Here is a 54,449-nt window from a genome sequence, read left to right as displayed (position 1 = left end):
GTCCCGGGCGTAACGGTTGATCAGACCCGTCAGCGCCGCGCGGAAGCCCTCCTCGTGCGTACCGCCCTCATGCGTGTGGATCGTGTTGGCGAAGGAGTAAACCCCCTCGCTGAACTGGCTGTTCCACTGCATCGCCACCTCGGCGGACAGCATCTGCGCACTGTCCTCGGCCTGGATGGAGATGATCGAGGGATGGACGGGCTCGCTCTTGCGGGCGTTGAGGTGGCGGACGTAGTCGACGATGCCGCCCTGGTAGCAGTACGTCACCGAGCGGGCCTGCCCGGTGTCCGCCGCGCCCGCGGTGTCCTGGTCGGCGCCGGCCACCGCCCGCGCGGACGCACGCTCGTCGGTCAGCGTCAGGGTCAGTCCCGCGTTGAGGAAGGCCATCTCCTGGAAGCGGCGGGCGAGGGTTTCGAAGGAGTACTCAGTGGTCTCGAAGATGCCGCCGTCGGCCCAGAACGTCAGTGAGGTACCGGTGCCGGTGACGGCTTCGTGGCGGGCCAGCGGCGCGACGGGCACGCCGCTCTTGTACTCCTGGCTCCAGCGGTGGCCGTCGGTCCGTATCTCCACCGACAGGCGGGTGGACAGGGCGTTGACGACGGACAGGCCCACGCCGTGCAGGCCACCGGAGACCGCGTAACCGCCGCCGCCGAACTTGCCGCCCGCGTGCAGCACCGTCAGCACGACCTCCACGGCCGGCTTCTGCTGTACGGGGTGGAGGCCCACCGGGATGCCGCGGCCGTTGTCGGTGACGCGCACGCCGCCGTCCGCGAGGATCGTCACGTCGATCCGGTCCGCGACCCCGGCCAGCGCCTCGTCCACGGAGTTGTCGACGATCTCCTGCACGAGGTGGTGCAGGCCGCGCTCGCCGGTCGAGCCGATGTACATGCCCGGCCGCTTGCGGACCGCGTCCAGGCCCTCAAGGACGGTGATCGCACTGGCGTCGTAGGCGGCTGCCGCGCCGTCGGCACCGTTGCCCGAAAGGGCAGCATCCGGCGGCGGTGCCGCCAGGCCGTCGGTGCCGGCCGACGGGGCCGGGGAGCCGGTCGACGTGGTGGGGGAGGAGATGCCGGAATCGGTCACAGAGCGCTCTTTTCTGGCACGACAAGCCGCGCTCCCGCCGGGAGCGGGAGCGGACTGTCATCGGATGGCTGCCGGCCGTGGGCAGGCCGACAAAGGCCCGCAAAACGGGCCGTCGTCTCAAGGTTCACTATAGAGCCGAGAACGTCGTCCAGGTTACCTGGTGTCGGATCGGAACGCAGCGATACAGGCCGCGCAATGGCCCCTGGGGGGCCACGCGAGGCCTTCAGTCGATCCCCCCTGCGCCGGGGAGCTCACAAGCTCTCAGAACGGCGTATGCGGCTTCGCATCCGGCGGCGGTGGAATTCCTGGAAAAAGACTCCTCGGCGCGGCCCGCAGTGGCCCTCTGGTGACCTTCGGCGGGGCCGGGAAGCGGTGAACGCCCGTTCCCGGTATCGACGGGCAGGTCTGGCCGTTTCAGGCCGTCCAGTGCCCGGGCAGCGCCTTCCGGGCTCCTCGGTATACGCCCTGACCTGCACGGAGAGCGCTACGCTTCGGCGGGGCGCGAGCCTGCCCGGTGGCGGGGAAGCGAGCGGGCTGGGCGGATGTGCCGAGGGCGAGGGGCGCCGGTGATCTGCGATACGGGGCGCGGCTGTGATGGACGGCGCGTCGATTCAAAGGATCGCGCGGCCGAAAGGCCGCGCGATCGACTGCACGTTCTGGGCTGTCAGCTTCCCGGCAGCAGGGTCCCGTGGGCCCTGCGCTCCGTCACTTCCCGTCTCCCGACGTCGACGGTGCCGGATGTACGGGGCACTTCGGCTCCTCGACCGGCGTCCGCCGCTTCAGCGGCTGTTCGCGGGCCACCGCGACGGCGTGCTTGCCGGGGACGAGAGTGGCGTGCCACATGCGCTGGGCCTCCGGCGCGGGGTCGGCGGGGCTCAGCCGTACGTGCCGGAGCACCTCGCGGGTGATGATCTTCATCTCCATCGTGGCGAGCTGCGCGCCGACGCAGTAACGGCGGCCGCCGCCGAACGGCAGGAACGACTTCTGCGCCGGTTTGGCGTCGTCGCCGAGGAAGCGTTCCGGCCGGAACTCCCCGGCGTCCGGGTACACCGCACGGTCCTGGAGGATCAGCGAGAACATCGGGATGGCCACCCAGCCGGCCGGAACCCCGTACTCGCCGAGCCGCAGCGGCTTGTCCAGCAGACGCCCCATGCCGAAGATCACCGGACGGGACCGCAGCGCCTCCTTGACGACCGCGTCGAGGTAGGTGTCGTCCTCGTCCCGCTCCACCTCCTCCTGGAGGCGCGCCAGTACCTCCGGGGTGCGCATCAGCCGCTCGAAGGTCCACGACAGACCGGTCGCCGTGGTCTCCAGGCCGGCCTCCAGGAGAGTGAGCAGTTCGTCGCGGATCTCCTGGTCGCCGAGCGGACGGCCCTGGTCGTCCCGGGCGCGCAGCAACCGCCCCAGGACGTCGTCGGCGTCCTCGTTCTCCTCGGCCCTGCGCCGGGCGATCTCCGCGAACAGGATGCGGTCCACCGTCTTGACGGCCTGCGCGGCGCGGGTCGTCGGCAGGAACGGCAGGCGCATCGCCAGCGGAGACTCCTGTGCCCAGGCGCGCAGGCGGGCGGGCGTCAGGAACAGGGCCGCGGAGCCGGTGGCCTTGGACAGCTCGATGAGGCCGGCCCGTAACCGGGCTCCCTGTTCGGCGTCCCGGACCCCGAAGACCAGTCGCAGGATGACCTCCAGCGTGATGGTCTGCATGTGCTCGCGCAGTGCGAACGGCCTGCCGAGCGGCCACGTCCTGATGTCCCGTGCGGCGATCTCGGCGATCAGCTCGGGATAGCCCGCGATGGACCGGCCGTGCAGGGTGGGGCTGAGCAGCTTGCGGTGGCGCCACCATTCCTCGCCGTCGTTGGTGAGCAGCGAGTGCCGGCCGACCCACGGCACGTACCCCGCGCGCAGCGCTCCGGCGCGGTTGCCGTCGCCGTCGGTGCGGTAGATCTCGGCGGCCAGCTCCGCGGTCGCGACCACGACCTGCGGCGGAAAGCCGAGCAGTTTCATGCGGAACACCGGACCGTACCGCCGGCGCAGGGTCTCGAAGTAGCGGACCGGATCGCGCATGTGGAGGGTCTGCAGGAAGGCAGGCTGTCGCGATCCGGGAGGAAGGGGAAGCATCTTTTTCTCCATTCTCCAGCGTCTGTCGAGTTTTGGACCTGTGGTGGGAGTCCTGCGGGGCGGTTCTCCGGGGATTTGCCGGCGGTCGGGGAGGACAATGGGCCGGAAGCGGGAGGGGTGGAGGCTGGCAGGGATACTAGATGTGGACCGGCCGGCTGCCGTCGCGCGGTTTACCGGTCGTTAGGGAAATCCTTAGTTGCGCAGGGAGCCCGGCGGAGACCGTCAGGGAGCGCTGCTACGCTCTGCGGAATTCACCGAATTGCCGCCAGAGGTTGCATGCCCGCTCGGGCGAGCGGCACTTTCACGCCACACGGACCGTGTTTCAGGCCATAGCGTCCCGGAGAGCTTGGGGTTTCATGCGAGCCATCATCGCCGAAAGTCCGCCGGATGAGGTCGCGCGCACAGCGGGCGGTAAAGGGAAGAATCTATTTGCCCTTTCGGGCAAGGGCATCGATGTACCGCGATGGGCGGTGGTGGGTCTCGATGTGTTCCAGGAGTTCATCGCCGCGCTCGATGAGCCGGGGCGGATGGAGGCGCTGCTCGGCGAGGTCACCCCGGATTCCGTGGGACGCGTTTCCGGGCAGCTGGCCGGCCTCATCGAGTCGGCGGAGCTGCCCGAAAGGGCAACGTCGGTCATCGAGGACGCCTACACCCGGGTGGGGGGCGGCCGGGTCGCGGTCCGCTCCTCCGGCGCCGAGGAGGACGGCGCCCGGCTGTCCTTCGCCGGGCAGTTCGCCACCTCCCTGAACGTCACCGGGCTCGACGAGGTCAAGGCACACGTCAAGAAGTGCTGGGCGTCGGCCTTCTCCGAGCGGTCGCTCGTCTACCGGCTGCGCCACGGGCTGCCGTTGCGCGGCGCGGGCCTCGCCGTCGTCGTACAGGAAATGGTGGCTGCCGAGCGCAGCGGCGTGCTGTTCACCGCCGACCCGGTTGCCGGCGACCGGAGCCGGTACGTGGTCAGTTCGGTCTACGGGCTGGGCGAGGGCCTGGTCTCGGGGGCCGTCGACGCCGACACCGTGACGCTCGACGCCGCCACGGGCGCGGTGGCCGAAACCGTGCTGGGCGACAAGCGGGAGCGCTACCACGCGGCCGAGGCGGGGTCCGGGTGCCGGATCAGCGAAGTGCCGCGGGCCGAGCGGGAGAAGTTGTCGCTGACCCCGAAGGAACTGGCGCAGCTGCACGAAGCCGGGATGCGCATCCACGCGCTCTTCGGTACCCCGCAGGACATCGAGTGGGCGTTCGCGGACGATGTCCTGTGGATTCTCCAGGCCCGTCCCATCACCGCGTTACCCGACCACACCGTACCGCTGGACGGTACCCGGGAGCCCGGCGAGGGCGAACTCCGGATCTGGGACAACGCCAACATCGTGGAAAGCTTCTCCGGCATCGTCTCGCCGTTGACCTTCAGTTTCGCGGCCCATGTGTACGGCAAGGTCTACGAGAACTATGCTCGGGCCCTTCGCGTCCCCCGGGCCGGACTGCGCGAGGTCGAGGAGTGGGCCCCGCAGATGCTCGGCTATTTCCACGGCCGGGTGTACTACAACTTGCTCAACTGGTACCGGATGGTGCGCATCGCGCCGCTGTACAAACTCAACAGGAAAGTCCTGGAAATCGCCATCGGCGTCGAGGAGGCACTCGACGACGAAACGGCGGAGATGATCTATCCGTACACTTTCCCGCCGTCTCTGCGGGGCCGGTCGGCCCGGGCCGGAACGACCGCGGCGTTCGTCCACCGGTTCCTCACCATGAACCGCTCGGTCGAGCGTTTCATGGCGTACTTCTACGCGGCGTACCGGGAATTCGACAACGTCGACTACGACGCGATGGACGGTCAGGACGTCTACCGGCGTTTCCGTGTTCTGGAGAAGGACCTGCTGGAGAAGTGGGGTCCGATGCAGACCCTGGACGCGGCGATCCTGTGGTCCATCGGCGGGCTCGCCCTGCTGAACCGGCGCTGGCTGCCCGACGCCCCCGAGTGGCTCACCTGGAGCGCCGCCAGCCCGGGCCCGCGCGTGGAGTCCATCGAACCCGCCCGCGCGCTGGCGCGCCTCGCGGCCACCGTCCGTGCGGACCCCGGGCTGGACCGCCTCATCCGGGAGACCCCGGCCGAGGACGCCTACGAGGCACTGCGCGCGAACGGCCACACCGGGTTCCTCGCGGCGGTGGACGAGTACGTCGCCGCGTACGGCTACCGCAGCCTCGACGAACTCAAGCTCGAAGTCCCCGACCTGCGGGAAGACCCCTCGACGTTGTTCGCCCTGGTACGCACCGCACTGTCCGAGGTCGACACCGATCCCGCCCGGAAAGCCGACGCCTATCTCGACGCCCACCTGCGCGGGCCGCGTCGGCTGGTGTACGACGTCGTCCGCCGCAAGGCACAGAGCTCCCTGTACAACCGGGAGCGGTTGCGGTTCTGCCGTACCCGCGCGTTCGGTTCGGCGAAACGGATGCTGCGGGCCATGGGCCGCGACCTCGCCCGGTCGCGGGCGATCGAGCACTGGAACGACGTCTTCTTCCTGCGCCTCGAAGAGCTGCGCGGCGTCTACGAGGGCACGACCGGGACCACCGGCCTGCGCAGCCTCGTCGAGCTGCGCAAGCGGCAGCAGGCCGAGGACAGGCAACTGTCCGCGCCGTCCCGCTTCGTCACGCGCGGGGCGCCCTACCGGCAGGACAACCTGGATCAGGCCGGCTTCACGACGGGCCCGGCAGCACGTACGGGCGTCCAGGAGCTGCGCGGGACACCCTGCTGCCCCGGCGTGGTGGAGGCCCCCGCCGTGGTCACGGACACGCCCGTGGACGTGAACGGCGGTGTGCTGGTGACCTACCGCACCGATCCGGGCTGGGTTGCCGCACTGCCGTCCGCCTCGGCCCTCGTCATCGAGCGCGGCAGCCCGCTGACGCATGTGGCGATCGTCGCCCGCGAACTCGGCATCCCGACAGTCGTCCAGGTCAAGGGCCTGATGGCGGAGCTGGAGACCGGCATGCGGCTGAGGGTGGACGGAGGGACGGGGACGGTACGGATCCTGGCCGACGCTGCCGACGCTGCCGACGCTGTCAGCGGAACGGACGCGACGGGCGGCCCGGCCGGACCCACGGCCGCGAAGGACGTGGCGAGTGAGTAGCGCGCCGGCCGTCCGGTTGCCGGAGCCGGCGCGAGCCGGCCGGCGCACCCCGGCGGTCCGCAGACGTCCGAACCACCGCCCCATGCGGAAACAACTGCGAGCAGGCCGCCCGGAGAACACGACGGTTCCCCGGCCGGCCGGCGCCACGACCGGGAGGCCCGTGTGATCCTCAGCGAGGAATATCTGCAGAACCTGTTGGACAAGACACTTCCGCAGATCCGTTCCACGGACGGCTGCGCCGTGGTGCTGGAAGGATCGATCGCCGAGGGCTTCGGCAACTCCTCGTCCGACATCGACTTCCTCCTGATCGCCGACAACGACGCCGAGCTGCCGACCATGCCGTCCCTGCTGTTCGTGGACGGGCGGCGGGTCGAGGTCAGAACCCGTTCCGTACGGCAGATCGCGGAGCAGTTCGCCGCGGTCACGACGGCCGCCGCCGACCGCCCGGGCGCGCTCGCGGAGGACCTGCTGAACCGCTGTCAGCGGCTGCTGCGCAGCTTCCCGCTGCGCGAGCCGGAGCTGGTGGCGAAGGTCAAGGAGCTGATGTCCTCCGACGACTTCCGGACCACCGTACGCGAGTGGTGGGCGCACGCCGCACGCCAGTCGATCCGGTACGCGCTCGCCCTGCGGCAGCTCGGCCAGGAGCAGGAGGCCGCGGCCTGGACCGAAGCCGGGCTGTTGCAGGCCGTGAAGTCCTGGGCGGCGGACCGGGGAGAGACCTATCTGGAGCCGAAGTGGCTGCCCGAGCAGCTGCGCCGGATCGGTGATCATCCGTCGGCCGCCCGCTACCTGACGCTCGCTTCGCCGTCCGCCTCAGGCCTCGGCGCCGACGCGTACGTCACCGAGGGCGTCCGGCTCGCGGCGGACCTGGGCGTCACGGGCGCCGCCCCCGGAGCCGGTCGGATCACCGTGGCCGGGGCCGGCGTCACGACCTGGCAGACCGGTGAGCGTGTGCACGTCGTACGCGGCCGGCAGGACGTGTTCGTCCTCGGGGACCGGGCGGCACTGGCCTGGCGCTCCCTGGTCTTCGGCCGGACCCTGGAACAGACGCTGGCCGCGGCGGACGCGGCCGGTGCGCCGCAGGCGGGCCCGCTGATCGCCCGGTTCCTGCGGTTCGGACTGGTGCGGGTGGCGTGGCGGGGCGACGGTCCGATCGTTCCCGGCCTGCCGCTGGCCGCCCCCTCGGGCGACGTCACACCACCGCCGAGCACCGCCCGGCCCATCGTCGGCGTGGGCGGCGCCACGGCCGGCGGCGCCGAGGCGATCGACCTCGTACCGGTGCCCGCCCGCCGGTTCAGCGCCGCCGCGATGACGCTGGTGTGGTCCAACGTGCTGGTGGAGAACGCCCGCGAGGACCTGGTCGGCGCTCTCGGCCGCGGGCAGTGGAGCGTCGCCCGGCTCAGCGCCCTGAGGATGCTGCGGTTCGCCCTGCGAGGGGTGCTCAGCTCCTACGCCGTCAACCCGCTGCCGCCGGACTCCGAGGTCGTCCGCCGGCTGTCGCTCCTGCCGGCCGGGGCGGACCTCGACGACATCCGGGCGCAAGCCGAACACCTCGAAACCCTCACGATCGCCTCCGGCCCCCAAGGGGAAGCCGCACTGGCAGCGCTGGACGGCTTCGTGGCCCTGGTCCGCGGTGCCACGGGCGCGGACCGCTTCCCGTCCTCCTTCGACTCCTCGGACGGATGGCGGCAGACCTTGGAGGCCGGTTACGACTGGCTGCGCCTGGGCGCGCACCTGAACGCGGACCTGCCCATCGACGAGGCGGGCGATCTGCTGTCCAGCGGAGGGGCGCAGCCCCACGCCGCCTCGGCCTGACGGAGGAACAGTGACATCACGCATGAATCCGCCCCGCACCAGCGGGGCCTGGGCACGGCGACAGGAGGCGGCCCGATGACACAGCGGCTCAAGGTTCTGGTGACCGGTGCGTCCGGGCTGGTCGGCGCGGAGGTCACCGCGCGGCTGGCGGCGGCCGGGCACGAGGTGACCGCAGTGGTCCACCACCGGCGGACGCTGGTGCGCAACGACGGCACCCCCCTGGACCCCGCCACCGTCAGGTGCCTGCCCGCCGATGTGACCCGGCCCCGGCTCGGCCTGTCCGAGGCCGGATACGCGGAACTGGCCGACGGCGGGATCGACCGCATCGTGCACTGCGCCGCGATCACCGACTTCGGCCGTCCCGAGGAGGACTACCGGACCGTCAACGTCGACGGCACCGCACACGCCGTCGAACTGGCCCGCGCCGCCGGTGCCGGCCTGGTGCACGTGGGCACCGCGTACGTATGCGGTGAACGCGACGGACTGATCCGCGAGACGGAGCTGGACCAGGGCCAGCGGCTCGCCAACGGCTACGAGGCCAGCAAGCTGCGGGCCGAGACGCTGGTGCACAAGGCGCGGGCCGACGGCGTGCGCGCCGCGGTGGTGCGCCCCAGCATCGTCGTCGGTGACGAGCACACCGGCGTGGTGCGCGACTACAAGAACATCTACGTCGTTCTCAAGCTGACCACCGAGGGCAGGGTCCGCTCCATCCCCGGCCTGTACGAGGCGCGTCTGGACCTGGTGCCGGTCGACTACGTGGCGGACGTCATCACCCGGGTCACCGAGCGGTTCGACGAGGCGGAGGGCCGTACCTTCCATGCGGCGGGCGCACCGCTGACGCTGAGGGACTTCTCCGACGTGATGGCCGAGTACCCCTCGTTCCACGTACCGCGGTTCGTCCCCCCGACGAGCTTCGACACCGAGCGCCTGCCCGCGCGGGAACGCCGCTACTACGAGCGGATCGTCTCGCTGTACGAGAGCTACTTCCGGCGCCGGATGACGTTCGACGCCTCCCACACCGCGGCGCTGGGCGTCCGCGGAGCGCCCGGAGACGGTCCCGGCTTCCTGCGCAAGCTGATCGACCACTGTCTGGAATCGGGCTACCTGGGCGCTCCGCCGGCCGAAGCCGCCCACCACTCGGACGGAGCCGGCCGATGACCTGCGACACCGCGGACCCGCGCCCCTTCGGCGACAGCCTTTCCCCCGCCCTCAGCTGCGATTCCCGCAAGCGCGCCCTGTTCGCCTCGGACACCTACTTCCTGGAGAGCCACGAACAGCTCGGCGCCCTCACCGCCGACCCGGACGGCTTCCTCCACCGCCATGCCGCGCTGCTGCTCAAACCCGACGCGGTGGTCAGCAGGCAGATACCGGTGACGGTCGACTGGCTGGCCCGGAACGGGCTGCGGATCGTGGCCGCGGAACGCACCCGCCTCACCCGTACGGCCGTACGGTCGCTGTGGTACTACCAGTGGAACCTGGCCACCCCGCAACGGCGCCGTCTCGCCGACATGTTCATGGACTCCTGCGACGCGGTGGTGCTCGTCGTACGCCCGGAGGCGGACGAGCCGGGCGCCGTGCCCGCGTCGGTGGTCATGACCGAGCGCAAAGGCCCGACCGACCCCCTGGCCCGGGTACCCGGCCAGCTCCGGTACGAGATCGGCCGCTACAGCTACCTGCTCAACCTCGTGCACACCCCGGACGAACCCGCCGATGTGGCGCGGGAGTTGGGCATCCACTTCGACACGGCCCTGCGGGAGCGGGTCTACGCCGACGCCCTGGCGGGCGACGACCGGTCGGCACGGGCGCGCGAACTGGCCGAGCAACTGCACGCGGAGGTACCGCGGCGGGACCTCACCTTCGAGCCGGCGGCGGAACGGCTCAAGGAAGCCGTGGCGGAAGCGGAGGAATCGCCGCTTCCCGGCGCGGCCCGGGACGAGCTGCGCGCGGCCCGGCAGGCCGCCCGGTCACCCGAGGGGTACCGGCGGCTGCTGGAGGCCGTCTGGCGGGCCGGGCTTCCGCTCGACCCGTGGGACGTGGTGATCGTCGGCACCCATGTCCTGCCGATGAAGCGCAAGGGTCTGGCTCCCGTACTCGACGGGGTCGGCGTGCCCGACTGGCAGCGCCACACGGCGCGGCTCGCGGCCAGGTGACACGGAGGAGATTCATGGACACGGTGGAATTCAGCCGTACGGTGCCCCGGGAGCTCGTCCACCGGTCGAGCATCACGGAGGTGCTGGTCACCGGCACCCTCGCCCGGGACGAGGACACCCTCGACGTCGGGGTCCAGATACCCCGCTCGCACGCCTTCTACCGGGACTCGGCGGGGTGCGGGCACCTCTACGATCCGATGGTGCTGGTGGAAGCGGCCCGGCAGACGCTCATCATGCTGGGGCACGACCTGTTCGGCATGCCCTTCGGCACGAAGTTCATCCTGCGCGAGATCGCCCTGCACGAGACGGACCCGGCCGCGCTCGCGGTGAGCGTCGTACCCACCGAAGTGGTGCTGCGCTGCCACATCCTGCGCCGCTTCCGTGACCGCACGGGCAGCGTACGGGGAGCACGGCTGCGCTACAGCGCGCTGATCGGCGACCACGTCGCGGCGACACTGGAATGCAGCATGTCCTGGGTGCCGCCCGAGCAGTGGCAGGCGATGCGCGAAGAGGGGCGGGCGGCTCTGGGGCTGCCGCCGTACCCGGTGATCGAGGCCCCCGAACCGCCGCCGCGGATCAGGGCGGACCTGGTCGACCGCCGGGACGCCGCCAATGTGGTGCTCTCCGCGTTACGGGTGCCGCCGGGCGCCGCCGGGACGGGAAGCGCGCGGCTCGTCGTCGACACCCGCCACCCCGTGCTGTTCGACCACTACGTCGACCACGTCCCCGGCATGCTCACCCTGGAGGCGTTCCGGCAGCTGAGTATCGCCACCGCGGCCGCCACCGGCGCGCTGCCGTCGGCAGCGGCCCTGCTCACCCGGGTCAGCGCCCGCTTCACCGCCATCGGAGAACTGGACCTGCCGGTCACCTGCGAGAGCGTCCTCGTACAGGGCGACGGGACGAGCGCCGTCCTCCGCAGCACCATGCGGCAGGAGGGGCGCGTCGTCGCCGCGGGCGACGTGCGCCTGAGCCGGCCCGGCACGGGGACAGGAGCGCAATGAGCACCGTCCCCGTCACCCTCGACATCGACGGGCTGCTGTCCCGTACCCCCACCGTGCGCCGCAGACTCGACCTCTCCAGGCCGGTCGCCCGGCCGCTGCTCGCCCAGTGCCTCCGGCTCGCCCTGCACGCGCCCAACGGCGGCAACCGGCAGAACTGGTGGTTCGTGGTGATCGACGATCCGGATACGAAGGCGGGGATCGCGCGGTACTACAAGGCCGCTTCCGACGCCTACCTCGCCGCCACGCCCCCCGGGGCGATGAGCGGGCGGGCCGTGGCCGGAGTGCGTCACCTCGCCGACCACCTGCACCGGGTGCCCGCCCTCGTACTGGCCGGGACCCGCGGGCGACTGCACCACGACGCGCCGCTCGCCCGGCAGTCGAGCTTCTTCGGCTCCGTCTATCCGGCGCTGTGGAGCTTCATGCTCGCCGCCCGCAGCCGTGGCCTGGGCACCGCGCTGACCACGGTGCACCTCGCCCACGAACGCGAGGTGGCGGAGCTGGTCGGCATCCCGGCCGACGAGGTGACCCAGGTCGCCCTGGTGGCCGTCGGACACACGAGGGGGGAAACCGGCTTCCGCACCACCCCGCGGCAGCCGCTCGACGAGGTCGTGTCCTGGAACAGGTGGCAGCAGTGAATCGCGCCCCGACCGCCGTGCAGGTGCCCGCACGGCTGGGACGCTTCGTACTCCGGATGTTCCGCCCGCAGATCTACGTCACCTACGGCGTGCTGTGGACCGTGACCCTGGAAGGCACCGCCGGCCAGATCACGGAGACCGCCGCACCGTGGACACCCTCGTGGGCGACCGCGGTCCGGGCGGCGAGCGTGGTACTGGCCCTGCTGTTCGCCCGGATGGCCGACGAGCAGAAGGACCTGGACTACGACCGGCGGCACCACCCCGACCGGCCGCTGGTGACCGGCGCCATCACGGTCGCGGAACTGCGCGGCGCCATGCTGCTGATCACCGTCCTCGTCGTCGCGCTCAACGCGCTGGTCTCGGCGCCGTCCGTGCTGCTGATCCTGCTCGGCCTGGCGTACACGCTGTTCCTGGTCGCGCTCGAACGCCGGTTCCCGCGCCTCGGCGAGAACCTGGTGGCCGGTCTCCTGGTCAGCTATCCGGTACAGCTGCTCCTGTCGGTCTACCTGTACGTCTCCCTGCTGACCGGCGGCGGGACCGGCGCCGACCGGCGGGCCGTACCGCTGCTGGCCATGTTCGCCTGCGCCTTCCTCCAGTTCGAGTTCGCGCGGAAGACCGAGTGGCGGCAGGACCCGCAGGCGCGGCTGTACTCGCAGGTGTTCGGCCCGCGCGGCAGCGCCGCGATCAGCCTGGCGCTCGCCGTCGGCGCCGTGGTGCTGGGGCTGGCGCTGCTGGGCCGGGCGGGCCTGCTGCCGGCGGCCGCCCTGGTCTTCCCCGCGCTCGGCGCGTGGCGCTTCCTCCTGCGCAAGCGCCCGTCGGGACTGATGCTCCCGGCGATGGGCTTCGTGCTCTTCTTCAACCTGCTGTGCTTCTACGGATCCACGGCGTTCGCGAGCGGACGGTGAGACGGATGCAGCCGGTGGTCATCGACAGGGTACGGATCTTCGACGGGCAGTCGGTGGTGGGCACCGGCTCGGTGGAGTGCGCCGACGGCGTCATCACGCGCGTCGACACCGGCTCCGCGCCGAGCCCGTCGCCGTCGGCTTTGGCTTCGGCGTCGGCCGAGGTGATCGACGGGGCGGGCCGGACGCTGCTGCCCGGGCTGATCGACGCGCATACGCACGTATTCGGCGCCGAGAGCAACCTCGAACTGGCGCTGGCCTTCGGCGTGACGACCGAACTGGACATGTTCATGGGCCCGCCCGAGGCCACCAGGGCCTTGTGCGCACTGGCCGGCGAGCGCCACGACCTTGCCGACCTGCGCAGCTCGGGGCTGCTGGCGAGCGCGCCGGGCGGACATCCCGGTGTCACCATGCCGTCGCTGCCGACCGTCGCCGGGCCCGGGCAGGCGGACGCCTTCGTGGCCGCCAGACAGGCGGAGGGCGCGCACTTCATCAAGATCATGGTGGATGACGGCGCCAACCACGGAATGTCCCTGCCCGCTCTGGAACCGGCGACCGTGACGGCGCTCGCCGACGCCGCACGCCGCCGGGGCCTGCTCAGCGTGGCCCATGTGTCCGCCGTGTGGTCCGCACGGCTCGCCCTGGACAGCGGCGTGGACGTACTGACGCACCTTCCGCTGGAAGCGGCCCTGGACGACGCCTTCGTCGGCCGGGCCGCTGAGCGCGGACGCGCCGTCATCCCCACCCTGGCGATGCTGGAGGTGTCCGCACCCCGGCCCTCCACCGCAACCGGCGTCGCCCGGTCCCTGGCCGACGATCCACGGATCGCCGGTCTCCTCCCGGACCACGCCCGCGCCGCGATCGCGGAAGGCCACGAAGGCCTGTGCGTGGAACACCCCCTCCCCGCACACGATCTGCGCCACGCCCTGTCGAGCGTGGCCCGCCTGCACCGGGCGGGCGTGCCGGTGCTGGCCGGAACCGACGCCAACCACCGGCCGGGGCGCGCCTGCCCGGTCGTCCACGGCGTCGGCCTGCATGCCGAACTGGCCCTGCTCGTCGAGGCCGGCCTGACTCCGGCGCAGGCGCTCACCGCGGCCACCTCGGCACCGGCCGCGTACTTCGGCCTGAGCGACCGCGGGGTGATCGCGCCGGGGCGGCGCGCGGACCTCTTGCTCGTCACGGGCGACCCCACCACGGACATCACCGCCACCCGGTCGATCGAGGCGATCTGGCGTGGCGGCGTGCGCTTCGACCGCGAGGCGTACCGCGAGCGCGTCGCGTCGCATACGGCGGCGTGAGCGAGGGCCGTACGCAGCACGTGCGCGAACGGCGAGAGCGACCACCACCGCGAACGGCGAGAGCGACCACCACCGCGAACGGCGAGAGCGACCACCACCGCGAACGGCGAGAGCGACCACCACGCGGAGCACGGGCACCGACGACGAGGCGTCCACCACGTGCAGCACAGGCACGAGCGGCATGAGCGACACCCACACGAACGGAGAACGAACGGCATGAGCGACGGACCCGGACTCCTGGCCGGGGTCAGCAGCACCGCGCTGGTCGTGGGCATGGCCCGCGCGTCCGAGAGCCGGCGGGCGGACCGGCTCTTCGAGGACCGCCTGGCCGGCCGGTTCCTCGACGCGGCAGGCCCTGAGCAGCAGGCGGTGTGGAGCAAGGGGCCGGGCGAGCAGTTCGCCCAAGCCATGGGCGACTACTTCGCGCTGCGCACCCGGTACTTCGACGACTGCTTCGACCAGGCCTGCGCGGCGGGCTGCCGCCAGGTCGTCCTGCTCGCGGCCGGTCTGGACACCCGTGCCTTCCGGCTGAACTGGCCGGCCGGGACCCGCCTGTTCGAACTGGACCAGCCCGATGTGCTCGCCTTCAAGGAACACGTCCTGCGGGGCGAAACGCCGCGCTGCCGACGCGAGGTGATCGCTGCGGACCTGCGCGAGGACTGGACCGTACCGCTGGCCGAGCACGGCTTCCGTACGGACGAGCCGACGGCCTGGCTGGTCGAAGGGGTGCTGGTCTACCTGACCGAGGAGGCGGCGGACAGTCTCCTGAGCCGGATCGGCGCGCTGTCGGCGCCGGGCAGCCATCTCGCCATGGAGCACGTCACCCGGGCGATGATCAACTCGGACCAGGCCCGGCAGGCGGCGGCGGCCTCGCCGGAAGGCGTGGTGAACCTGCTGTCCTCGCTGTGGAAGAACGAGATGACGCGCCCTCCCGGCGACTGGCTCGCCTCCCACGGCTGGCGCGCCACGGAAGAGCCCCTCACCGTCCTGGCCGGGCGTCACGCCCGGCCCGTCCCGCCGGCCTTCGACCCGACGCTGCCGGGGACCGGGCGTGTGAGCTTGCTGTCGGCAGTTCGCTGACGGCTGTCCGATGACGGCCGTCGGAGGTCCCGACGGCCGGTATGTCAACTGTTGGAAGGGTCCACATGGAACACATGGAACACATGAGCCGCGGAACGCGGAAGTGCGGCGAAGGCGTGAACGGTGCGGCGGGCAGCACAGGGCGGGTTCGTCGCGCCGCGATGACGCTCGTGGGCGCGGCCGTGTTCGCGGCCGTGGCCGCGACCCCGGCCCAGGCATCGCCCGGTGAGACCAGAACGCTGTGCAGGTCCGAGGTCACCCCGTCCGGGTGGGTCGAGCTCCACTGGGGCAACAGCGAGGCGTGCGGAGTGACCAACGGCCCCAACACCAAGACCGTCAAGCAACTGGACGGCCTGCCGGTCGGCACCCGGGTCGAGGCCTGCGCCACCACGGTCCCGCCGCAGAGCTGGCAGCCGGTGAGCACCTCCTACAGCATCGACTGCCGGGTGCACATGGGCCCGGGAACGTACAACAACAGGTGGGTGCTGGAGCGGGTTTCCTGACACCGGGATCGACACCGTCGCCGCTCCGCCCGGGCCGTTGACACTTTCTCCGTGGCATGCGGTCGCGTCCGCTGGGTGTGCCGGTGACGCCGGACCCAGCGGACGGCGGGTGGTGCCGCCAGGCCCGTCAGCGCGGATACGGCGCCGGTGCCGCACCACCTGGGGCGGCCCCGGGCTGCTGCTCAGCGCGATCAACAGCCCGGGGCCGAAGCCCTCGGCAAGGCCGGTGCCCTGGCCGAAGACGCCCGGGTACTGGCCGGGGGCGTGTGGTTGTGCTGCGCCCGACGGGTCGGCCCGGCCTCCGTTGGCAGGACGTCCGGAACGTAGGCCGAGCCGCCCGTCCCCCGTAGCAGCCCCCGGCGTTCGTGCGGGACACTCGTGCCATGCCCCGTGCGGACGCCGAGAGCAACGGCGAGGTCACCGAGGAAGAGGCCGGCACCATGAGCCCCTTTTCCACCATGGAGCCCGATGAACCTGACGGCGGCCAGGAGGGCGGCGATGGCTAGCTGGTCCGATGACGTCGGTCGCCGGTGGGGGCGGCGGCTGCTGGCCCGTACGTACCAGCCGGGCCGGATGCGTGCCGTCACGCTGCGGGACGGGCCGCCCCGCGCCGCGCACCTGGATCCGCAGCTGCCCCGGGCGGTGCTGCGCTGGACCGGTGTGAAGTGGGAGCTGGTCAAGGTCGTACCGGACCTTGCGGCCGCGCAGCGGCTCATGCGCCCGCGGAAGGCCGGGCCCGAGCCGTGGTGAACCGCCCCGGCTGTCCCCGGCCGGGGGGCGGGCCGGGCGGCGTCCCGCCGTGGGCTGCGTGGCCGGCTCTGTGCCGCCTCAGTCCCGCCGGGTCCAGTCCGGGTCCAGGCGGCCGGTCAGGCCGGCGGCGGTGAAGGCGGCTTCCAACTCCTCGCGGCCCTCGGTGAAGTGGGCCCAGCTGTCGTGGTGGACGGGAACGACGCGGCGGGCGCCGAGGATCCGGGTGGCCTCGGCGGCCTGGGCGCTGTCCAGGACGAGCAGCGCGCCGTCGTAGAGCATGGAAAAACGGGGGGCGCCGGCGAAGAGGACGGCGGTGTCCACGGGGGCGAAGCGCCCGGCGATCTCCCTGACCGCGTCGAGGGAGGCGTTGTCGCCGCTGACGTAGACGGTGGGCAGGCCGTCTCCGGTGAGAACGAAGCCGACGACCTGGCCGGTGACCGGCTCGACCTCCTCGCGCGTGCCGGGGCCGTGGATGGCGGGCACGCCGGTCACGGTGATCGTGCCGCCGTCGGGGCGGTCCAGTTCGACGGTCTCCCAGTCCGCCAGCCCCCGGGCCTTCTCTCCGAGGCGCTGCCCGCCGCCGGGGGTGGTGAGGGTGAGCGGGACATCGGCGAGCAGGGCCCGGCCGGAGGTGTCGAGGTTGTCGGCGTGCTCGTCGTGCGAGAGCAGGACGACGTCGACGGGGCCGAGGCCGGCGGGGGTGGTGGCGGACGGGGCGGTCTTGGTCAGGACCGGGCGGCCGGGGGACGCGTAGTCGCCGGGGCCGTCGAAGGTCGGGTCGGTCAGGAAGCGCAGGCCGCCGTACTCGAAGAGGGCGGTCGGGCCGCCGAGGACACGGACGGGGAACTGCTCGGTTGCTGCGGGAGCGGCGGACACGAAGGATCACCTCACGGATGGTTTTGAATGAACCGTGAGGTAAACGTAGACGGGTCTCACGGATGAGCGCAAGGCTTTCCGTGAGAGTCATGTTTGAGGGGGTGCCATACCATGAGGTCATGGAAGAGACCGTGACCGCGGAGCACGCCCCGCCGCCCGCTCCGGGCGCCGAGCGCTACCCGTCCCTCGCGCTCGTCAACAGCACCATGGCCCTGCCCGGCGGCCATTTCATCGACCAGCTCGGGACCCCCGCGGCGGCGAACCACTGGCTCACGGAACGCGGTCTCGCCCCGGCCGACGCCGGTATGCGGGAGATGTGCGCGGCGCAGCTGCGCTCGCTGCGCGAACACATCCGGGCGCTCTTCGCCTCCCGCGTCGAGGGCCTGCCCGCCCTGCCCGCCGCCCTGACCGCGGTCAACGACGCCATGACCCGCGTCCCCACCGCCCCCTTGCTGCGGTGGGACGACAAGAGCGGCCCCTACCGCGCCGCCCCGCACCCCACCACGCAGATCGTCGACCACGCCCTGGCGGCGCTCGCCGCGGACGCCGCCGACCTGCTGACCTCCGCCGACGCCGAGCGCCTCACCGCCTGCGGCTCCGCCCCCTGCAACCGGTACCTGCTGCGGCACGGCCGCCGCCACTGGTGCTCCACCCGCTGCGGCGACCGCGCCCGCGCCGCCCGCGCCTACGCCCGCCGCACCCGGCCCGGAACGGGATGACGCCGCCCCGCCTCGTGCCGTGGTGAAGACGTCGGGACGGGCTCGCGGCCCTGAGGACGCGAAGGCAGTGCAAACGTGTGATCACGTAGCTTGGCGCAGCGATCCGCCGGAGATGATCCACGGCAGGAACGCATGCATATCGGCGGAGCGGGAGGCACTCATGGACGTGTCGAAGCGCTACCGGGAATCGTGGGAGAGCTACTGGCGCGACACTCCGGACGCGCCGGGCGCCGCGATCTTCGACTGCGCCCCCGAACAGGCCGCGGCCCGCCACCTGCCGCTGCTGGCCCCGCACGTCGACGCCGCGCTGCCCATCGTCGACCTGGGCTGCGGCACCGGCACCCAGACCCGCTACCTGGCCCGGCACTTCGCCCAGGCCGTCGGCGTGGACCTCGCCGAGGCCGCCGTCGGCCACGCGCGGCGTGCCGACGCCGGGCACACCGCCCGCTTCGAACAGCTCGACGCCACCGACCAGGACGCCGTCCGGCGCCTGCACGAGCGGCTGGGCGACGCGAACGTCTACCTGCGCGCGGTGATCCACCAGAGCGAACCGGATGCCCGCCCGGCGGTCGCCGCCGCCGTCGCGACCCTGATCGGCGACCGCGGCCGCGCCTTCGTCGTCGAGCCGCTGTCCCGGGCGAAAGACGTCCTGGCCCACGCGGCCCAGGGCCCCGACGGCCCGCCGCCGAAGCTGGCCAGCATCTTCCGGCACGGGCTGACCCCGGCCGCGGCGGACGACGCCGCCATCCCGCGCTTCTTCCACGACCTCGGCCTGTCGGTGCCGGCACACGGCGAGATCGACCTGGTGATGACGGAGAACCGCGCGGACGGGGTGCGCATCGACCTGCCGGCCCAGTGGATGGTCCTCGGCCGCTGAGCATCCGTGCCCCCAGCACGACCGGATGTGCGCCGGTCGGGCGCGAGTGCGGGGGAGTGGCGCACACTCGCCCCTCCGAAGGCGTCTTTTCGGCCGGTTGCGGCAGACCGGCACAGCCGCGGAGCCGGGCACGCATCAATGCCCGGCCCGGCCGGGCAGCATCCCCGTCCACACCGTCGGAACACGCGCAGTACGGGGGTACTGGTGGGACGCGACAAGAATCTCATGGCGGCTCTGCTCAACGCCCGTACGGCGCTCGGCGAGGAGATCGCGGGCCTGGGCCGGAGCCTGGACGACTCGCGGCGCGAAGTGCTGGAGCGCCTCGACACGGCGGCGGCGGAGCTGCGCGCCGACGCCCGGGAGACCCGCGACCGCGCGCACCGCGGCGCCACCGTCGCCGCGGAGACGGAGCGGGCGGTCTCGCAGCTGCGGCAGGAGGTTTCCGAGGTACGGGAGTCGATCGCCGGGCTTCAGCGGACACTTGACGCTCTGGCGCGGCATCCGGTGTTCCGTACGGAATCCACCGAGGTGCCCGGACCGCCCGGCGACGGGGACGGCACCGGGTGGACGGAACTGGAGCCGGAGACGGTCGACGCCGGGCAGGAGCCGCCGTTTCCGCCGCTCGCGGAGGGGGACGAGCCTGAGCCCGGGCGGCAGGAGGATGCCGTACCCGGCGACGCCTCGGCCGTCACCCCCTTCGACGACGAAGAGGAGGAGAGCGAGGACGACGGCATCGACCAGGGCGAGCACCGCATCCGCCGCGAGACCCAAGAAGACATCGATCACGGCGTGCTCCTGCTCAAAGCGGCCAAGGCCGGGACGGTCGCCCTGGTCTGCCACCGAGAGGCATGGGAGTTCTTCGCCGCCTGCGCTGCCGGCAACGAGCACTTCCGTGGTGCCTGGGAGCTGGCGGACGAGGGCAACGGCCGGGTACGGGCCGTACTGTCGGGCCGCTCCCTCATCGGCGCGCTGATCTCCTTGCGCCACACCCGGGACGAGAGCCACCTGGACGGGACCTGGGCGCTGACGAGCGCCTTCTACTCCCGTATCGCCGAGGGGCTGCGCAGTACGGCCAGGGGCGGTCGGCGGCCGCTGACCGTGGTCTTCGACGACGGCGTGGGCGGCGAAGAGCCCGGCACGCCCGGGGCGTAGCGCCCGCCGCCCCGCAACCCCTCCGTTTCCCGGCCACACGCGGACCGCAATGCGACCGGAAACGCGTGGCCAACCCGCGCCACATCCGTCATCTTGGTCGGAGGCCGGTCCGTCGCCGGCTCCTGGACCAGGGAACCCGAGGGGGACCGCCGTGGCCGTCCGCAAACCGACCGCACTGCTGATCGCCGCCGGCTTCGCCGCCGCCTCGGTGCTCGGGCTCACGGGCGCGGCGTCCGCCGCCACCCCCACCGGCTTCGCCGCCCAGGCGCAGCGGGCGGGGCTGACCGACGCCCAGGCCGGCCGGCTCCAGGCGCAGGTCGACACCTATGTCGCCGAGCTGGGCGGCAAGCAGGTCTCCGCCAACAAGATCCTCGTCCCGGGCGGCAGCATGGTGGTCCGCGCCCCGGGCCAGGCCTACGCCCGCGACCTGGCCGACCGCACCAAGGCCCCGATCAAGCCGGTGTGCGACTACGGCCACCTGTGCGGCTGGGCCAACGGCACCGGCGGCAACGGCAATGGCTTCGACTACTACCACTGCGGCTACTACCAACTGCCGAACCTGGTCGGCAACGGCACCTGGGGCAACAACCAGACGCCGGGCACCGTCGGCCGCTTCTACAACAAGGACGGCAGCGAACGCTGGAACACCGGCCCGGCGTACAGCTCCGGCACGGCCAACTGGACTCCGGTCTGGTACGCCCGCCCTTGCTGAGCCCGGGGAACGGCAGGCCGGCCCACCGGCCTCAACTCGCGGCGCCTGTCGGCGCGTAGGGGACGGACGCCTGGGCGAGCGGTTCCGGTCCCGGGTTCCGGGCGCAGGCATCCATGCCCCGGCAGGTATTCCGCCGGCTACCTGGTGCGGTGGAACTCGGTGATGTGGGCGGTGGCCGCGCCACTGGTGACGAACGGGTCGGTGGCCACGGCGGCCTCCACCTCCGCGCGGTCGCCCTCGGCGATGATCAGCCCGCCGGTACGGGGTTCGAGCCGGCCGGCCAGGTGGACCAGGCCCTTGGCGAACAGTCCGTCGGGGTTGGTGTAGTGCTCCTCCTTGAGTCGGTCGATCGTTTCGAGCGGTGCCTGGTAGTTCAGCGTGATCAGGAACATGTCCCCAGCCAACCGCGGCAGGCCCCCTCCTGGCCAAGACCTGTTGTCGCTCTCCCCATAGGGTGGTGCCTATAGGCGCAGCCAGAGGCGGGGGTACAGAACATGGACGAGCTGTCGGGCATCGACATACGGCACCTGCGGTACTTCGCGACGGTGGCCGAGGCGGGCACGGTCACCGAGGCGGCCCGACGGCTGCGCATCGCCCAGCCCAGCCTCAGCCAGCAGATCCGGGCACTGGAGCGGCGGGTCGGGACTTCGCTCTTCCACCGCCGCCCGCAGGGCATGGAGCTGACCGACAGCGGCACAGCACTGCTGCAAGGCGTCCAGCACGCCTTCGACGCCCTCCAAAGTGCCCTCGCAGCGGCCCGCGGCACACCGCGGCCGGTCCGCCTCGGCGCCTGCCGCGGAGCACCGGCGGAGGCCCTCACCCGGGCCGAGACGCTGGTGACCGACGCCGGCCCGGGGCCTGTGACGATCGAACAGATCGACTCCGAGGAGCAAGTGCGGCAACTGCGCAGCGGCACACTGGACCTGGGCCTGCTCCGGCTTCCCGCTGACCGTACCGGGCTGAGCCTCCACCTCCTGTCCGACGAGCCCCTGGGCGTGGTCCTGGACGCCGACCACCCCCTGGCCCGCCTGCCCGCCCTGACGGGCAACGACCTGGCCGGCCGGCGCCTGCTGTGGTTCCCGGCGCACCGCGCCCCGGGCTACTCCGCAGCCGTGCTGGACCGGCTCGCCGACGATGGCTGGCGCCCCGAGCTGGTCACCGACGCCTCCGCCGGCCACACCCTGTTCCGGCATGCCCTGCGCGCGCATCACGACATGGTGGCCCTGCGGCCGAAGTCCGCGCTCAGCGAGGGGGACGGCCTGACCTGGCGCCCCTACGGGCCCCGCCCGCCGTACGAACGCATCGCCCTGGCCGCACGCCGGGGCAGCCGGTTCGGACGCATGGTCGAAAACGCCGCGGAGCTGCTGCCCGCTGCTACCTGAGGGCCGGGCGGCCGTGGAAGTTCTCCGGTACGGGGGTGAACCGCAAGGCCGCCGAGGACGATCCGGAGCGCCGCGCAAGCGACGGCGACCAGGGCCGGCCAGGGGAAGGGCTGGTGCTTGCGGCGGAGACATCGGCAGCCTGTGTCCGACGCAGCTCCCCACTCACCCCCAGCGGGCGACACGCGCGGGCCGGGCAGCCGCGAGGCTGGCCGGGCCGGTTTCGCCTGGCGTGAGGGGGCAGCATCATGGCGCTCACCGGTCTCGCCCGACCGCTGGCGGGGCGTGTCGTGCGGCAGTTGGTGAGCGTCAATATTCTGGATCTCGCGACCCGGCTGGCGGCGCAGGCGTTCCTCACCGCGTTGCCGATGCTCATCGCGGTGTCGTCCTTCTGTCCGTACGCCGTGCGGCAGGAGCTGCTGAGTTCGCTGCGTTCCCTGGTCGGGGCGGACAGTCCGGTACTGGCGCAGGCGAACGTGCTGCACGGCGGCCGGGACCAGGCGCTGCACAGCTGGGGAGCGGTGGGTGTGCTGGTCGCCCTGCTGTCCGCCACCGCCTTCACGCGGGTCCTCCAGCGGGTGTGTGAACGTTCCTGGCACCTGCCGCACTCGGGGGCCCGGATCGTGGCCTGGCGCTGGGCGCTGTGGCTCGTGGTCTGGGTGGTGGCGCTCCTGTATCAGGGGCTGCTGCACCGGGCGTTCGGCGCGGGGCCGGTACTGGGGGTGCCTCTTCAGATGGCCGGAGCCGTCGCGATGTGGTGGTGGACCCAGCACCTGCTGCTGGCTGGGCGGGTGCGCTGGCTGCCGTTGCTGCCGGGAGCGCTGCTGACCGGGGTGGGGGTGGTGGTCTTCTCCTTGGTCTCCGGGCTCTGGCTGCCGCGCTCGCTGACGCGGAGCGTCGAGAGGTACGGGCAGATCGGTTCCGTCTTCACGCTGCTGTCGTGGCTGATCCTCTTCTGCGCCACTGCCGTGGTCGGCATCGCCGTCGGGCAGGTGCTGGCCCATGCGGGGCCCCTCCGGCGGCGACTGGGCTTGCCTGATGCCTCGTCAGGCGACTGACTTCGCCGCCACCCGGCCGGCGCGCGCCGCCTCGGCCAGCGCGCGGTGGTCGCGTTCGTTCTGGTCGGCGTAGCTCTCGGCGAACTCCGCGAGCGCGCGGTCGAAGGCGTCGGAGCGGCCCAGGTAGGCGGCGATGGCGATCCGGTCGCCGGACCGGGCGTGGGCCCGGGCCAGGGACGTGCCGCACAGCCGGCCGAACTGGCGCATGAGGCCGGGCGACATCGTGTCGGTCTGCGGGATGGCCTTCCAGTCGCGCAACTGGCGTATGTAGAAGTCGCGTTGCTGCCCGTCCAGGCCCTCGACCCGTTCCCAGCCCAGGAACATGTCGCTGGCTGCCTGCATCAGCCGCTGTCCGCTGACGACCCGTTCGCCTTGGTTCGTGAAGGCGCCCGGTCCGGCGTACGGCGTGAGCACCGACTCCTGCGCCTCCTTGGCCTGGAGGAAGAGCGGGTCCGTGTCGTCCCGGCCGAGCAGCAGGAGGATCCAGCAGCGGGTGCCCACGCTGCCGACACCGACCACCTTGCGGGCCATGTCGGCCACCCGGTACTGCGCGAGGAGCGTCCGCCGGTCGGTCTGGAGCGTCCGCGCGTACCGGTCGACCAGCTCCCGCAGCTGCCGCTCCAGGTGCTCGCGCTCGACGCCCGGCATCAGGTCGCCGAGCGGTACGACGAGCGGCGGGTCGGAGGCGATCCGCAGTTCGTCCCCGACGGCGCGGGCGAGCCGGTCCAGGACCTGGAGGTGGTCGCGGGTCCGGGCCTTGGCGAGGGTACGGGAGATGCGCCGCCGGTCCTCCTTGCGCCAGCCCTCGCTCAGCGCGCCGTACAGTTCGTCCGCGTCGATCCGCGCGTACCACACGTCGAGGTTGCGCATCCCGGCGTAGCCGTCCATGGCCTCGCGGTACGCGCGGACCGTCTCCCGCACCACCCGGGCCCGCTCCGGTCCGCCGAAGCCGTTGGCGCGGCCGGCGATGACGAGGCTGGCCGACAGGCGCTTGACGTCCCATTCCCAGGGGCCGGGCAGCGTCTCGTCGAAGTCGTTGATGTCGAAGATCAGGTGCCGTTCCGGGGAGGCGAGCAGCCGGAAGTTCAACAGGTGCGCGTCCCCGCACAGTTGGGCGCGCAGTCCGGTGGCGGGCGTGCCGGCCAGGTCGCCCGCCATGACGGCGGCGGCCCCGCGGAAGAAGCGGAACGGGGATTCCAGCATCCGCCCGTACCGGAGCGGCACCAGCTCCTGGAGCCTGCTCGCCGACTGCCGTTCGACGACGGCGACCGGGTCGGGCCGGTCGGCCGCGGGCGCGAACTCCGCGTGGCGCGAACGCGGCACGAGCGCGCGGGCGGCCCGGCCGCGCGCGGCCCGCTCCTGCGGTGTGGGATGCGTGCGCTCGGCGTCGGCCATGGTGTCCTCCCTCCCGGCGGGTGCCGCGGCGGCCCGCCGTCCCCACTGGCGGTACGAGGCGCCGCCCGGCCGCCGCCGGACCGGCGCCTCCTCCCCTCGGGCCTCCCGCCCGGCCGCCGGCCTACAACGGCGCGTTGTAGACCTTGTGGGCCTCCCGGTGTCCGTACGTGGCCAGGGACCAGATCACCAGGACGTCGAGCCCGATGAGGATCACCGACCACACGGGGTAGTACGGGGTGAAGAAGAAGGTCTCCAGCATGCTGGCCACCGCGACGCCGATGCCGACGGCACGCGCCCAGGTGCGGCCGCTGAAGAGGTTGAACGCGGCCGCGACGATGACGATGCCGGAGATCAGCTGGATCCAGCCCCACCCGCTGACGCTGAAGTCGAACGCGTAGTTCTGCTGCGACCGGTAGAAGTTGTGGTCGATGATCGCGGCGAGTCCCGCGATCACGTGGTAGGCCCCGACGACGCTCAGGATGCACACGGCGAACACGACCCCGCCGATCGTGACCGGGCGAATGTGGGGCTCCGGTGCCGGTGCGCTCGGCCGGCTCTGCCCTGCCGAAGTCTGCTCAGCCATGCCCGAACCTCCTCCTCGGTGGGCCGAGCATCCTCCGCGCGGCCCCGCGCCCGGTTCACCCGCCGGGGATGAGTCCGGGCGGGCACCGGCGCACCGTCACCCTTGTGAGGTGAGGCCACCGCCCGCCGCCCGGCGAGAATGGCGGGGAGGCCAGGCCGCCGCAGCGGAGGTGACGCCATGGGCGCGCAGGCGGGTGCGGGGCCCGGGCGAGCCGGAACGCCGTCCGGCGGCGATTTCGAGATCCGGGTCCGGGGCAGGGTCGGTGCTGCCCTGGCATCGGCGTTCGGCGATCTGACGGTACGGCTGCGTCCGGCTGAGACGGTCCTGTACGGGGCCGGCCTCGACCAGGCCGCGCTGTACGGCATCCTCGACCGCATCCAGGCGCTGGGGCTGGAGCTGCTGGAGGTGCGCCGGCTGCCCGGGGCGTCCGGCGGGCGCAGCGCGCACGCCGAAGGGCCGTAAGGCCCCTTCCGGGCCGGGGCCCGCCACGCGACGCTGCACATGTACCGCCTGCCGCCGGGAGGTGAGGGCATGCCCGCTGCGCTCCGTACCGCGCCGAAATGCCACGGACCGGCCGGGCGAGAGAAGCCCGGACGGGCGTCCGACCTGCGTATACGGCTCCAGGAACTGGGCGGCGACGCCAGGGCGGCGGACGCGGCCGTGACGGCCTGCCTGGTGTGGGTCGCCGACCTCCTCGTGGACATCGCGGACGGGCTGGGTGAACCCCGGTCCGCGGAGGCACTGGTGGACGAGGCGGCGGCGGTGCTGGCCTCGGCGCCCCGGCGGGCCCGGGCCGTACGTGACCCCGCGCCGTCGGCCGAGCCGCTGACCGGACGCGAACTGGCCATACTCCGGCGCCTGGAGAGCGAGGTCCCGCTGCGGCAGATCGCCGACGACCTCTTCGTGTCGCACAACACCGTCAAGAGCCACACCCGCGCGGTCTACCGCAAGCTCGGCGCCCACTCCCGGGCCGAGGCGCTGCGCCGGGCCCGTGAGAGGGGGCTCCTCCGCCGGCCCCCCGGCCCGGAGTGACGCAGGTCACCAGTGGTTCTGTCACATCGGGCCGGGCCGTCCCGTCATAGGGGTGCAGCCACGAACAAGGCAAGCGCACACCAGTGGAGGAGAACCACCATGGACGCCCGTCTCAACCTCTTCGGCAGCCCGACCGCCGGCAAGTTCCTCAAGCACCTCGTCTCGGCGGGACAGGTCGTCGCGGACTCGGCGGTGCCCGCCGCGACGCAGGAACTGGTGAAGATCCGCGCGAGTCAGATCAACGGGTGCGGCCTGTGCACCGACATGCACACCAAGGAGGCCGTCGCCGCCGGTGAGACGGCGGTGCGGCTGAGCCTGGTCGCGGTGTGGCGGGAGGCCACCGTCTTCACCGAGGCCGAGCGCGCCGCGCTGGAGCTGACAGAGCAGGGCACCCGGATCGCGGACGCGGCCGGCGGGGTCCCGGACGAGGTCTGGGCGAACGCCGCCAAGCACTACGACGAGGAGCAGCTCGCCGCGCTGGTGTCCCTGATCGCGGTCATCAACGCCTTCAACCGGCTGAACGTGATCGTCCAGCAGCCCGCGGGCGACTACCGGCCCGGGCAGTTCAAGTAGCCGGGGGAGCGCCGGGGCGGACGCCGCACTCCGCCCCGGCGGCCCGGCCGTTCACAGCAGTTCCAGCTCGCGGGCCCGCCGTACCGCGGCCGACCGCCGGGTCACCGCGAGCTTGCGGTAGACGCTCTTCAGATGCGTCTTGACCGTGTTGACCGACAGATACAGATCGGTGGCGATCTCCTCGGTCGTCATCATCTGCGCGAGGCGGCCGAGCACCTCGCGTTCCCGTACGCTGAGCCGCTCGACCGGGTCCGGGGCCGACGACGGGGCGGACGCCGTACGGGGCGGCCCGGGGCGTGCCAGGACCCGGGTCCGCGCGCCGCCGGAGGAGTCGAGCGCGGCGGCGCACACCGGCTCCACCGCCCGCAGCAGCCCCGACGGCAGCCGGCAGCCGGCGACGGCGTCACCGATCCGGACGGCCGGCGGCCCGCTCTGCTCCGCCGCCTTGGCGAGTCCCGCCGCCAGGGAGCAGACCTCCGCGAGGAACGGATCGGGCGCGCCGCGCAGCGCGGTGCGGGCGTGGCCGAGTTCGCGGCGGGCCCGGGTGGGTTCGCCGCGCGCCAGGCCGATCCAGGCGCGTACGACGTGCAGCGAGGAGCGGGAGGGGTCCGCCGCGGTCCACGTCGGCAGCGGTGGCCGGCAGGACCGGGCGGCCAGTTCACCGGCGGCGCGGAAGCGGCCGCGCAACACCTCCAGCAGGGCGAGTTCGACCAGGCAGTCCCGGCGCAGCACGCCGTTCCCGGCGGCGCTCGCGGCCTTGAGGCCCGCGGTGAGGGAGACCGCGGCGCTCTGGAAGCTGCCGTCGCGCAGTTCGCCGTGCCCGCGGATCGCCAGGGTGAGGGCCGGGACCTCCGGGTGCGCTGCCAGCACCGTCCGCGACAGCCCCGCGCACAGGGCCTCCACCTCGGCCGCTGCCGCCCGGGCGGCGTCCGGGGCCCGGGAGCGCGACTGCGCCATGCGGATCACGGCGTGGGTCAGGCGGCAGCGGGTGACGCGGTCCTCGTGGTCCGCGGGGAGTTCCGCGACGAGCCGGGCGGCCCGGTCCAGGTAACCGGCGCAGGCCGCGTCGTCGCCGTGGGTGAGGGCCGAGGCCGCGGCGACGAGGACGGGTTCGGGCCCGTGGGTGTCCGCGTCCGGCGCCTCCGACAGCTGCCGGACCAGGTCGTCCGGCAGGCGCTCGCCGGTCAGGCCCAGCACCTGGCCGATCGCCAGCCGGCTCACGACCAGCCGCCCGGCCCGCTCCTGGTCACCGGCCGCCAGCCAGTGCCGTACGGCATCGGCGAGCAGCCCGTGGGCGCCCAGCCAGCCGGCGGCCCGGCGGTGCAGCTCGGGCACGAGCCCCGGCGTCTCGTGGCGCAGGCACATCCGCAGCACGTCGGCGAACATCCGGTGGCAGCGGTACCAGCCGTGCCCGTCGGGCCGCAGGAAGGAGTTCTCCCGGACCAGCGCCGCGAAATGGCCCCCGGCCTCCTCGCCCGCCAGTTCCGCGGCCAGTTCGGCGTTGACATGCTCCAGGACGCTCGTCGTCAGCAGCAGCCGCCGCATGCCGGGCGACTGTACGTCGAGGACCTCCTCCACCAGATAGCTGACGACCGCCTCGTCGTCACCGGCGAACTGCGCCACGAACCGCTCCGGACACGGCTGTTTCTCCATGGACATGGCCGCGAGCCGCAGCCCCGCGGCCCATCCGTCGGCGCGCTGCCGGAGGGCGCTCACCACCTGCTTGGACACCTCGACGCCGTGCTGGGCGAGCAGTGCGGCCGTCTCCCGGTCGTCGAAGGCCAGGTCGGCGGTGCGCAGTTCGGTGAGTTCGCCGGACAGCCGCAGGCGGTGCAGGTGCAGCGGCGGGTCCCGGCGCGCGAGCACGACCAGGCGCAGTACGGGCGCCGCGTGCTTCAGCAGGGCGATCACGTCCTCGGCGGTCGGCGAGCCGGGTTCCGTATGGAAGTCGTCCAGGACCAGGACCACCGGGTCGCGCCGCCCGGTCAGCCGGGCCGCCAGCGCGGCCACCAGTTCCGGACCGCCGGACACCGGCACGTCCGGACCGTCCGCGCCCAGCGCGCCGATCACGCGCGGCCAGAAGACGCCGGGCTGCTCGTCGCGGCCGTCGCAGGTCACCCACGCCACCGGCCCGGGGGAGCGGCCGTGGTGCGCCCACTCCACGGCCAGCGCCGACTTCCCGGCGCCCACCGGGCCGACCACCACGGTCAGCGGCCCCAGGACGCCCCGGGAGATGCGGTCCGTCAGCCGGGGTCTGGGGACCAGCCAGCCCGGCAGGGCGGGCACCGCGGTCCCGGGCGTGGGCGGGGGCCCGTCGCGCTGCTCGTCGGCACCCGATTCCATGGGCGGCACCTCGCTCTCGGAGCGGGAGGGTGGCGCGGCTCAGGCAAGTGTCGGGCGGGCGCGGCGGCCCGGGCAGCGCGGCGGGCGGCGTTTCACCCGGGTGAAGTTCTCACCCGGGTGAGATTCCGTCGCAAGGCGGCGGGCCGCTTCAGACCGCGTGCAGCGCCGCGATCAGTTCGTCCTCGCGGTCCTTGGTCAGCGACGTACGGATCACGCTGGGGTTGAAGGGGCGGACCGCCTCCCGTACCCGGTCCGGCGTCGAGCGGCGGACCAGCGCGAACACCGCGGCCCTGCCCGGTTCGAGAGTGCCCGCGATCTCCTTGACGAAGGCGTCGTTGATGCCGACGTCGGTGAGCTTGCCGGCGACCGCGCCGGTGGCCGCCCCCACGGCCGCGCCGAACACCGGCATCAGGAACAGCATCCCGAACAGTGTGCCCCACAGGACGCCGCCGGCCGCGCCGGTCGCGGTGGGGTTGTACGACTGGCGGACATGGATCTTGCCGTCCATGGTCCGCCAGGCCAGCGCCGCGTCGTCCAGGTCGAGCAGTTCCTGGCGCGACAGGTCCTTGGCGAGCCGCAGCACCGCGTCCGCCTTCTCCCGGTCCGAGAATCCGAGTACGACGAGATCTGCCATCACAGCCTCCTGGTGGAGCGGCCGGCCGCACGGCCCGGCAGGGCGGGACGGCGGCCGGCACACGGGGTCGTCTCCATCCAGCCGGGAGGCGCCGCCCGCCGCGTCACCCGCCCGAGGTGAAGCGGCCCCGGGCGGCCGGGACCAGTCTTGCGCCGGGTGAGCCCGCGGCAGGCAGGGAGGCAGGCATGAGCACACGGACGGACACGGGCCCGGCCGGCCCGGCCGACGACGACCGCCGGCGGTTGTGGGGCCCGTACCTGAGCGAGCGCCAGTGGGGCACGGTCCGCGAGGACTACAGCGCGGGCGGGGACGCCTGGTCGTACTTCCCGCACGACCACGCCCGCTCCCGCGCCTACCGCTGGGGCGAGGACGGGCTCGGCGGCATCTGCGACACCAAGCAGCGCCTGTGCTTCGCCCTCGCGCTGTGGAACGGGCACGACCCGATCCTCAAGGAACGCGCCTTCGGCCTGACCAACGGCGAGGGCAATCACGGCGAGGACGTGAAGGAGTACTACTTCTACCTCGACAGCACACCCAGCCACTCCTACCTGCGCTACCTGTACAAATACCCGCAGGCGGAATTCCCGTACCTCGACCTGGTGGCCACCAACCAGGCCCGCAGCCGCCAGGAATTCGAGTACGAACTGCTCGACACCGGTGTCTTCGACGACGACCGGTACTTCGACGTCACCGTCGAGTACGCCAAGGCCGCGGACGACGACGTACTGATCCGGATCACCGTCGCCAACCGCGGCCCCGACGAGGCGACCGCGCACGTGCTGCCCACCCTGTGGTTCCGCAACACCTGGTCCTGGCACGAGGGCGCCGACCGGCCCACGCTGACCGCGGCCGAAGGGCCGCGCCGCACGGCCACCGTCCGGGCCGTCCACCCCGAGCTGGGCAGCTACGACCTGCGGTGCGCCGACGCGGTCCCGCTGCTGTTCACCGAGAACGAGACCAACCACGAGCGGCTGTTCGGCACGCCCAACCGCACGCCGTACGTCAAGGACGGCATCGGCCGCGCGGTCGTCGACGGGGAGGCCGGGGCCGTCAACCCGGCCGGGGAGGGAACCAAGGCGGCCGCGCACTACACCCTGACCGTCCCGGCCGGCGGCGAGGAGGTCCTGCGGCTGCGGCTCGCGCCCACCGGATCGTCCCTCTCCCTGGCCCGCGGCTTCGACACCGTCTTCCAGGAGCGCATCGCCGAGGCCGACGCCTTCTACCGGGAGCTGACGCCGCGCGGCGCGGGCGAGGATGAGGCCCGGGTGCTGCGGCAGGCCCTCGCCGGGATGCTGTGGTCCAAGCAGTACTACGGCTTCGACCTGGAGACCTGGCTGGCCGAACACGGCATGGACCCGTGGAGCCTGCCGCGGCCCGGCGTCCGCAACCGCGAGTGGTTCCACATGGTCAGCGACGACATCATCTCCATGCCCGACAAGTGGGAGTACCCCTGGTTCGCCGCCTGGGACCTGGCCTTCCACACCGTGGCCCTGTCGGTGGTGGACAACGAGTTCGCCAAGCAGCAGCTCGAACTGCTCCTCCAGAACTACTACCAGCACCCCAACGGTCAGATCCCCGCCTACGAGTGGAACTTCGCGGACGTCAACCCGCCCGTGCACGCCTGGGCCGCGTACTTCGTCCACCTGATGCAGGAGCGCCGCACGGGCCAGGCCGACCCCGCCTTCCTGGAACGCGTCTTCCAGAAGCTGCTGACCAACTTCACCTGGTGGGTCAACCGCAAGGACCCCGAGGGCCGCAACGTCTTCCAGGGCGGCTTCCTGGGCCTGGACAACATCGGCGTCTTCGACCGCAGCGCCCCGCTGCCCACCGGCGGCCGGCTCGAACAGGCCGACGGCACGGCCTGGATGGCCCTGTACTGCCAGTCCATGCTCCAGATCGCGCTGGAACTGGTCGAGTACAACCCCGCCTACGAGGAACTGGTGCTGAAGTTCGTCGAGCACTACCTGTGGATCGCCGGATCCATGGACCGCGTCGGTGACCTCGGCGACGAACTGTGGGACGAGGAGGACGGGTTCTTCTACGACGTGCTGCGGCTGCCCGACGGCCAGGCCGTACGGCTCAAGGTCCGGTCGATGGTGGGCCTGCTGCCGCTGTGCGCCTCGACCGTCTTCCGGCCGCGGCAGTTGGAGCGGGTGACGGGCCTGAACGAGCGCCTGCGCCGCTTCGCGGCCCGCCACCCCTCGCTGTCCGTCACCATGGCCGCGGCCCAGGCGGGCGCGGCAGGCGGCGCCCGGCTGCTGTCCGTCGTGGACGAGAAGAAGCTGCTGCGGGTCCTCGGCCACCTGCTGTCCGAGGACGAGTTCCTCAGCCCGTACGGCATCAGGTCCCTGTCCCGGCACCACGCCGAGCACCCGTACACCTTCTGGGTGCACGGCCAGGAGTACCGGGTCTCCTATCTGCCCGCCGAATCCGACACCGGCATGTTCGGCGGCAACTCCAACTGGCGCGGCCCGGTGTGGTTCCCGATGAACGCCCTGGTCATCCGCGCGCTGCTGAACCTGTACGGCTTCTACGGCGACGAGCTGACCGTCGAGTGCCCCACCGGCTCGGGCGTCCACATGACCCTGTACGGGGCGGCCGAGGAGATCTCGCGCCGGCTCGCCCGGATCTTCCTGCGCGGCGAGGACGGGCGGCGCCCCGTCTACGGTGGGCAGGAGAAGTTCCGCACCGACCCGCACTGGCGCGACCTGATCCTCTTCCACGAGTACTTCCACGGCGACAACGGCGCCGGCATCGGCGCGGCCCACCAGACCGGCTGGACGGGCCTGGTCGCCGCCCAGATGCAGCTCTTCGGCACGCTCACGCCCGGCGACTTCCTGACGGCGGATCCGGGCCGGAGGGACCGGAAGGAGGGATCATGACCCAGCTGCCCGAGCAGCCCGTCGTCCACGAGGTCAACACCCGGGTGTGGCTGCGCGAGATCCGGCGCCGCACCGGGCGTCCGGCCGGGCTCGGCGATGTGCCCAAGGACGCGTGGGACGAGATCACCCCGCACGGCGTGGACGCCGTCTGGCTCATGGGGGTGTGGGAGCGCAGCCCGCAGGGCCGCGGCATCGCCCTGTGGGACCAGTCCCTGCGCACCGCGTTCGCCCGGGCCGTACCCGGCATCCGGGAGGACGAGATCGCCGGGTCGCCGTACTGCATCCGGCGCTACGAGGCCGACGCGTCGCTCGGCGGCGCCGAGGGGCTGGCCGCCGCCCGCGCCGAACTCGACGGCCGCGGCATCGGGCTGCTGCTCGACTACGTGCCCAACCACGTCGCCCCGGACAGCCCCTGGGTGTCCGCGCACCCCGAGTACTTCGTGCGCGGCACCCCCGACGACCTGCGGCACGACCCGGCCGCCTACCTCGACACCGGCACCGCCGTCCTCGCTCGCGGCCGCGACCCCTTCTTCCCGCCCTGGCCGGACGTGGTGCAGCTGAACGCGTTCGAACCCGCCCTGCGGCGGGCGACCGCGGACGAGCTGACCCGCATCGGGCAGGCCTGTGATGGGGTGCGCTGCGACATGGCGATGCTGCTGATGAACGACATCTTCGCCCGCACCTGGGGGCAGCGCGCCGGAACCCCGCCGCCGGACGAGTTCTGGCCCACGGTCATCGGCGCCGTACAGGAGCGGCACCCCGGCATGACGTTCGTCGCCGAGGCGTACTGGGACCTCGAATGGGCCTTGCAGCAGCAGGGCTTCGACTTCTGCTACGACAAGCGCCTCTACGACCGCGTCCTGCACGAGGGCCCCGAGTCGGTGCGGCAGCATCTGACGGCGGACGAGACCTACCAGCGCAAGCTCGTACGATTCCTGGAGAACCATGACGAGCCCAGGGCCGCGCAGACGCTGCACCCCGACAAGGAACGCGCGGCAGCCGTCCTGATCGCCACGCTGCCCGGGGCGACGCTGTGGCACGAGGGCCAGTTCACGGGGCGCCGCACCCACCTGCCCGTCTTCCTGGACCGGCGCCCGGACGAGCCGGCTGACACCGGACTCCGGCAATTCCACGAGAAGTTGCTCGCCGCCGTGCACCGCAGCGGCATGCGGACCGGGCAGTGGCGGCTGCTGGAGTGCGCGGGCTGGCCCGACAACGACTCCGCCAAGAACGTGCTCACCTGGTGCTGGGCGGGCCCCGCCGGACGGTTCCTGACGGCCGTGAACCTCTCGGGGCACCCGGCCCAGGGCCGCATCCGGCTGCCGTGGTCCGCGTCGGGCCCCGACTCGTGGCAGCTGGCCGACCTGCTGACCGGTGAGCGGTACGAACGCGCCGAGGCCGAGCTGACCGGCCCCGGACTCTTCGTCGACCTGGACGCCTGGGGCAGCCACGTCCTCGCCCTGGCGCCGGGCCGCGAGGGAACACCGCCCGTCGTCACCCCCGGCGGGTGACGACGCGCGATCACCCGGCCGGGAGGATGCACGCGCCCGGCGTACGGTCCGCTCCGTACGCCGGGCGACAGCGATCGGAGGCGAGACGATGGCCGTACCGCCCGGACCGGAAACCGGTGGAGGCGCGCCGCAGGCGCCGCGGCATGTGCTGGTGCCGCTCGCGCTCGCCCAGTTCATCTGCAGCTTCGCCGGCTCCAACATGAACGTGATGATCAACGACATCAGCAAGGACCTCGACACCACGGTGCAGGGGGTACAGCTGGCGATCACCATCTTCCTGCTGGTCATGGCCGCGCTGATGATCCCCGGCGGCAAGCTGACCGACCGCTTCGGCCGCAAGCGGTGCCTGGTGGCCGGCCTGGCCGTCTACGGCGTCGGCGCCCTGCTCAGCGCGGCGGCGCCCGGCCTCGGCGTACTGATCCTCGGCAACTCGATCCTCGAAGGCGTCGGCACGGCCCTGCTCATCCCGCCCGTCTACATCCTCACCACGCTCTACTTCACGGACACCGTCGCCCGCGCCCGCGCCTTCGGGGCGATCATGGCGATGGGCGGCATCGGCGCGGCCGCCGGGCCGCTGATCGGCGGGCTGATCACCTCGGGGCTGAGCTGGCGGGCGGCCTTCGTCTTCCAGGCGCTGGTGATCGCGGTGATCGTCGTCCTGGGCCGCCGGATCTCCGATCCGCTGCCCCCGGACCCCACGCGGCCCTTCGACACCGGCGGCGCGGTCCTGTCGGCCGCCGGACTGACCCTCGTCGTCGCCGGGACCCTCGCCGCCGACGACAACGGCTGGCTGACGCTGGGGCTGCTCGTGCTCGGGGCCGCCGTGCTGGCCTGGTTCTTCCGCAGGGTACGGGCGATGGAGCGGGCCGGCGCCGAACCGCTCCTGTCCACCAGCCTGTTCCGCGACCGCACCTCCAATCTCGGCCTGGTGACGCAGTGCCTCCAGTGGATGGTCCTCATGGGGGTCTCGTTCGTGGTGTCCGCCTACCTTCAGGTCGTCCGCGGCTACAACGCCATCCAGACGGGTGTGGTCTTCACGGCGGCCACCGTCGGCCTCCTCGCGTCCTCGCTCGCCGCCGAGCGCTTCGCGAAGCGGCGCACCCCGCGCACCCTGGTGACGACCGGCTTCGCCCTGACGGTCGCCGGCATCGGCACGCTTCTCGCGCTGGCGCACGGCTCACCGAGCGTCTGGGCCAGCGTCCCCGGACTGCTCATGATCGGCCTGGGGCTCGGCGTGATGCTCACCCCGTCCGTGAACGTGGTGCAGTCCAGCTTCCCCGAGGAGCAGCAGGGCGAGATCTCCGGCCTGTCGCGCAGCGTGTCCAACCTCGGTTCCTCGCTGGGCACCGCGATCGCCGGCACCATCCTCGTGGCCGACCTGGCCTTCGGTTCGTACGCCGCCGCGCTGATCGTGCTGGCGGTCCTCGGATGCGGCGGCCTCGTCGCCGCCACGCTGCTGCCCGGGCAGCGGGCCATGGCCGGTCAGCGCAGCGGCCGCTGACCGGCCGTACCGTCGCGGGCCCGTCCGCCGTACCAGTCGTACACCACCGCACTGCGCACGACGAGATCGGCGACGGACGCGTCACGCCTGCTCAGCGCCGTCCAGAGCAGCCCCAGCGGAAAGACGACGCACAGCACGGCCCGCAGCAGAGCGCGGCCGGCACCGAGCGGCTGCCCGGAGCGGCGGACCACGCGCAGTCCCATCAGCCAGGCCCCCACGGTCCGGCCGGTCACCGTCCAACTCACGGACAGATAGCCGACGGTGAGGGCGAAGCCGAGGAATCCGGTGAGCCAGTCGGACGCCTTCGGCGGGCCGAACGGCGGCCCGAGCACGAGGAAGCGGACGGCACCGACGCCGAGATCGGCCAGGACGGCGATGCCCAGTACCACGAGGATGTCGGCGACGGCCGCCAGGGTGCGGGAGACCAGTCCCGCGGTCCGGCCCTGGAGCCGGGCCGGGGTGTCCGCCGGGGAGGGCGGCGTCACGAAGGAGTCCGGCGCAGCAGCCGGTCGGTCACGGCGTCCACCAGCCGGTCCGCCCGCGCGCTGCGCAGCCGTACGGCATCCAGCGCCTCGCCGGTCAGGTCACCGCCCGTGTCACGGACGATGGCGCCGATGTCGACCTCTTCGAGCACCTGCCGCGTGTAGCCGGCCAGATCGACCCGGTCCAGTACGGCGTCGATGTCCACGCGCCGCGCGACCCGCGCCACGTCCACGCGGTCGGCGACCCGGTCGACGTCGATGCGCTCCGCCACCTTGTTCACGTCCACCCGGGCCACCAGGGCCTCCAGGTCGAGCTGGGCGACGACCGCGGCGACCAGCCGCCGCAGCACGGCGCGCCGGACGCCGCCGACACCGTCCGCGACCCGTCCGGCTACCGTGGCCGCCGCCGTACCCGCGGCGGCCACGGCGCCCAGGGCCAGCCGCGGCCCGAGCAACAAGACGGCGCCCAGCGGGCTTTCAGCGGCACGGTATCCAGCCATGACCGCATCGCAGCGCCGCCCGGCGCGGCCCGCGTCATCCGCCGCGGGTGAACCGCGCCGCGCGGCCCGCTGATCAGTCCTGCACGGCGTCCAGCACGTCCCTCAGGTCGACGAACTTGAAGTTCGTGGAGGGGCGCTCCGGGTCCCCGGGCGCGTCGTGCCCGTCCTGCACGACCAGCAGCCCCTTCGGGTACTTCGCGCCCAGCGGCGCGTTCAGCACGGCGGCGCCGTCGCACTCCTCCGAGCCGTCCAGGGCCGCCGAGGCGGGAGCGACACGGAATCCGCCCTCGTACTCGTTGTCGTCGGATATCTCGCGGTCGTAGGCGACAAAGGTGTTGTCACCCTGGCTGGACGCCAGCAGATAGCCGTCGCCCTTGGACTCCTCGACGAGCGTCAGGCCCTCGACGTCGGCCGTCAGCCGCTTGCCGCCGTAACCGGGGTCGGCGCCGGCGACACACTTCTCGGCCGCCTCGTCGTACGTGGCCGGTACGCCGTACTCGCGGACCTTGTCGATCAGCTTGGGCGTGCCGGTCAGGTCGGCGCGCAGCCGCCAGATGCCGACGTCCTCCTGCCCCGCGTACAGCGTGCCGTTGCGGGCGTCCACCACCATGCCCTCGACCTGCGGGAGTTCGCCCGGCTCGGCGCAGGGGGACCAGGATTTGCCGTTGGGGAGGCGGAAGGCGGCGGGCAGGTCCAGGGTGCGGACCTTGCGGTAGCCGACCGTGCCGCCGGTGCCCGGAGTCAGCTCCAGGAGGGCGAGGGTGGTCCGCTCGCGCCGGCTGACCAGGGCGTACGAGCGGCCGGTGGCCTTGTCGGTCCAGGTGGCCAGCCCGTACGCGGTGCGCTGCCCGTCGATCTCCTGCTGCGAGGTGGAGAAGACCGGCGGGGCCGCGGGATCGGTCACATCGGTGAGCGGTCCGCCCGCGCGGTCGCGGTCGATCCGGTAGAAGCGCAGCCGGTCGCTGCCACGGTCGCTGACCACCGCCAGGTCGGCGCGGCCCGACGACAGGCGCGCACCCGAGACGAGATCGACGTTGTTGAACCGCCCGGCGGCGTGCCCGGGGCCGGGCGCGGCGGGCGCGGGCAGCGACTGCACCTCGCGGGCACCGAGGTCGTAGACCCGCAGGCCGCCCTTCTTCGCGGTGGCGATCACCAGGCTGCGGCCCGGGTCGGCCGCGTTCCGCCAGATCGCCGGGTCATCGGCGTCGGCCTCGCCCCCGGCCGCGTCGTCGTGCAGGGCCGGGGTCTCGGCCCGCGGGGTGACGGCAGGCGGGGCGGACGGGGCGGCCCCGGCCGGGAAGGGCACGGCCGCGACGGCGAGCGCGGCGAGAGACGTGGCGAGGGCGAGCGTCGCCGACCGGACGCTGCGAGAGGTGGCCACGAAGGGACTCCTTCATGTCGGGAGGGTGGTTGAAGGGGAAAGCAGGGGGAGTCTGGGGTGCGCGTATGACGGCTTACCGCCAGGTAACGTTTCCGGTACGCATACGGGACGTGAACGACTCGTGGCGCGGGACGGGTTGAGTCGCGCGGCAGGTGACGGTAATGCGAACTGCGCATACGGCAAAGGGAGTTGACGTCCCTGACCGGCGATGGACCCCCTGAACGGCCCCGAGGAGCTGTACCCCTTACCCGGTCACTCCGCCCACTCCGGCGTCCACGTCCCGTCGCCTCGCCGCTCCCGCTGTGCGGCGGGCGCCGTGTACCGGGTGCGCAGATGGTCGCGGAGCGCGGCCAGCGCGGGGTGCGCGTTGTCGCGGTGCCAGAGGAGCGAGTGCGGGTAGACCGGTGTCGGGTGGTGCAGGGGCACGCGCCGCAGATCGTGCTCGGCGGGCCAGGCGAACCGCGTCCACGCGCCGACGAGGGTCGCGATCCGCGGGGAGTCGGCGATGGTGTCCAGGAGCGGTTCGGTGCCGAAGTCGGGGCCGGTCACCTCGATGGTGAACCCGAACGCGGCGGCGAGGCCGTCGTAGTAGGCCGCCCACTCGGTACCGGTGACGATGCCCGGCATCCAGATCCGGTGCCCGGCGAGATCGCCGGGGGTGACCGCACGCGCGTCGGCCAGCGGGTGGGCGGGCCCGGTGACGAGCTGCACGGGCTCGTCGTGGACCCGTACGGCCTCGACGCCGTCGGGCAGCTGCCGCGCGGGCACGGTCACGGCGCGGAACGACGCGTCGATCGTGCCGGACCGTACGGCGGCGAGCGCCGCGTCGGCGTCGAAGAGGGTCACCACGTCGAGTGCGGTGTCCGGGTGGGCGCGGTGGAAGCCGCGCACCAGGTCGGCCGGTGCGAGCCGGCGCCCGATCACGTCCACGCGCAGGGCGCGGCTGCCCGGCCGTACGGAGGCGGCCGCCCGCTCCTCGGCCCGCAGCAGCTCGCGGGCGTGCGGCAGGAATGCCTGCCCGTCGATGGTGAGCCGCGCGCCGCGGGCCGTCCGGTCGAAGAGCCGTACCCCGAGGTCCTTCTCCAGCGCGGCGATGCGCTTGGAGACGGCCTGCTGGGTGACCGACAGCTGGGCGGCGGCTTCCCGGAACTGTCCGGAGTCCGCGACGGCGACGACGGTGCGTACGGCATGGAGATCCACGGGAGCACTCTAGAGGAGCGGCGCACAACCAGCGGTTGTCCCTGCGGACACCCGGAGTTGTTTGCTTCCGTGCCCGCCACTCGATGGGATGTGTCCGCTCGACGATCTGTCGCGCGGGTGGACATGGTGGAAGTACGGGGTGGGCGTGGGGACCAGACGGTCGCTGGGGCGGCAATTCGGGTGGCTGTGGGCGGCGTACGCGGTCAGTTCGTTCGGGACGTCGCTCGCCTTCGACGCGTTCTCGCTGATCGCGGTACTGGTGCTGCACGCCGGCCCGGCCCAGGTGTCGGCGCTCGCCGCGGTCGGGCCCGCGGTGGGGGCCGTGCTGTCGGTGCCGCTCGGCCCGTGGGTGGAGTTCCGGCGCAAGCGGCCCGTGATGATCGCGATGGACCTGGTCCGGTGCGGGCTGCTGCTGAGCATCCCCGCCGCGTACCTGCTCGGCAGGCTCGGCTTCGGCCAGCTGCTGGTCGTGTCCGTGGTGATCGCCGCGGCCGACATCACCTTCAACGCGGCGGCCGGCGCCTGTCTGAAGGCCCTCGTCCGGCCGCCGGACCTGGTCGTCGCCAACGGGCGGTTCGAGGCCACGCAGTGGACCTCCACCGTGCTCGGACTGCCGCTCGGCGGTGCCGCGGTCGGGCTGTTCGGGCCGGTGATGACCGTACTGGCCGACGCGGTCAGCTATCTGCTGTCGGCCGCGGGCATCCGGGCGATCGGCGGCGGGGAGCCGCGTCCGGTACGGGCCGAGGAACCGGCGAAGGCACGCGCCGCCGGACTCCTGGAGGGCTGGCGGCACCTCCTCGCCCACCCCGTCCTGCGCCCGCTGTTCCTCAACGCGGTCCTGGTCAACGGCCTGATCATGGCGACCGCGCCACTGGCCGCCGTCCTCATGCTCGGCCCCCTCGGATTCCCGCCCTGGCAGTACGCTCTCGCCTTCGCGGTGCCCTGCCTCGGCGGCCTGCTCGGCGCGCGCCTGGCCGGCCCGCTCGTCACGCGCTTCGGGCGGCACCGGGTCCTGCGTACGGCCGGGACACTGCGGGCCTGCTGGCTGATCGGCCTGGCCTTCGTCCGCCCCGGTGTGTCCGGGCTGCTGCTCGTCATGGCCGTCGAGTTCGCGATGATCCTCTGCATCGGTGTCTTCAACCCGGTGCTCGCCGCCCACCGGCTCGACCTCACGGAGCCGGACCGGGTCGCCCGTACGCTCTCCGCCTGGTCGGCCACCGGCAAACTCACCATCGCGGCCCTGACCGCCCTGTGGGGCCTGCTGGCCGCCCTCACCGGCCCCCGAACCGCCATGGCCCTCGCCGGCGTCCTCATCCTGACGACTCCTTTCCTGCTGCCGCGGCGGCCGGGCGGGGCAGCCCCTGCCCCGCCCGAGCCCACCCGCGCTCCCGCAGTAGAAGCCGGCCCTCCGCGTAAGTGAAGGCCGGGCCGGGGAGGGATGCTTCGCGTCCGCTGAGGATGACGGTCAGGGTGCCGTCGGCGGGGGAGTGGGGAGCGGGCGGGCGGCCGATGCGGCGGAGCGTCTGGGCGGCGACCGCGTGGGCCGATCCGTACAGGACGAGGGGCGGCGCACCGGGGCGTCGCAGCGCGGTGCGGATGCGTTCGGCGACGAGTTCGTAGTGGGTACAGCCGAGGACGACGCTCCGCACCTCGGCCGGGGTGCGCCGCGCGGCGGCGGCGATCGCGAGCCCGATGGCGTCCGCGTCCCCCTGCTCCACGGCGTCGGAGAGCCCGGGACACGGTACCTCGGTGACCGCCGCGCCATCGGCGAACCGCCGGATGAGCGAGCGCTGGTACGGGCTGCCGGTGGTGGCGGGCGTGGCCCACACGGCGAGGGGCCCGCCGCCAACGGCCGCCGGTTTGACGGCCGGGACCGTGCCGATGACCGGCAGCTCCGGCTCGAAGCGGGCCCGCAGGGCGGGCAGCGCGTGGACGGTCGCGGTGTTGCAGGCGACGACCAGCGCGTGCGGACGCCGCGCCGCCGCCGCTTCGGCGACGGCGAGCGCGCGGGCGGCGATGTCCTCCGCCGTGCGCGGCCCCCAGGGCATGCCGTCGGGGTCACAGGACAGGACGAGATCGGCGTCGGGACGCAGCCGTCGTACGGCGGAGGCCGCCGCCAGCAGCCCGATCCCGGCGTCCATGACCGCGATCTTCGGCCGGTCCCCGCCGCCGTCCCGCTGCTCGTGTTCCATGCCGGTCGCCTCCGCGCTCGCTCGGTGTCGGTGTGACGGGTGGTGAGTCTGTACGGAGGCGGGCCCGGACAACATGGCCAATTCGGCGGGGATGGTCTGGAACGGGAGAGGCGAGCGGCGTCCCGGCGTGCTCAGCCGAGCACCCCGATCTCCAGCCCCCGCAGCCGCGCCGGGTCGGCGATCACCTCGTAACCGGTGATCCGGTCGTCCTCGACGGTGAAGGTCAGCGCGATGCGCAGACGGCCGTGGGGTGCCACGAGGAGGCCGACGGCGCCGTCGACGAGGGCCGGTTCGGCCTGGCGGGAGCGGTGGGCGAACAGGAGGGTGCCCTCGGCCACCGCGCGGGCGCCGCGGAGTTCGGGCGCCACCCCCGGTGGCAGGACGGCGGGGTCGGCGCGGCGCACGACATCGGGGGCCAGCAGGGCGAGGACCGCCGGGAGGTCGCCGGCGCGGGCGGCCGTCAGGAACGCCGTGACGACGCGGCGGTGCCGGGCCAGGTCGGCGGCCGGGAGAGCGGGCGTGCCCCGTACCTTCCGGCGCGCGCGGCTGGCGAGCTTCTTCGTGGCGACCGGGGTGCGTTCCACGATGGGGGCGATCTCGTGGAACGGCACGGCGTACATGTCGTGCAGGACGAGCGCGACGCGTTCCGCGGGGCCCAGCCGGTCCAGCACCACGAGCAGCGCCTGGCTGACGGAGTCGGTCAGCAGCGCGGTCGCCTCGGGACTCGCCGACCGGCCCGGGACCTCGTCGAAGCCCTCCGGCTCCGCCAAATCCTCGCGGCGGGACGTACGCGTACGCAGCACGTCGAGGCAGATGCGCGTCACCACCGTCCGCAGCCAGCCCTCCAGGTTGTCCACCGCCCCCGCGTCCACCCGGCTCAGGCGCAGCCACGCCTCCTGTACGGCGTCGTCGGCCTCCTCCGGGGAGCCGAGCATCCGGTGGGCGACGGCCCGCAGCCGGTCGCGCTGTCCCTCGAAACGTTCCGCCAGCCCGTCGCGCGCGTCCACCGGTCACCTTTCCTCGTTCCGCTCCGTCACGGGTAATGACGGACGCACCGCACGAGAAGTGACAGGAGAACCCGATGACATCCTTGCTGCACCTGGATTCCAGCGCCGACCGCTCCGGCGGGTCGGTCAGCAGGCAGCTGACCGCCTTGTTCGCCGACACCTGGCGTGCCGCGCACGGCACGGCGGCCGGATACCGCCACCGGGACCTGGCCGCCGACCCCGTGCCCCCGCTGGACACCGCCTACTGCGCACTCGGCCGGCGCGTGGAGAAACATGGCCTGGTCCCGCCGGACGGCGTGGACGCGCTGATCGCGAACCCGGCCGAGCGGCGGGCGTGGACGCTGACCCGCCCGCTGGTGGACGAACTGCTGGCGGCCGACACGGTGCTGATCGGCGCACCGATGTACAACTACTCGGTGCCCGCCGCGCTGAAGGCGTGGATCGACCGGGTGGGCTTCCCCGGGGCGTTCAGCGACCCGGTGACAGGGGAGAGCCTGCTGCGGGGGACGCGCGTGGTGGTGATCAGCTCGCGGGGCGGGGCGTACGGGCCGGGGACCCCACGGGAGGCGTGGGACTTCCAGACGCCGTACCTGCGGGCGTACTTCCGTGCGCACGGGGTGGCGGAGGACGCTGTCCGGGTCGTCGGCGCCGAGATGACGATGGCTCATCTTGTTCCGGATCTGGCGCGATTCAAGCCGCTGGCGGACGGGTCGCTCGACGCGGCGCGGGCCGAGGTGGAGGCGCTGGCCGGGGCCGCCACCGCGGCAGCCCGCTGACCCGGCGCCCCGCGCCCCGGCTCCCGGCCCGCCTCACCGGCCCCGGTGCTCCGGCCGTCCGAACCAGTCCAGGCACAGCACCAGCGCGTCGTCCATCGACTCCGCGTCGCGGTACTCGGCGAGGTCGCGCAGCACGGCGCGGGGCACGCTCGCCGCGGGCAGCAGGCTGGTGGCGTGTATCGCGCGGGCGAGGGCATGCTCGCCGTACTCCTCGCCCGGCGGCGAGACCGCCCCGTACACGCCGTCGCTGACGAACAGCAGCCGGTCGCCGGGCAGCACCTCGAATTCCTGGGCCACGTACTGCGTCTCCTCGAACATGCCGAGCGGCAGCTGCGCCTCCAGGGGCACCCGGTCGATGGCCCGGCCCCGGCGCCGCCACAGCTGTGGGGAGCCGGCGTCCACGACCTCGACGCGGCCGGTCGCGAGCTGGAAGCGCAGCAGCAGCGTCGAGACGTAGGCGGCGCCGCGGTACTGCCCGTAGAGGGCCTGGTCGGCCAGCGCCGCCTGGTCGGCGATGCCGATGCCGGCGCGGCGGGCGTTGCGCAGCGCATTGACCGTCAGGTGGGTGAGCAGGGACGCCTCGATGCCGGTGCCCATGCCGTTGGTGACGGCGAGGGTCAGCTCGTCCGCGTCCGCCGCCCAGTCGTAGTTGTCGCCGTGGATCGCGTAGGCCGGTTCGAGCTGCGCCCCGATGGCGTACTCCTCGGCCACGCAGGCCCGCGCGGGCAGCAGCTGCCACTGCATCTCGGCGGCCAGCGTGAGCCGGTTGGCGCGGCGGGCCCGCTGGTAGACGTCGGTGTCGCGCTCGGCGACGAGGATCTCGTGGCCGAGCAGGTCGGCGGCGTGCGCGAGCTCGTCGGCGATGCCCGGCACGCTGCGGTCGCGGGGCAGCCGTACGGTCAGGATGCCCAGCCGTTCGCCGCGGACCGTCACCGGCAGGTGGTGGTCGACGGCGCCGCCCTCCCGGACCTGCCGTTCGTGCGGCTCCTGACTGCCGAAGGCACGCCCCTGCGGGCTGTTGGAGATGGACAGCGCGCCGTGCGGGTCCTCGCCGAGCGAGGCGAACGGCCTGAGTACCGTGCCGCCGTAATCCGCGAGGAACAGGTGTACGGATGTGGCTCCGTAGGCCGCGGCGAGTGCTTCGCGCAGCGTGTCCACCAATGCGTGCGGTGCCGACGCGCGAACGGCTCTTTCCACATCACAGCTCAGGGTCACGGTCTCTCAAACATTCTTATACCGGTGGATTCAGTTGGATTCAGACATGGCCGGGCTGACGCGGGCGGCCGGAGGGTGACAGAGTGGTCGTGTGTCCCGTTTTCCCGGCCAGTCGCAGCACGAGCAGGTGACCGAGGCCACCCTTGCCGCCTCCGAGTTGCTGGAGGTGCTGTGGGGTCGTGGCCAGGAGACGGCACGCTCGGCGCAGGTGTCGCCGTCCCAGCTGCGGGCTCTCCTGGTGATCGAGGATCATGAGGGTACTAACCTGCGGGCGCTCGCCGACGCACTCGGCTCGCGTCCGCCCGCGGTGAGTCGCCTCTGCGACCGCCTGGAGGCCATGGGGCTGGCCGAACGTTGTCCGAGCGCGACGAGCCGGCGCGAGGTCGAGCTGCGGCTGAGCCTGCGCGGGCGTGCCTTCCTGGAGGAGTACCGGGCGGCCCGCAAGAGCGAGGTCGCCGCCATCGTGGCGCGGATGGACCCGGCGCAGGTCGCCGATCTCGCGTCCGGCCTGGCGGCGTTCCACCGGGCGGCCGCCGTGCACCGTACGGCCGAGGGCAGCCGTACGGCCCCCGCCCGCCGCACGCTGGGTGCGGACAGCGCGGACACTGCGTGAAGTCATTCAGGCCCCGCTTCCCGATCCGAAGTCACTCCGGGCAGAGCCGTGTTCACAGTGACGGGGACAAGATTGTTGCCTTTCTGGAATATTGTCAAACGGCAACAATCGCTTCTATTGTTGATCACTCCATCCGACCGGACGGAAGTCCGGCCGGGCCGCCGAGCCGCCACCGACCGAGGACTACCGTGCATCCACAGCCCAGCGCAGACCGGCCGACGCAGGTTCTGATACGGGAAGGGCAGTGCGCCGGGGACCCCATGGTCATCGCCGTCACCGGCCCGCTCGACATCGACACCGTCGCGCCCCTGGAAGCGGCCTTGCGCGAGGCGGGCGCCGGGCACCGGGACGGCGCCGGACCGGACGGCGGAGCGGCGCGGCCGGTGGTCGTCGACCTGTCCGAGGTGGACTTCGCGGACTCCACGACGGTCAACGTCCTCCTGCAGCAGCACGCCGCCCTGGGCTCCCGGCTGCGCCTGGCCGCCCCCTCGCCGGGCCTGCTCCGCCTCTTCGAGCTGACCGGCCTCGACGGCGTGCTCCCGCTATACGGGACGGTCGCGGAAGCGGCGGCGGCCGATGGCGTGGCAGCGGAGCCGGCGGGGGAGTAGCCGGCGGGGGCCGGCGGGGGAGTGGCCGGTTTCAGCCGCCCGCGGCCGTCTCCGCGAGTTTCCGGAATTCGCCCAGGTCGTAGTTGGCGAGGGTGGAGTCCAGATTCGTCAGGGCCCCCAGATGCTCCACGAAACCTTCCGGTGAGTACTCTATTTGCAGCGTGACACGGCTTGATGTGTCACTGAGCCGGTGGAAGGTGACGACTCCCGCGTGATGGACACCCTCCGTCGTTTTCCAGGCGATGCGCTCCTGGGGTTTGACTTCCGTGAGTTCCGCCACGAAATTCTTGTCCGCCCCCGGCAGCGACAGCTGCCAGGCGAAATGCGTATCGTCCAGGCGCTCGGCCAGCCGTACGTGGCTGAGGAACCTCGGCCACCGTGTGACGTCGGCCCACAGCGCCCAGCTCACCGCGACGGGCGCTTCGATGTCCACACTCTCCAGCAGCGAGGACGACATGGGATGGACCTCCTTGGTCTCGTGAGCGAATGCGCACGGCCACGCACGGTCACGGCCGGCCGCGGCCGCATTCGCCGGCGGCCGGGATTGCTGTCCGGCCGTATCCGCGAGTGGTCCGGAGTTGCCCTTGTACCCCGCGCGGGAGTGGGTACCCGGGTCGTGTGGCAGCGGTTACCGGCAATCCGCCCGCCCGGTTATCACCCCATCGGGAACTTGCCGTTCCGTATGTGACAGCGTGATTGCCCGGTTGCCTGGCGGGAAAGCTGCCTACTTGTACGCCTTACGGTCGAACGGGAAACGAGGTGAGCCCCGATGAGCAGCGCCACGGCCCCGCACAGGGTTTCCGCAGCGCCGTCGCTGGTGGTGACGCTGGAGAACTGCCCCGAAGCGGCGGCCGTCGCCCGGGACGCCGCCGGTGACCTGCTGCAGGGGCTTGGCCCGCCACTGGACCGGGACGCCTCGGACGCCGTGGTCCTGATCGTCTCCGAACTCGTCACCAACGCCGTCCGGCACACCCGGACCGCCACCTGCACCCTGAGCCTGACGGCCGCCCCCGACACGGTGACGGTGAGCGTGACCGATTCCAGCACCCACCCGCCCCGCGAACGCAACCCGGACGTGCGCGGCGAGGGCGGCGGCTTCGGCTGGCCGATGGTCCGCCGCCTCGCCAAGGCCACCTGGGTGGAGACCACCGCCCGGGGCAAGACGGTCCACGCCGTCGTCGCCCGGGCGGGCCGCGGCTCAGCCTGAGCGTGGCGACAGGCGCACGGCCAGCGCCAGCGTGTCGTCCGGGTGCAGGACGACGGTGTGCATGTCCTCGGCGATGGCGCCGGGGATCTCCCCGGTGGGCCGGTGACGGTGCCGCCGGGCGCTCTCCGCCAGCCGCTGCTCGCCCTCCCTGGGGTCCCGGCGGCTCTCGGTGAGCCCGTCGGTGTAGAGCACCAGCAGGTCCCCCTCGTCCAGCTTCGCGTGCAGCAGCCGCTCACTGCCGGGGAAGGGATAGCCGACCCCGCGCCCGCGCACCTCCAGGTACTCCTTCTCGCCCGAGCCCCGCACGACCAGGGCCGGCGGATGGCTGCCGTTGGCGAGCTGCAGATCCCCGCTGACCGGGTCGATCCGCGCCAGCAGCACCGTGGCCATCAGCTCGGGGTCCAGCGGCGCGAGGATTTCGTCCGTACGGGCCACGATGGACTTCAGCGGATGGCCCTCCAGCGCGAGCGTGCGGACCGCGTGCGTGACGTTCAGCGCACTGCGCGTACTGCGTACGCCGTGTCCCAGCGCGTCGACGACGGTGATGTGGACCGTCCCGTCCGGCAGCGTGAACCAGTCGTAGAAGTCGCCGCCGGTGGGCGCGTCGGTGCCGGCCGGCGCGTAGTGCACGGCCAGTTCCAGCCCGTCCACCGCGATCGGCGGCGGGCGCAGCGCGTCCTCCAGCTCGCGCAGGATGTGGCCGTGCGCCGTGCGCAGCTGCTCGTCGCGCTCCTCCAGCTGTACGTACAGCGCCAGCACACCGCTGTTGGTCTCGGCCAGCTCGTGCGTCAGGCGGCGCTGGTCGGCGGCGAGGGAGTCCACCCGGGCCAGCGCGACCCGCAGCTCCTCCTCCAGCAGCCGGTTCTCGGCCGCCGGGTCCGACACCGCGCCGTCCCCGTCGCCGCCGGACGCGCCCGCGGGCGTACCGCCGGGGCCGCGCGGCCGTCCGCCGCCCGTTGCGTCGTCCGGCTGCCGTCCCGTGGGGATCCGGATCTCCGGGGTCCCGTCCGGCAGCGGTACGTGCCAGGTGGCCGCGTCGGACGACACCTGGGCGGGCAGCGGGAGTTCGGGCCCGGCCGGCGGCGCGAGCACCGGGGCGGGGGTGCGCAGCGTGACGGCCAGGGAACCGCCCGCGGAGGAACGATCCCTCGTACAGGTACGGGCCGACTCCAGCGTGACCCCGTATCCGGCCCGGAGCACCGAGTCGGCCAGCGTGCTCACGGACAGCACGAGGCGCGCCCGGGTCTCGACGGGCAGGGCGTTGGCCGCGCCCAGCCGGCGCACGGCGTGGCGCAGCGCCGGCAGCGCGTGGAAGGTGTGGCGTCTCACGAAAGTCTCTGGTGGAGGTTGGCGGCGAGTACGGTCGCGTCGTCCCGGCTGCGGCGGTGGCCGTGCACGAGGGCCGTGGCCAGCAGCGGCGCGGGCAGACGTACGAGGAACGGGTCCGGACTGTACGCCCAGCGGTGGTCGATGCCGTCGGTGTGCAGCAGGGCGGTGAAGTGCGGTTCCCACGGGATGTCGCGGGTCAGCGGCTGGGGCATCTCCAGGCCCGCCACCCCGGGTTGGCCGGTCAGGCGGTGCTGGATGTCCCGCTGCGTCAGCGTCAGACACCGTACGTTGCCGATGCCGCAGTACTGGGCGCGCCCGGCGTGCAGCCGCAGCAGCCCGACGGCCGCGCCCCGGCTGCGGCGCAGCGCGCGGTGGACGGTGGTCAGCAGTCCGGGCAGCGGCTGGTCGGGCGCTCTGGCGAAGGTGCGCAGCGCGATCTGCGCCGCCTCGGCCGCCTCCGGGCCGTGCCCGAGCCCGTCGACCATGATCGCGGTCAGCCCCGACCCGGTCTCGGCCGCCGCGCAGGCGTCGCCGCTGACCTCCTCCCGCTGCGCGGGCACACAGACCGCGCCGACCGCCCGGCGCGCGGCCCCGGCGTCCTCGGGCGACGTCAGCCGGGCACAGGCCACCGTGCCGCCCGGCTCGTGGGTACGGACGGTGAAGCTGGTGGCTATGCGGTTGACGCCGCCCATCCCGGCGCCGAGCGTCTCGGTCGTCGTGTACCCGTCGGCCAGGCAGCGCCGGAGCTCCGGCATGCCCGGCCCGCGGTCCGCGGCGATGATCTCCACTCCTCTCCCCAGAGGCAGCTCCTGGACGTACAGCGCCCCGTCCACCGCGTGCTTGGCGAGGTTGCTGCCCAGCTCGGACGCGATCACCGCGGCCTGGTCGGGCAGCGCGCCCTGCAGGCCGCAGCGCCGCGCGACCGACCGCGCGGCCTGCGCGGCCAGGTGCACGGCGCTGTAGTGGTCGACGGGGATGTACGCCGACGGGTACACGGCGGGGGGCAGGGTCAACGGTCGGCCCACCGGGTCACGGTCACCGTCGTACCGCCGCCGTCCCGGGTACGGATCTCGAACTCGTCCATCAGGCGCTGCGCGCCGCCCAGCCCGTGCCCGAGCCCCGCGCCGGTGGTGTACCCGTCGGTGAGCGCGGCATCGATGTCGGCGATGCCGGGGCCGGCGTCGTCGACCGTCAGCCGCAGGCCCACCGCGCCGGGCCGGGTCGGGTACTCGATCCGTATCGTGCCGCCACCTCCGTGGACATAGGCGTTGCGGGCCAGCTCGCTGGCGGCCGTGACCACCCGGGTCTGGTCGACGATGCTGAAGCCCACCTGGAGGGTGGCGTCGCGCACCGCGTGCCGGATCGCGAGCAGGTCCTGTTCGGTTCGCACGGTGAGCACCGTCGATTCCGCCGGGGCCCCGGACCGCTCCGGGCCTCGGCCGTTGAGGGTCGTGGTACCGGCGCGGCCGGTACCGCCGTATTCACCGGGTCCCTTCATGCGGTACCTCTCCTGAGGGACGGGGACTCTGATGCCATCCCAGGGCCGCCATGCCGTGTTCCGCGTTCAGGGCGGTCTCCACACCGGCCAGGCGCAGCCCCAGTTCGGCCAGGGTCATGGCCACCGGGGGACGCATGCCCGCGACGATCACCCGGGCCCCCAGCAGGCGCGCCATGGTGGTCAGTTCCATCAGCGTCCGCGCCACGAAGGAGTCGATGATCTCCAGGCGTGAGATGTCGATGAGCACACCGCGGGCCCGGTCGGCCGTGATGCGGGTGGTCAGCTCCTCGGTGAAGGCCACCACCGTGGCGTCGTCCAGCTCGTTGAGCAGGCCCGTGACCAGGACGTCGCCCAGCCGGAGGATGGGTACGCCCGGGGTGGGCCGGGCGTTCACGGATTCTCCTGCACGCCGGCGGACCGGTGGGTGGTGGCCTCTTCGGTGAGTTTGACCGCGGTGGCCAGCGCGTCGGCGAGGGTGGCGCGGGTCAGGATGGTGGACAGGTCGATGCCGAGCTGGGCGATGGTCTGCGCGATGGACGGCCGGATGCCGCTGATCACACAGTCCGCGCCCATCAGCCGGACCGCGTTGACGGTCTGCATCAGATGCTGGGCGACCGCGGTGTCCACGGTCGGCACGCCCGTGATGTCGATGATGGCGACCAGGGCCTCGTGCTCCTGGATGGCCTCCAGCAGGTTCTCCATCACCACCTGCGTACGGGTGGTGTCGAGGGTGCCGATCAGGGGCACGGCCAGTACCTGCCGCCACAGCCGGACGACCGGGGTGGACACCTCCAGGAGCTGCCGGCTCTGCCGCCGGATGATCTCCTCGCGGCCCTCCACGTACGTCTCGAAGGAGAGCGCGCCGGCCGCGTCCAGCAGCCGGTTTATCAGTACGGCGGCGGTGAACAGCTCCTCGGTGTCCCGGGTCTGCCGCTGTACCGCCTCCAGGAGCGCCTCCTTGAGCGAGAGCACGGCCAGCGACGTGACGGTCGGCATGGCACCGGCCCGCGCCCGCCGCATGGAGAGATCGGTCACAGCCTGGCGCAGCGACCGGTCGGTGGCCACCACGCGATTTGCCGGAACGTCACTCTCCAGGGCCTGCAGGAGGGCGCCGAGCAAGGCGTCGGCCTCCTCGCGCAGCTCGCCCTCGCTGACTATGTCGCGCAACTCCTCCTGGGCGAGCTGGAGCTGTACCCAGCGGTCGGAGACGGTGTCGGTTTCTGCGCGCAGCGCGCCGGTGACACGCTCGCGTGCCGCGGCCTCGGTGGAACTCAACCCACGGTCCTTTCTTGGTGGTTGGCTTAAGCACAAGCGCGCGTGATGTGCTGCTCGTGCGGTGCGTACTCAACCGCACGCGATCTTCAGTTGCCGTCCGGCAAATGTTACCGAGCGCGGGCGAGGGCATGAAGGCCGGATCACCGTGGCCGCCCGTCGGCCCCGCCCCGGCCGGTGGTCACCCGGCCCCATCAGCAACTGTTTCCCACTGGCAAGGGTTGAACACCTAAGAGTCGGGCAGGTGCACCTGACCGTACGTACCGTGAAGGGTGAAGACGTGACCATGCTTGCCGTACAAGGGTGTGCAGCGGGACCTCGGACGGCGGCGACGGCGCGGGAGGCGCCCGAGCTGCCGCGGGTCCGGGATGCGACCAAGGTGGCGCCCCGGGACGCCCGGGAGCTGTCGAAGCTGTTCCTCGCCCGGCTCGCCACGCTGGAAGAGGGAACGGCCGAGTACCAGTACGCACGCAACACCCTCATCGAGATGAATCTCTCACTGGTCCGCTTCGCCGCCTCCCGCTTCCGCGGCCGGGGCCAGGACCAGGGGAACTCCGAGGACATCATCCAGGTCGGCACGATCGGGCTGATCAAGGCGATCGACCGGTTCGACCTGGAGCGCGAGGTGGAGTTCTCCACCTTCGCCGTCCCGTACATCGTCGGCGAGATCAAGCGCTTCTTCCGCGACTCCACCTGGGCCGTGCACGTACCCCGCCGGGTCCAGGAGCTGCGGGTCGAACTGTCCCGGGCCGGCGAGCAGCTCTCCGCCGACCTGGGCCGCGAACCCACCGTGCCCGAGCTGGCCGCCCGTCTGCAGATCGGCGAGCCCGAGGTCGTCGACGCGATCGCCGCCAGCAACGGCTACACGGCGGGCCCGCTGGACGCCTCCGGCGACGGCTCCGGCGCGGGCGGCGAGAGCCGCGCCATCGCCGACGTCATGGGCGACGACGACCCCGGCATGGAACTGGTCGAGAACCTCAACGCCCTCGCCCCGCTCCTGCACGAGCTGGACGACCGCCGGCGCCGCATCATCGAGATGCGCTTCGTCCAGGAGATGACGCAGGCTCAGATCGGCGCGGAACTGGGCATTTCCCAGATGCATGTCTCGCGGCTGCTCTCCCGGACCCTGGAACATCTGCGGAAGGGGCTGCTGGAGCAGTAGCCCGTATACCCACTCCGCACCCCTGTCGAACGGCCGTCATCGCCCGCGTACGGCACTGTGGTCCTTCTCCCGTCCGCGCCGGGACCCCGCGCGGACGGGAGGCCCCGCCACCGGCCGCCCCGCCGTCCGGCGCCCGCGGGAGCGGTAGACGATGTACGGCCGCACCAGATAGCCGACCGGCGCGGTGAAGGCGTGCACGAGCCGGCTGAACGGCCACAGCGCGAACAGCGCCATGCCGAGCAGCGCGTGCAGCTGGTAGACGAACGGCGCGTGCGCCATGACGGCCACGTCCGGGTCGAGGATGAACAGCGAGCGGAACCACACGGACACCCCCTGGCGGTAGTCGTACGGGTGGTCGCTGGTGGTGGTCGCGGTGGCCGCCAGCCCGGCGACCAGGCTCGCGGCGAGCAGCGGATGCAGTACGCGGTCCGACCGCAGGCCGGCGGCACGAACCGCCGGAACGCTCAGCCGCCGGTAGACCAGGACGGCCAGCCCCGCCGTGGTGACCAGTCCGGCCACACCGCCGACGGCGAGGGCGTTGAGGTGGTACAGCCACTCGTGGACGTGGACGTACTCGGTGAAGGTCTCCGGGATGAGCAGGCCGGAGATGTGGCCCACGATGACGAAGAGCAGACCGTAGTGGAACAGCGGCGAGCCGAGGCGCAGCAGCGCGCTCTCGTGCAGCTGGCTGGAGCGGGTGGTGAAGCCGAACCGGTCGTAGTGGTAGCGCCAGGCGCTGCCCGCGACGAGCAACGTCGCGGCGAGGTACGGCAGCACGCCCCACAGCGCGGTGTGCAGATGATTCACCGGCGGTCTCCTCCGGGCTCGGGTCCGGAGCCGCCGGAGAAGGGGGCCAGGCCCACGGTCTCCACGGGCGGGGGTCCGGTACGGGCCAGCCGGCGCGCGGCGGCACGGTCGGCCGGGCGCGGCCCCGGCAGGGTGCGGCAGACGGCGTCGAGGACATCGCCGTACGGGCTGCGGTAGTCCTCCAGAGCCAGGCGCAGCAGCTCCAGCGCGGCCCGGTGCCCGGCCAGCAGACGGCGGCCCGCTGCCGGGGTGCGGGCGGCGAATTCCAGCATCACGGGCAGGTGGTCCGGGAGTTCGTCCGGCGCGGGCTGCCAGCCGGCGGCGCGGTAACCCGCCTTGAGGCGGACGAGGGAGGCGCCGCGGCGGCGGGTGTCGCCGTCGGTGTAGTACGTCAGGTGCAGGGTGCGGCGGGGGCTGCGGTCGAACGTGGCGACGTACTGCGCGGCGAGCGCGAGTGGGGCCACGTCCTGTACGCGGGCGCAGAACCGCAGCAGCAGGGCGCCCGGCCCGCCACTCTCCGACCGCAGGGCCGTGCGCACGCTCCGGTGCCGGTCGGGCCAGTCCGGCCCGGGGTAGGTCAGCAGCAGGGACGCGGCCTGGTGGAGCAGGGCGGTGTTCATGGCTCTTCTCCGGAGCGGCGCTGTGGTCACGACTCTCCCCGCCGGCGGGGAAAGAGGCCGGTGGGACGGCCGCGGCCGTTCCAGTTCAGGAGGTTCACCCGGTCCCGCAGCGAGGTCCCGGCGTGTGCGGCCGGTGGCGCGGCGAGGGGCGGGGCGTGGAAGCCGTCCGGGCCGTACATGCCCGGACCGCCGTCCCCGTCCAGGCTGCACCCGCCGTCCCCGTCGCCCGGGACGGTGCTGTAGCTCGTCGGGATCACATAGCGCTCCTCGTATTTGGCCAGCGCCAGCAGCCGGTACAGCGCTTCGAGCGTTCCGGCCGTCATGCCCACGGAGGCGGCGATCGCCGGGTCCCGGTCCTCACCGAGATTGGCGCGCCGCATATGGGCGCGCATTGCGGCCAGCCGGCACAGGGCGGCTTCGACGGGCGCCGGATCGCCCGCCGTGAACAGGTGGGCCAGGTACTCCCGTGGAATGCGCAGCGCGTCGATGGCGGCGAACAGCTTGGCCGGATCCTCGCCGTCGTGACCGGTCGCGGTCAGCGACTCCACCACCGGCGACAGCGGCGGCACGTACCAGACCATGGGCATGGTGCGGTACTCCGGGTGCAGCGGGAGCGCCACGCGGTGCGTACGGATCAGGGCGTATACGGGAGAGTTGCGGGCGGCGGTGATCCAGTCGTGCGGGATGCCGGATGCCTCGGCAGCGCGGGTGACTTCGGGGTCGGTGGGGTCGAGGAAGCAGGAGAGCTGGGCTTCGTAGAGGTCCTTTTCGTCGGGGGTGGCCGCGGCTTCGCCGACGCGGTCGGGGTCGTAGAGCATGACGCCGAGGTAGCGCAGTCGTCCGACGCAGGTTTCGGAGCACACGGTGGGCTGGCCTGCTTCGATGCGTGGGTAGCAGAG

54 protein-coding genes are annotated in these 54,449 nt (G+C 72.7%); 30 read left to right on the top strand and 24 right to left on the bottom strand.

The features are described from left to right. Positions 1-1,083 (bottom strand): ATP-binding protein (locus IH45_RS0126115; protein ID WP_394298711.1); only part of this gene is annotated, 1,083 nt, incomplete at its 3' end. A gap of 705 nt (positions 1,084-1,788) precedes the next feature. Then, entirely contained in the window at positions 1,789-3,198 is a 1,410-nt protein-coding gene (locus IH45_RS0126110) for a cytochrome P450 (protein WP_030673253.1), read from the bottom strand. A 356-nt stretch (positions 3,199-3,554) separates the two neighbouring features. On the opposite strand from IH45_RS0126110, the gene IH45_RS0126105 reads away from it, so the two are divergent. The 12 genes from IH45_RS0126105 (at position 3,555) to IH45_RS0126050 (ending at position 16,454) form a co-directional block, all read left to right on the top strand. After that, on the top strand, positions 3,555-6,320 hold the full coding sequence (locus tag IH45_RS0126105) for a phosphoenolpyruvate synthase (protein WP_078897785.1): 2,766 nt from the start codon (positions 3,555-3,557) through the stop codon (positions 6,318-6,320). Positions 6,321-6,482: 162 nt separating this feature from the next. Continuing rightward, complete coding sequence (locus tag IH45_RS0126100; protein WP_030673247.1) at positions 6,483-8,135, top strand: hypothetical protein; 1,653 nt, start codon at positions 6,483-6,485, stop codon at positions 8,133-8,135. Positions 8,136-8,210: 75 nt separating this feature from the next. Continuing rightward, positions 8,211-9,293: an SDR family oxidoreductase gene (locus IH45_RS0126095; protein ID WP_030673244.1), complete on the top strand. Its 1,083-nt coding sequence runs from the start codon at positions 8,211-8,213 to the stop codon at positions 9,291-9,293. Next, on the top strand, positions 9,290-10,285 hold the full coding sequence (locus tag IH45_RS0126090; RefSeq protein ID WP_030673241.1) for a nucleoside-diphosphate kinase: 996 nt from the start codon (positions 9,290-9,292) through the stop codon (positions 10,283-10,285). The genes IH45_RS0126095 and IH45_RS0126090 overlap by 4 nt, the downstream gene beginning before the upstream one ends. Before the next feature lie 14 nt (positions 10,286-10,299). Beyond that, positions 10,300-11,286, top strand: a complete 987-nt coding sequence (locus tag IH45_RS0126085) for a ScbA/BarX family gamma-butyrolactone biosynthesis protein (RefSeq protein WP_030673238.1) — start codon at positions 10,300-10,302, stop codon at positions 11,284-11,286. Further along, positions 11,283-11,921, top strand: coding sequence for a nitroreductase family protein (locus IH45_RS0126080; protein WP_030673235.1), 639 nt, complete (start codon positions 11,283-11,285; stop codon positions 11,919-11,921). Before IH45_RS0126085 ends, IH45_RS0126080 begins: the two co-directional genes overlap by 4 nt. Further along, entirely contained in the window at positions 11,918-12,826 is a 909-nt protein-coding gene (locus IH45_RS01000000144120; RefSeq protein ID WP_050515197.1) for a UbiA family prenyltransferase, read from the top strand. The genes IH45_RS0126080 and IH45_RS01000000144120 overlap by 4 nt, the downstream gene beginning before the upstream one ends. Positions 12,827-12,831: 5 nt before the next feature. Continuing rightward, positions 12,832-14,121 (top strand): amidohydrolase family protein, encoded by a 1,290-nt coding sequence (locus IH45_RS0126070; RefSeq protein ID WP_032918390.1) that lies wholly within the window; start codon positions 12,832-12,834, stop codon positions 14,119-14,121. A gap of 216 nt (positions 14,122-14,337) precedes the next feature. Further along, entirely contained in the window at positions 14,338-15,201 is an 864-nt protein-coding gene (locus IH45_RS0126065; protein WP_030673227.1) for an SAM-dependent methyltransferase, read from the top strand. An 83-nt stretch (positions 15,202-15,284) separates the two neighbouring features. Continuing rightward, positions 15,285-15,704, top strand: coding sequence for a hypothetical protein (locus IH45_RS0126060; RefSeq protein ID WP_234440675.1), 420 nt, complete (start codon positions 15,285-15,287; stop codon positions 15,702-15,704). 383 nt (positions 15,705-16,087) lie between these two features. Next, complete coding sequence (locus IH45_RS1000000150675) at positions 16,088-16,210, top strand: hypothetical protein (protein ID WP_267885158.1); 123 nt, start codon at positions 16,088-16,090, stop codon at positions 16,208-16,210. Beyond that, positions 16,203-16,454 carry a DUF6087 family protein gene (locus tag IH45_RS0126050; RefSeq protein WP_050515196.1) on the top strand — a complete coding sequence of 84 codons (252 nt, stop codon included), beginning with the start codon at positions 16,203-16,205 and terminating at the stop codon, positions 16,452-16,454. Before IH45_RS1000000150675 ends, IH45_RS0126050 begins: the two co-directional genes overlap by 8 nt. A 78-nt stretch (positions 16,455-16,532) precedes the next feature. Here IH45_RS0126050 and IH45_RS0126045 read toward each other — a convergent pair whose 3' ends face one another. Then, on the bottom strand, positions 16,533-17,330 hold the full coding sequence (locus IH45_RS0126045; RefSeq protein WP_030673218.1) for an MBL fold metallo-hydrolase: 798 nt from the start codon (positions 17,328-17,330) through the stop codon (positions 16,533-16,535). Between the two features lie 119 nt (positions 17,331-17,449). Here IH45_RS0126045 and IH45_RS0126040 point away from each other — a divergent pair, with 119 nt between their 5' ends. From IH45_RS0126040 to IH45_RS0126025, 4 genes are all read left to right on the top strand, one after another. Further along, positions 17,450-18,049 (top strand): CGNR zinc finger domain-containing protein, encoded by a 600-nt coding sequence (locus IH45_RS0126040; protein ID WP_030673215.1) that lies wholly within the window; start codon positions 17,450-17,452, stop codon positions 18,047-18,049. A gap of 160 nt (positions 18,050-18,209) precedes the next feature. After that, positions 18,210-18,926 (top strand): class I SAM-dependent methyltransferase, encoded by a 717-nt coding sequence (locus IH45_RS0126035; RefSeq protein ID WP_030673212.1) that lies wholly within the window; start codon positions 18,210-18,212, stop codon positions 18,924-18,926. A gap of 204 nt (positions 18,927-19,130) precedes the next feature. Beyond that, positions 19,131-20,078 (top strand): hypothetical protein, encoded by a 948-nt coding sequence (locus tag IH45_RS1000000145455; RefSeq protein ID WP_030673209.1) that lies wholly within the window; start codon positions 19,131-19,133, stop codon positions 20,076-20,078. A gap of 151 nt (positions 20,079-20,229) precedes the next feature. Then, positions 20,230-20,790 (top strand): hypothetical protein, encoded by a 561-nt coding sequence (locus IH45_RS0126025; RefSeq protein ID WP_030673207.1) that lies wholly within the window; start codon positions 20,230-20,232, stop codon positions 20,788-20,790. A gap of 137 nt (positions 20,791-20,927) precedes the next feature. Here the strand turns inward: IH45_RS0126025 and IH45_RS0126020 are convergent, their stop codons facing one another. After that, positions 20,928-21,182 (bottom strand): YciI family protein, encoded by a 255-nt coding sequence (locus IH45_RS0126020; protein WP_030673204.1) that lies wholly within the window; start codon positions 21,180-21,182, stop codon positions 20,928-20,930. A 102-nt stretch (positions 21,183-21,284) separates the two neighbouring features. On the opposite strand from IH45_RS0126020, the gene IH45_RS0126015 reads away from it, so the two are divergent. Together IH45_RS0126015 and IH45_RS0126010 are read left to right on the top strand one after the other, a co-directional pair. Then, positions 21,285-22,172 carry a LysR family transcriptional regulator gene (locus IH45_RS0126015; protein ID WP_030673201.1) on the top strand — a complete coding sequence of 296 codons (888 nt, stop codon included), beginning with the start codon at positions 21,285-21,287 and terminating at the stop codon, positions 22,170-22,172. 245 nt (positions 22,173-22,417) lie between these two features. Further along, positions 22,418-23,227 carry a YhjD/YihY/BrkB family envelope integrity protein gene (locus tag IH45_RS0126010; RefSeq protein WP_030673198.1) on the top strand — a complete coding sequence of 270 codons (810 nt, stop codon included), beginning with the start codon at positions 22,418-22,420 and terminating at the stop codon, positions 23,225-23,227. On the opposite strand, the gene IH45_RS0126005 is transcribed toward IH45_RS0126010, so the two are convergent. Together IH45_RS0126005 and IH45_RS0126000 are read right to left on the bottom strand one after the other, a co-directional pair. Beyond that, complete coding sequence (locus IH45_RS0126005) at positions 23,216-24,622, bottom strand: DUF2252 domain-containing protein (protein WP_030673195.1); 1,407 nt, start codon at positions 24,620-24,622, stop codon at positions 23,216-23,218. The genes IH45_RS0126010 and IH45_RS0126005 overlap by 12 nt on opposite strands. Before the next feature lie 121 nt (positions 24,623-24,743). Then, entirely contained in the window at positions 24,744-25,205 is a 462-nt protein-coding gene (locus IH45_RS0126000; protein ID WP_030673192.1) for a DUF7144 family membrane protein, read from the bottom strand. Positions 25,206-25,382: 177 nt separating this feature from the next. Here IH45_RS0126000 and IH45_RS0125995 point away from each other — a divergent pair, with 177 nt between their 5' ends. From IH45_RS0125995 to IH45_RS0125985, 3 genes are all read left to right on the top strand, one after another. Further along, complete coding sequence (locus IH45_RS0125995; RefSeq protein WP_050515195.1) at positions 25,383-25,667, top strand: hypothetical protein; 285 nt, start codon at positions 25,383-25,385, stop codon at positions 25,665-25,667. Between the two features lie 69 nt (positions 25,668-25,736). Continuing rightward, on the top strand, positions 25,737-26,237 hold the full coding sequence (locus IH45_RS1000000145890; protein WP_063763054.1) for a response regulator transcription factor: 501 nt from the start codon (positions 25,737-25,739) through the stop codon (positions 26,235-26,237). Between the two features lie 99 nt (positions 26,238-26,336). Beyond that, positions 26,337-26,810, top strand: coding sequence for a carboxymuconolactone decarboxylase family protein (locus IH45_RS0125985; RefSeq protein ID WP_030673181.1), 474 nt, complete (start codon positions 26,337-26,339; stop codon positions 26,808-26,810). A 51-nt stretch (positions 26,811-26,861) separates the two neighbouring features. Here IH45_RS0125985 and IH45_RS0125980 read toward each other — a convergent pair whose 3' ends face one another. Further along, positions 26,862-29,153, bottom strand: a complete 2,292-nt coding sequence (locus IH45_RS0125980; RefSeq protein WP_030673178.1) for a helix-turn-helix transcriptional regulator — start codon at positions 29,151-29,153, stop codon at positions 26,862-26,864. A 148-nt stretch (positions 29,154-29,301) separates the two neighbouring features. Then, positions 29,302-29,787 carry a DUF1269 domain-containing protein gene (locus IH45_RS0125975; protein WP_030673175.1) on the bottom strand — a complete coding sequence of 162 codons (486 nt, stop codon included), beginning with the start codon at positions 29,785-29,787 and terminating at the stop codon, positions 29,302-29,304. Between the two features lie 185 nt (positions 29,788-29,972). Between IH45_RS0125975 and IH45_RS0125970 the strand changes: the two genes are divergently transcribed. The 3 genes from IH45_RS0125970 (at position 29,973) to IH45_RS0125960 (ending at position 35,681) form a co-directional block, all read left to right on the top strand. After that, entirely contained in the window at positions 29,973-32,669 is a 2,697-nt protein-coding gene (locus IH45_RS0125970; RefSeq protein ID WP_030673172.1) for an MGH1-like glycoside hydrolase domain-containing protein, read from the top strand. After that, positions 32,666-34,180 carry an alpha-amylase family protein gene (locus IH45_RS0125965; RefSeq protein ID WP_030673170.1) on the top strand — a complete coding sequence of 505 codons (1,515 nt, stop codon included), beginning with the start codon at positions 32,666-32,668 and terminating at the stop codon, positions 34,178-34,180. Before IH45_RS0125970 ends, IH45_RS0125965 begins: the two co-directional genes overlap by 4 nt. An 88-nt stretch (positions 34,181-34,268) precedes the next feature. After that, the gene (locus IH45_RS0125960) at positions 34,269-35,681 is read left to right on the top strand and encodes an MFS transporter (protein ID WP_030673167.1); all 1,413 of its coding nucleotides are present in this window, start codon (positions 34,269-34,271) and stop codon (positions 35,679-35,681) included. On the opposite strand, the gene IH45_RS0125955 is transcribed toward IH45_RS0125960, so the two are convergent. The 4 genes from IH45_RS0125955 to IH45_RS0125940 form a co-directional block, all read right to left on the bottom strand. Further along, entirely contained in the window at positions 35,663-36,166 is a 504-nt protein-coding gene (locus tag IH45_RS0125955) for an RDD family protein (RefSeq protein ID WP_030673164.1), read from the bottom strand. The two genes, IH45_RS0125960 and IH45_RS0125955, sit on opposite strands and share 19 nt — an antisense overlap. Continuing rightward, on the bottom strand, positions 36,163-36,663 hold the full coding sequence (locus IH45_RS0125950) for a hypothetical protein (RefSeq protein WP_158813270.1): 501 nt from the start codon (positions 36,661-36,663) through the stop codon (positions 36,163-36,165). Before IH45_RS0125950 ends, IH45_RS0125955 begins: the two co-directional genes overlap by 4 nt. Before the next feature lie 73 nt (positions 36,664-36,736). Next, entirely contained in the window at positions 36,737-38,044 is a 1,308-nt protein-coding gene (locus IH45_RS0125945; RefSeq protein ID WP_030673158.1) for a phytase, read from the bottom strand. 252 nt (positions 38,045-38,296) lie between these two features. Beyond that, positions 38,297-39,244, bottom strand: a complete 948-nt coding sequence (locus tag IH45_RS0125940) for a LysR family transcriptional regulator (RefSeq protein ID WP_030673156.1) — start codon at positions 39,242-39,244, stop codon at positions 38,297-38,299. Positions 39,245-39,389: 145 nt separating this feature from the next. Here IH45_RS0125940 and IH45_RS0125935 point away from each other — a divergent pair, with 145 nt between their 5' ends. Then, a complete protein-coding gene (locus IH45_RS0125935) occupies positions 39,390-40,664 on the top strand; it encodes an MFS transporter (RefSeq protein WP_030673153.1) in 1,275 nt (424 codons plus the stop codon). On the opposite strand, the gene IH45_RS0125930 is transcribed toward IH45_RS0125935, so the two are convergent. Together IH45_RS0125930 and IH45_RS0125925 are read right to left on the bottom strand one after the other, a co-directional pair. Then, complete coding sequence (locus IH45_RS0125930; protein WP_050515193.1) at positions 40,555-41,436, bottom strand: glutamate racemase; 882 nt, start codon at positions 41,434-41,436, stop codon at positions 40,555-40,557. The two genes, IH45_RS0125935 and IH45_RS0125930, sit on opposite strands and share 110 nt — an antisense overlap. 131 nt (positions 41,437-41,567) lie before the next feature. Continuing rightward, positions 41,568-42,443 (bottom strand): sigma-70 family RNA polymerase sigma factor, encoded by an 876-nt coding sequence (locus tag IH45_RS0125925; protein ID WP_030673149.1) that lies wholly within the window; start codon positions 42,441-42,443, stop codon positions 41,568-41,570. Positions 42,444-42,517: 74 nt separating this feature from the next. Here IH45_RS0125925 and IH45_RS0125920 point away from each other — a divergent pair, with 74 nt between their 5' ends. Then, positions 42,518-43,219, top strand: a complete 702-nt coding sequence (locus IH45_RS0125920; protein ID WP_030673147.1) for an FMN-dependent NADH-azoreductase — start codon at positions 42,518-42,520, stop codon at positions 43,217-43,219. A 33-nt stretch (positions 43,220-43,252) separates the two neighbouring features. Here the strand turns inward: IH45_RS0125920 and IH45_RS0125915 are convergent, their stop codons facing one another. Next, positions 43,253-44,416, bottom strand: coding sequence for a PP2C family protein-serine/threonine phosphatase (locus tag IH45_RS0125915; RefSeq protein ID WP_234440674.1), 1,164 nt, complete (start codon positions 44,414-44,416; stop codon positions 43,253-43,255). A 109-nt stretch (positions 44,417-44,525) separates the two neighbouring features. Here IH45_RS0125915 and IH45_RS0125910 point away from each other — a divergent pair, with 109 nt between their 5' ends. Both IH45_RS0125910 and IH45_RS0125905 read left to right on the top strand, forming a co-directional pair. Continuing rightward, entirely contained in the window at positions 44,526-45,047 is a 522-nt protein-coding gene (locus IH45_RS0125910) for a MarR family winged helix-turn-helix transcriptional regulator (RefSeq protein WP_030673141.1), read from the top strand. Between the two features lie 260 nt (positions 45,048-45,307). Next, a complete protein-coding gene (locus IH45_RS0125905) occupies positions 45,308-45,655 on the top strand; it encodes an STAS domain-containing protein (protein WP_032918388.1) in 348 nt (115 codons plus the stop codon). Positions 45,656-45,686: 31 nt separating this feature from the next. Here IH45_RS0125905 and IH45_RS0125900 read toward each other — a convergent pair whose 3' ends face one another. Beyond that, positions 45,687-46,112, bottom strand: coding sequence for an SRPBCC family protein (locus IH45_RS0125900; protein WP_030673135.1), 426 nt, complete (start codon positions 46,110-46,112; stop codon positions 45,687-45,689). Between the two features lie 312 nt (positions 46,113-46,424). Here IH45_RS0125900 and IH45_RS0125895 point away from each other — a divergent pair, with 312 nt between their 5' ends. After that, entirely contained in the window at positions 46,425-46,862 is a 438-nt protein-coding gene (locus IH45_RS0125895) for an ATP-binding protein (protein ID WP_030673132.1), read from the top strand. Here IH45_RS0125895 and IH45_RS0125890 read toward each other — a convergent pair. The 5 genes from IH45_RS0125890 to IH45_RS0125870 are packed head-to-tail and all read right to left on the bottom strand — an operon-like array spanning position 46,854 to position 50,964. Continuing rightward, positions 46,854-48,191: a PP2C family protein-serine/threonine phosphatase gene (locus IH45_RS0125890; RefSeq protein ID WP_030673129.1), complete on the bottom strand. Its 1,338-nt coding sequence runs from the start codon at positions 48,189-48,191 to the stop codon at positions 46,854-46,856. The two genes, IH45_RS0125895 and IH45_RS0125890, sit on opposite strands and share 9 nt — an antisense overlap. Further along, positions 48,188-49,216, bottom strand: coding sequence for a SpoIIE family protein phosphatase (locus tag IH45_RS0125885; protein WP_050515192.1), 1,029 nt, complete (start codon positions 49,214-49,216; stop codon positions 48,188-48,190). Before IH45_RS0125885 ends, IH45_RS0125890 begins: the two co-directional genes overlap by 4 nt. Next, positions 49,201-49,689: an ATP-binding protein gene (locus IH45_RS01000000144110; protein ID WP_030673123.1), complete on the bottom strand. Its 489-nt coding sequence runs from the start codon at positions 49,687-49,689 to the stop codon at positions 49,201-49,203. Before IH45_RS01000000144110 ends, IH45_RS0125885 begins: the two co-directional genes overlap by 16 nt. After that, a complete protein-coding gene (locus IH45_RS0125875) occupies positions 49,673-50,083 on the bottom strand; it encodes an STAS domain-containing protein (RefSeq protein ID WP_030673120.1) in 411 nt (136 codons plus the stop codon). Before IH45_RS0125875 ends, IH45_RS01000000144110 begins: the two co-directional genes overlap by 17 nt. Beyond that, positions 50,080-50,964, bottom strand: coding sequence for an STAS domain-containing protein (locus tag IH45_RS0125870; protein ID WP_030673117.1), 885 nt, complete (start codon positions 50,962-50,964; stop codon positions 50,080-50,082). Before IH45_RS0125870 ends, IH45_RS0125875 begins: the two co-directional genes overlap by 4 nt. 283 nt (positions 50,965-51,247) lie before the next feature. Between IH45_RS0125870 and IH45_RS0125865 the strand changes: the two genes are divergently transcribed. After that, positions 51,248-52,123 (top strand): SigB/SigF/SigG family RNA polymerase sigma factor, encoded by an 876-nt coding sequence (locus tag IH45_RS0125865; protein WP_032918398.1) that lies wholly within the window; start codon positions 51,248-51,250, stop codon positions 52,121-52,123. A 36-nt stretch (positions 52,124-52,159) separates the two neighbouring features. Here the strand turns inward: IH45_RS0125865 and narI are convergent, their stop codons facing one another. The 3 genes from narI to IH45_RS0125850 form a co-directional block, all read right to left on the bottom strand. Continuing rightward, positions 52,160-52,930, bottom strand: coding sequence for a respiratory nitrate reductase subunit gamma (narI, locus tag IH45_RS0125860; protein ID WP_050515191.1), 771 nt, complete (start codon positions 52,928-52,930; stop codon positions 52,160-52,162). Continuing rightward, positions 52,927-53,550: a nitrate reductase molybdenum cofactor assembly chaperone gene (gene narJ / locus IH45_RS0125855; protein WP_050515190.1), complete on the bottom strand. Its 624-nt coding sequence runs from the start codon at positions 53,548-53,550 to the stop codon at positions 52,927-52,929. The genes narI and narJ overlap by 4 nt, the downstream gene beginning before the upstream one ends. A gap of 26 nt (positions 53,551-53,576) precedes the next feature. Beyond that, on the bottom strand, positions 53,577-54,449 hold an 873-nt coding region (locus IH45_RS0125850), incomplete at its 5' end, for a nitrate reductase (RefSeq protein ID WP_030673106.1).

The sequence above is a fragment of the Streptomyces rimosus subsp. rimosus genome, assembly GCF_000720725.1.
GTDB classification, from domain to species: Bacteria; Actinomycetota; Actinomycetes; order Streptomycetales; family Streptomycetaceae; genus Streptomyces; species Streptomyces rimosus_A.
Note: the sequence above shows the minus strand (reverse complement) of the source record. Positions and strands in the feature narration are given on the sequence as shown.

Excerpts from the sequence above, each read along its gene's own strand:
- IH45_RS0125930 (WP_050515193.1), bottom strand. The coding sequence starts at position 41,436 with ATGGAACACGAGCAGCGGGACGGCGGCGGGGACCGGCCGAAGATCGCG.
- IH45_RS0125975 (WP_030673175.1), bottom strand. The coding sequence starts at position 29,787 with ATGGCAGATCTCGTCGTACTCGGATTCTCGGACCGGGAGAAGGCGGAC.
- IH45_RS0126085 (WP_030673238.1), top strand. The coding sequence starts at position 10,300 with ATGGACACGGTGGAATTCAGCCGTACGGTGCCCCGGGAGCTCGTCCAC.
- IH45_RS0125895 (WP_030673132.1), top strand. The coding sequence starts at position 46,425 with ATGAGCAGCGCCACGGCCCCGCACAGGGTTTCCGCAGCGCCGTCGCTG.
- IH45_RS0125980 (WP_030673178.1), bottom strand. The coding sequence starts at position 29,153 with ATGGAATCGGGTGCCGACGAGCAGCGCGACGGGCCCCCGCCCACGCCC.
- IH45_RS0125865 (WP_032918398.1), top strand. The coding sequence starts at position 51,248 with ATGCTTGCCGTACAAGGGTGTGCAGCGGGACCTCGGACGGCGGCGACG.
- IH45_RS0126010 (WP_030673198.1), top strand. The coding sequence starts at position 22,418 with ATGGCGCTCACCGGTCTCGCCCGACCGCTGGCGGGGCGTGTCGTGCGG.
- IH45_RS1000000150675 (WP_267885158.1), top strand. The coding sequence starts at position 16,088 with ATGCCCCGTGCGGACGCCGAGAGCAACGGCGAGGTCACCGAGGAAGAG.
- IH45_RS0125960 (WP_030673167.1), top strand. The coding sequence starts at position 34,269 with ATGGCCGTACCGCCCGGACCGGAAACCGGTGGAGGCGCGCCGCAGGCG.
- IH45_RS0126090 (WP_030673241.1), top strand. The coding sequence starts at position 9,290 with ATGACCTGCGACACCGCGGACCCGCGCCCCTTCGGCGACAGCCTTTCC.
- IH45_RS0125995 (WP_050515195.1), top strand. The coding sequence starts at position 25,383 with ATGGGCGCGCAGGCGGGTGCGGGGCCCGGGCGAGCCGGAACGCCGTCC.
- IH45_RS0126070 (WP_032918390.1), top strand. The coding sequence starts at position 12,832 with ATGCAGCCGGTGGTCATCGACAGGGTACGGATCTTCGACGGGCAGTCG.
- IH45_RS1000000145890 (WP_063763054.1), top strand. The coding sequence starts at position 25,737 with ATGCCCGCTGCGCTCCGTACCGCGCCGAAATGCCACGGACCGGCCGGG.
- IH45_RS0126060 (WP_234440675.1), top strand. The coding sequence starts at position 15,285 with ATGAGCCGCGGAACGCGGAAGTGCGGCGAAGGCGTGAACGGTGCGGCG.
- IH45_RS0125970 (WP_030673172.1), top strand. The coding sequence starts at position 29,973 with ATGAGCACACGGACGGACACGGGCCCGGCCGGCCCGGCCGACGACGAC.
- narJ (WP_050515190.1), bottom strand. The coding sequence starts at position 53,550 with ATGAACACCGCCCTGCTCCACCAGGCCGCGTCCCTGCTGCTGACCTAC.
- IH45_RS0126080 (WP_030673235.1), top strand. The coding sequence starts at position 11,283 with ATGAGCACCGTCCCCGTCACCCTCGACATCGACGGGCTGCTGTCCCGT.
- IH45_RS0126000 (WP_030673192.1), bottom strand. The coding sequence starts at position 25,205 with ATGGCTGAGCAGACTTCGGCAGGGCAGAGCCGGCCGAGCGCACCGGCA.
- IH45_RS0126065 (WP_030673227.1), top strand. The coding sequence starts at position 14,338 with ATGAGCGACGGACCCGGACTCCTGGCCGGGGTCAGCAGCACCGCGCTG.
- IH45_RS0125950 (WP_158813270.1), bottom strand. The coding sequence starts at position 36,663 with ATGGCTGGATACCGTGCCGCTGAAAGCCCGCTGGGCGCCGTCTTGTTG.
- IH45_RS0126110 (WP_030673253.1), bottom strand. The coding sequence starts at position 3,198 with ATGCTTCCCCTTCCTCCCGGATCGCGACAGCCTGCCTTCCTGCAGACC.
- IH45_RS0125985 (WP_030673181.1), top strand. The coding sequence starts at position 26,337 with ATGGACGCCCGTCTCAACCTCTTCGGCAGCCCGACCGCCGGCAAGTTC.
- IH45_RS0126015 (WP_030673201.1), top strand. The coding sequence starts at position 21,285 with ATGGACGAGCTGTCGGGCATCGACATACGGCACCTGCGGTACTTCGCG.
- IH45_RS0126105 (WP_078897785.1), top strand. The coding sequence starts at position 3,555 with ATGCGAGCCATCATCGCCGAAAGTCCGCCGGATGAGGTCGCGCGCACA.
- IH45_RS0126020 (WP_030673204.1), bottom strand. The coding sequence starts at position 21,182 with ATGTTCCTGATCACGCTGAACTACCAGGCACCGCTCGAAACGATCGAC.
- IH45_RS01000000144110 (WP_030673123.1), bottom strand. The coding sequence starts at position 49,689 with ATGAAGGGACCCGGTGAATACGGCGGTACCGGCCGCGCCGGTACCACG.
- IH45_RS0126050 (WP_050515196.1), top strand. The coding sequence starts at position 16,203 with ATGGCTAGCTGGTCCGATGACGTCGGTCGCCGGTGGGGGCGGCGGCTG.
- IH45_RS0126005 (WP_030673195.1), bottom strand. The coding sequence starts at position 24,622 with ATGGCCGACGCCGAGCGCACGCATCCCACACCGCAGGAGCGGGCCGCG.
- IH45_RS0125920 (WP_030673147.1), top strand. The coding sequence starts at position 42,518 with ATGACATCCTTGCTGCACCTGGATTCCAGCGCCGACCGCTCCGGCGGG.
- IH45_RS0125905 (WP_032918388.1), top strand. The coding sequence starts at position 45,308 with ATGGTCATCGCCGTCACCGGCCCGCTCGACATCGACACCGTCGCGCCC.
- IH45_RS0126040 (WP_030673215.1), top strand. The coding sequence starts at position 17,450 with ATGGAAGAGACCGTGACCGCGGAGCACGCCCCGCCGCCCGCTCCGGGC.
- IH45_RS0125965 (WP_030673170.1), top strand. The coding sequence starts at position 32,666 with ATGACCCAGCTGCCCGAGCAGCCCGTCGTCCACGAGGTCAACACCCGG.
- IH45_RS0125900 (WP_030673135.1), bottom strand. The coding sequence starts at position 46,112 with ATGTCGTCCTCGCTGCTGGAGAGTGTGGACATCGAAGCGCCCGTCGCG.
- IH45_RS0126095 (WP_030673244.1), top strand. The coding sequence starts at position 8,211 with ATGACACAGCGGCTCAAGGTTCTGGTGACCGGTGCGTCCGGGCTGGTC.
- IH45_RS0126035 (WP_030673212.1), top strand. The coding sequence starts at position 18,210 with ATGGACGTGTCGAAGCGCTACCGGGAATCGTGGGAGAGCTACTGGCGC.